The sequence below is a fragment of the Desulfovibrio sp. SGI.230 genome, assembly GCF_050313065.1.
GTDB lineage: Bacteria > Desulfobacterota > Desulfovibrionia > Desulfovibrionales > Desulfovibrionaceae > Desulfovibrio.
This window is the reverse complement of the sequence record NZ_JBNPKS010000002.1, coordinates 226,549-283,484: the sequence shown is the minus strand read 5'-3', so window position 1 is coordinate 283,484 and position 56,936 is coordinate 226,549. Positions and strand designations below refer to the sequence as shown.

Genomic DNA, 56,936 nt, shown 5'->3' with positions numbered 1-56,936 from the left:
TGAAGCCGAAGCCAAGCAGAAGGCCCAGGCCGAGCCCCTGCCTGCCTTCACTCCCGCCCCCGGCGTGGACGTGACGGTGGACGCCCCCCTGTACAAGGCCGTGCTGCATTCCGGCGGCGGTGTGCTGCGCTCCTTCGAGCTCAAAAAGTACACCTCCGGCCTGGACGAGGATTCTCCCCGCATCAATATGGTGGATCCCCAGACCGCCGCTGTGGCGCCTCTGGGTCTGGTCATCAACGGTCAGCCTTCGTGGAGCACCGGCAAGTGGGCCCTGGAGTCCGACAGCGGTGTGACCGTGGCTGAAGGCGGCAAGGGCGTCGTCCGCCTGGTGGGCGAGGTCGACAACCTGCGCGTGACCCGTGAACTGACCTTCAATTCCGAAAATTACCTGATCTCCGAAAAGGTGAGCCTGGCCACCCTGGGCGCCGACACCCGCAGCGTGCGCGTGCGCTACACCGTGGCCGCCGACACCAGCAATGCCGCCAACACCAACTACGACGCCATGCGCGTGGCCTGGGACAACGGCGGTTCGCTGGGCGAAGAGACCTCCACCGACAAGCTGACCAAGGAAGGCGTGGAAGCCAGCGGCAAGCTCTACTGGGCCGGCCCCATGAGCACCTACTTCCTGTCCGCCGTCATGCCCGGTGACGCCGATGAGGCCCGCATGGTGGGCCGCATGCAGGGCAGCGTCTACCGCGTGGCCCTGGAGCCCAAGGAAGTGGTGGTGGCCCCCGGCCAGGAGACCACCCTCGAAGTTTCCTACTGGATGGGTCCCAAGGAGCGCAAGATGCTGGCCGCCGTGTCCGACCAGCTGGCCCTCAGCGTGGACCTGGGCATGTTCAGCATCATCGCCAAGGGCCTGCTGTGGCTGCTGGAATTCTTCCAGCAGTACACCCACAACTGGGGCCTTTCCATCATCATGCTGACTATCGTCATCAAGGCCGTGTTCTGGCCCCTGACGGCCAAGAGCTACTCTTCCATGGAAAAGATGAAGAAGCTCCAGCCCATGATGGCCAACATCCGCGAAAAGTATAAGGACGACAAGGAAGCCATGAACAAGGAAGTCATGGCCCTGTACAAGACCTACGGCGTCAACCCCGCCAGCGGCTGTGTGCCCATCCTGGTGCAGCTGCCCGTGTTCTTCGGTCTGTATCAGGCGCTGCTGACCTCCATCGAGCTGCGTCACGCGCCCTTCATCACCTATCTGCCCGGCACGGACCTGATCTGGCTGGCTGACCTGTCCTCTAAGGACCCCTATTACATCACGCCCATCATCATGGGCATCACCATGTTCCTGCAGCAGAAGATGAGCCCGCCGGCCACCGATCCCACGCAGCAGAAGATCATGATGTTCCTGCCCATCGTCTTCACCGCCCTGTTCCTGAGCTTCCCCTCCGGTCTGGTGGTGTACTGGCTGGTCAACAACATCCTGTCCATTGCCCAGCAGTGGCGGATGGGCCGCAGAAGCAAGCTGCTGGCCCAGTAGGGTCACGGCCCATGACCGCGTGAGCGGTCTTGCGACACGGAAAAGAGTCCATATGTGGTGGCAGCGGGGTCTCCCCGCTGCCGCCCCTTTTGGGAGAGTTTATGGACGGATTCAAAGAGTTTCAGGGTAAGAATCTGGATGCCGCCATTCAGGAGGCCTGCAGCTATTACAATGCCGCCCGCGAAAAGCTGGAGATTGAGATAGTTCAGGACGCCAAGAGCGGCATTTTTGGTATCGTGGGGGCCCGCAAGGCCAAGATCCGTGCGCGCCGTGCCGCTCTGCGCGAAGCCGTGGAAAGCGTCCTCGGCAAGAAGCGCTGCGATGTCCGGCTGGAACGGCCGTCCCTGGGCCGTGAGGAAGCGCCCCGTCGCCCTGCCGAAAAGGTGTCCCCTGCCGCCCGCGAGGAAAGCGTGGCCGCTCCGGCCGCGCCCGCCCCGGAAGAGGCGCGCAAGAAGGCCGCTCCTGCTGAAGAACGGCCCGCCCGCAAGGACGAGAAGGCTGAGAAGAGCGAAAAGGCCGAACGGCAGGAAAAACCCGCCGAGAACGCCCGCCAGCCCCGTGGCCGCGGTCGTGGCCGTGACCAGGCCCGTGCCGCCGCTGCGGCCGAAGCCCCGGCCGAGGAAGCCCCTGCCGAAAATGCGGCTCCTGAAGCCGGCAACCGCCGCGGCGAGGGCCGCCGTGCCCGTCCCCGTCCTTCCGTGCGCGGTGAGGGCGAAGGCCGCCGTCGCCAGCGTCCGCAGGCCCCGGCCGTGCCCGCGCCTGTGGAGAACACCGAAGACGTGCTGGACGAAGTGGAGGAGAGCCTGCCCTTCACCCCTGTGGAGGAACTGGACCCCCAGCGTCTCGAAGCCCTGACCAAGGAAGCCGTGCGCCAGCTCGTCCGCCCCATCGTGGGCGAGGAAGTGACGCTGGAAGTGACCGTGGCCGACGGCCGTGTGCGCGTGGCCGTGGACTGTGAGGAAGATTCCGGCCTGCTCATCGGGCGCGAGGGCCAGACCCTGGCCTCCCTGCAGTATCTGGCTTCGCGCGTGGTCTCGCGCGGCATGAACGCCGCCGTGCGCGTGCAGCTGGATGCCGGGCGCTACCGCCAGCGCCAGGACGAGAAGCTGCGCGAGATGGCCCTGGCCCTGGCCGAAAAGGTGCGCCAGACCGGCCGCTCCTATTCCACCCGTCCGCTCAGCTCCTATCATCGCCGCATCGTGCATCTTTGCCTGCAGGATGCCGAGGAAGTGCAGACCCGCAGTTCCGGTGATGGTCCCATGAAGCGGGTCGTCATCATGCGCCGCCGTCCCGAGCGTTCCTGATGCCTACCATCGCCGCCATAGCCACGGCTCCCGGTGCGGGGGGCATCGGCATCGTCCGCATCTCCGGGCCGCAGTCCCGGGAGATCCTTTCCCGCATGTTCAGCCCCGCGTCGGCAAAGTTCTCGGGCTTCCGGCCCTGGGTGCTGCACCGCGGGCGCGCCCTGGACCATGAAGGCGCGCCGCTGGATGATGTACTGGCCGTGTTCATGCCCGGTCCGCGCACTTTCACCGGGGAAGACGTGGCCGAGATCCATTGCCACGGCGGCCCCTTCATCGTGCAGGCCATCCTGGAGACGGCCCTGCGTCTGGGGGCACGGGCCGCGGAGCGGGGCGAGTTCTCGCGCCGGGCCTTCGTCAACGGCCGCATGGACCTGAGCCAGGCCGAGGCCGTGGCCGAACTCATCGCCGCGCCTTCGCGCGAGGCCCTGCGCTACAGCCTCAACCGTCTGGACGGCCTGCTGGGCCGCAAGGTCATGGCCCTGCGCCGGCGTCTGGAAGAGCTGCGCGTGCAGATGAGCCTGGCCGTGGATTTTCCCGACGAAGAGGTGGAATGCCTCGCCCCCGAAGCCTTCGCCGCCGTTGTGGAGGACGTGGCCGCCGCCGTGCGCGGTCTGCTGACCGGCCAGCGCCGTGCGCAGGTCATGCAGCAGGGCGCCGTGGTGGTTCTGGCCGGTGCCGTCAATGCGGGCAAGTCCAGTCTGCTCAATGCCCTGCTGGGCCGCAACCGCGCCCTGGTCACGGACATCCCCGGCACCACGCGCGATTTCCTTGAGGAAAGCTGCCAGCTGGACGGCCTGCCCGTGCGCCTGACCGATACGGCGGGCCTGCGCGAGACCGACGAGAGCGTGGAAGAGATGGGCGTGGCCCTGAGCCGCCAGAAGGTGCGTCAGGCCGACGCCATCCTGCTGCTGGTGGACGGCGGCCGTCTGGGCCCTGCCGGGGCCGCTGCCGACATCTGTCCCGACGAGGCCGTGCGCGAAGTGCTGGAACAGGCCGGCGACATCCCCGTGCTGCTGGTCTGGAACAAGGTGGACCTGGCGGAGCCCGCCGTCTGGCCGCCTGTCTGGGGCCATGGCCGTCCCTGCGTGCGCATCAGCGCCAGCACCGGCCACAACGTGGATACCCTGGCCCGCCGTCTGCGGGCCCTGCTGCTGGACGACGGCAGCCATACGCCGCCCTCCGACGGGCTGGCCCCCAACGCCCGCCAGTCGCTGGTGCTGGAACGTGCCCTGCACGAGCTGGACGCCCTGCTGGCGGACATCGCCGCAGGCAGTCCTTATGACTGCTGTTCCGTCCGTCTGGACGCCGCGGCGGCCCTGCTGGGCGAGGTCACCGGTCTGGACAGCCCGGAAGAGGTCTTGAATCGCGTCTTTTCAAGCTTTTGCATCGGCAAGTGATTTGTGTTATAAGGGGCAGGTATGCGCGTACCGCAGGTACGCGGTACCTCCCTTAGGACACAAACCCCCGAACGGCATGAATCTGGAAAGTCTGCGTCGCCGCCTGAGCAGCGACGAAATCAACGCCCTGCCCCTGTGCCATTACGAAGGGCCCATCCATCTGGTGCGCAGCCTGGAAGACTGGGAAAAAGCCCTGCCGGATCTGCAGCAGGAACAGGTGCTGGGCTTCGACACCGAGACCCGTCCTTCCTTCCGTAAGGGCCGGGTCAACACCCCTTCCCTGGTGCAGCTGGCCACGGCCCGGGCCGTGTATCTGGTGCAGCTTTCCTGGTGGCCTTTCGGGCCCGAACTGGCGGGCCTGCTGGCCGACCCCGCGGTCATCAAGGCCGGGGTGGCCATCGGCGACGACATGCGCGAGCTGGCCCGTCTGTATCCTTTCAAGCCTGCGGGCATGGTGGATCTGGGCATGGTGGCCCGGGCCCATCAGCTGACCACGCAGGGCCTGCGCACCCTGGCCGCCAACCTGTTCGGGCAGCGCATCTCCAAGGGGCCCCAGTGTTCCAACTGGAGCGTCATGGAGCTGAGCAAGCGCCAGGTCATCTACGCTGCCACCGATGCCTGGATCGGCCGCGCCATCTACCTCAGGATGCGCGAACTGGGCATGACCGGAGAAGCGGCGTGAGCGTCCTCCTGCCCGCCCTTGGTCCCCGGCTGGTCTTCTTCACCGGCGGTACGGCCCTCAGGGGCCTGAGTCGCAGTCTTACCCGTTACACCCACAATTCCGTCCATCTGGTGACGCCCTTCGATTCGGGCGGCAGTTCCGCCGCCCTGCGCGAAGCTTTTGCCCTGCCCGCCGTGGGGGACATCCGCAATCGTCTGGCCGCCCTGGCAGACAGCATGATCCCGCAGAGTGTACTGGACTTCTGGGAGATGCGCCTGCCCGCGGAGGGAGATTCCGAGGCCCTGCGCGCCCGTCTGCGCGCCATGGGCAGCGCCGGGCATCCCTGCTGGCGTCCCCTGCCGTCGGTCATGGCCGATGTGATGCGGGTGCATCTGGGCTATTTCCTGGAGCGCATGCCCGATGATTTCCGCCCCCAGAAAGCCAGCATGGGCAATCTGCTGCTTGCCGGGGGCTATCTGCATTTTCAGCGCAATTTCACGCCGGTGCTGAGCCTGTTCAGCCGTCTTTTGCAGGTGCGCGGCGTGGTCCTGCCCATCGTCAATGCCTGTTTGCATCTGGCTGCCGAGCTGGCCGACGGCTCCGTCCTGGTGGGGCAGCACCATTTCTGTCGCCTGACCCAGCCGGTACGGCGCCTCTACCTCACGGTCCACGAACCGGGGCGCACTTCCACGGCCCTCACGCCCTGCCGTCCGCCCCTGTCGGCCACGGCGGCCACCTATCTGCAAAGCGCCGGGGCCATCTGCTATCCCATGGGCAGTTTCTACACCAGCGTGCTCTCCAATCTGCTGCCCGACGGCGTGGGCCGTGCCGTGGCCGCAGCGCGCTGCCCCAAGATCTACATCCCCAATTCCGGCAAGGATACCGAGGCCCAGGGCCTGACCCTCACCGCCCAGGTGGACATGCTGCTGCGTCACCTGCAGCAGGACGCGCCGCAGGCGGGCCCCGGCGACCTGCTGCATGCCGTGCTGCTGGACAGCCGCCACGGCCGCTATCCCGGCGGCATCGAATGGAAGGAGCTGGAGCGGCGCGGCATCGAGGTGGTGGACAGGGAGATGGTCTGCCCCGACGATCCGCAGCATCACGATTCCGAACGGGCCTCCGTGGCCCTGCTGGAACTGGTGGAAGAGCTGCGCGCCCGTGAGCGTGCCCCGGAAGCGGGGACGGCCGCGATCCCGGAAGAGGATGCCTGATGGACGCCCTGCACCAAGACTGTCATGTGGCCGATGCCGCTCTTGCCGGCCAGCGGCTGGACGCGGCCCTGGCCGTGGTACTGGAAGCCTTGGGCCAGCCTGTGCCCGGCCTGCGCGGCCGTCGGCGCCTGCTGGAAGAAGGGCGGGTGCGGGTCAACGGCCGTCAGGCCTCCGCCGCCTACCGTGTCCGTCAGGGCGACAGTATCAGCCTTTCCCCGGCTCTCCCGGAAGTTTTTCCTGATCCTGCTGCCGGTGGAGAAGCTCCACGTGCGCTTTCCCGTCAGGGGCGCTGGCAGGCTTTGTTCAAACCCGCAGGCTGGCACAGCGTCAGTCTGGCCGGGGGCAGCGGCCGCAGCCTTGAGGCCGCCATCCCTTCGCTGTGGCCCGAGGGCGCCGTCCCTCCGGCCTGGGCCCTGCTGCAACGCCTGGATGCCCGGACGTCGGGCATCGTCTGTGCCGCCGTGGCGGATGATGCGGACGGCCTGGACGCCACGGTGCAGGATTTTCGTCAGGCCGAAGCCGGGGGGCGGTGCTGCAAAGGCTATCTGGCCCTGCTGTCCGGTTGTCTGGAGCAGGAGGCCTGCGTGCGCCGGGCCCTGGATATGGCGCAGCGCCGTGTGGTCCGTGTGCTGGATGCCGAGACCGCTGATGCCACCCGCTGGACCTGGTTCCGGCCCCTGTACCGCTGGCAGGGCGAGTCCTGCCGTGCTTTCGCCCGCGAACTGTGCCGGCGCTTTTCTTTGTCCGTCCCCTCTTTGCCCGACAGTCTGACCCTGGCGGGCTGTACCATCCATCGGGGCGCCCGGCACCAGATCCGGGCCCATGCCGCCGCTCTGGGCCATGCCTTGTGGCTGGATGGCCTGTATGCTTCCTCCCTGCCGCAGTCCTCAGAAGACGGGCAGGGATATTTTTTTCTGCATCACGGCGCCTTGCATCTGCCGGAGGCCCGCTGGCTGCTGCCGCCTGACTGGCTGCCGGAAGGGGAAATCGCAGCCGCAGGCCGGAAATGGCTTGAAAACGATTTCATGGACACCGTATAATCTCTGCAAAGATAATAAACAGATATCATTATCTATTGTAACAAAAGGCGGTACCCGCCCGGAAACACGCATACCGGGCGTACACGATAAGGAATGAAGTCAGGGGATCCCGGTAATACATCCCTTTCGGCCGTTTGCCGCAGGGGCAGGGGACCCCGTCCAGGGATCTTTCACATCAAGAGGAGGGCGCATGTTCGCATCCCTGCTTCCCAAGTCCGCTCCGTTCTTTGAAATGCTGCTGGAGCAAAACAGCCATTTGCGCCACATGTCGCGACTGTTGCTCGCCATGCTGGAGGACCTGTCCAAGATGGACGAGGCCCACAAGGAGATCGCCCTGATCGAGGAAGAGGCGGACAAACTCCATGTGCGCATCATCCGCGACCTGTCGCAGACCTTCATCACGCCCATCGACCGTGAGGACATCCTGCGCATCAACCAGGAACAGGAAGAGGCTCTGGACGGCCTGCACACCCTGAGCACCCGTCTGCACATCTTCGAGTTCCCCACCATGCGCTTCCCCGCCGTGCAGCTGGTGCGCACCATCTGCTCCATGCTGGAGCTGACCGGCGAGATGCTGGACGGCCTGACTCGGCGTGAGGACTGCCACAAGACGCGCGCCTTCCGCTACCTGCGCGGCGAGTGCGACATGCTGCTGGCCGTGGGACTGGCCGAGCTCATGGACGACCAGCAGGAGATCACCCCCGCCCGGCTCATGAACATCATGAAGTGGAGCCAGGCTTACGACCGCATCAGCATGCTTCTGGAAAACGTCAATAATCTGGCTGAAACCATCGAAGAAGCGGTGCTGAAGAATGTTTGAGATCCCTCTCCTGCTCATTCTGATCGTCCTTGTCGCCCTGGTATTCGACTTTACCAACGGCGCGCATGACTGCGCCAATGCCATCGCCACCGTGGTCTCCACCAAGGTGGTGACGCCCCGCTTTGCCGTGGGCATGGCGGCCGCCCTCAACCTGGCCGGGGCCCTGCTGGGCACCGAGGTGGCCAAGACCCTCGGGGCGGGACTTGTCCTGCCCGAAGTGGTCCAGGGCAGCCATATCCTCGTGCTGGCGGCCCTGCTGGGCGCCATCTTCTGGAACTGCCTCACCTGGTATTTCGGCATCCCCTCGTCGTCCTCCCATGCGCTCATCGGCGGCCTGGTGGGTGCTGCCCTGGCCCATGCCGGGCCAGATGCCCTCAATTTCGCCGGTATCGTCAACAAGGTGCTGCTGCCGCTGGTGCTCTCGCCGCTGGCGGGCTTTGGGGTGGGCTTCCTCATCATGTGGCTCATCTACTGGATCTTCGCGCGGGTCATGCGCAGCAAGGTCAACCGCATCTTCCGCAAGATGCAGCTGGTGTCCGCGGCATTCATGGCCACCAGCCACGGCCTCAATGACGCCCAGAAGACCATGGGCATCATCACCCTGGCCCTGTTCATTTTCGGCGAGATCGACGAAGTGGCCGTGCCCCTGTGGGTCAAGCTGGCCTGCGCCATGGCCATGGCCGCCGGTACGGCCATCGGCGGCTGGAAGATCGTCAAGACCATGGGCCACCGCATCTTCAAGCTGGAGCCCGTGCACGGCTTTGCCGCCGAGACCTCGGCCGCTCTGGTCATCTCCGGGGCATCCGTGCTGGGCGCTCCCGTGAGCACCACGCACACCATCTCGGCCTGCATCTTCGGTGTGGGGTCCACCAAGCGCCTTTCCGCCGTGCGCTGGACCGTGGCCGGACAGTTGGTCACGGCCTGGGTGCTGACTCTGCCCGCTGCGGCCACCGTGGGCTTCTGTTCCTACTGGTTGCTGCATCTGATCTGGAACTAAGCGGATACCGCCCTGCGGGCCCGTTGCTGAAAAGCCCCGTGCTGTCGTCATGACGGCGCGGGGCTTTTGGCTGTTCCGGGGCAGGGGGGTATCTCGGGGCGCGGCCCGGCTGCGGTCAGGCTTTTTTGCGGCGCAGGGGCAGGCGGCCTTCGGAGATGACCAGACCGAGGATGATGAGGGCCATGCCGGTAAGGGCCAGGCCGGTCAGGCGCTCGCCCAGCAAAAGGGTGGCGGTGATGACCGAGACCACGGGCACGGCGTAGATATAGACGCTGGTCTTGATGGCGCCCAGGATGCGGATGGTGAAATTCCAGGTGGCGAAGCACAGGGCCGAGGCCCCCAGGCCGAGGAAGAGCAGGTTGGCCAGCATCTCGGGCTGCGCCAGACGCTCCAGCCCCCAGCGGAATCCGGACAGCGGCAGGGTTGGCAGCATGAAGAGCAGGCCCCAGCAGAAGATGCGGCGCGTCACCTGCAAGGTATTGTAACCGTAGTCGCCTATCTTGCGGGTCAGGATGGAATAGAAGGCCCAGGTCAGGGCCGCCAGCAGGGCCAGGACATCGCCCAGCGGGTTGAGCCGGAGCACGGCATTGCTGTTGACGGCGATGCAGACGATGCCGGACATGGCGCAGACGAAGCCCACGAAAAAGCCGGGATGCAGGCTCTCGCCCAGGACGATGCGGGCCAGCAGGGCCGTCAAAAAGGGCGATATGCCCACCAGCACGCCCACGTTGGACGCCGTGCTGTAGCTCAGGGCGATGTTCTCCAGCAAAAAGTAGAGGGTCACGCCGCACAGGCCCGCCAGGGCAAAGGTCACTTCCCGGCGCCGGTCACGCACATGCAGCAGGCGGGGGCAGGCCAGCAACAGGGCACAGGCCCCCAGCAAAAAGCGCAGGAAAAGGATCTCGATGGGCGCAAAGGCCTGCAGCAGCACCTTGGTGGAGGTGAAGGTGGCGCCCCAGATGAGGATGGTCAGGATGGCGGCCGCGTGGGCGGCAAAAGTGGGATTCATGGGGCTGCCTCCTTGGGCAGACATGCGCCGGGGCGCTCAGAACGGGGCCGCTCCCGGCACGGGCCGGAAACGAAAAAGCGCGCTGCCCGGGGACAGCGCGCCTGAAGGCAAACGGAAGGGGCAGGGCTCAGGCTTTGGCGTGCTGTTCCATGCCCAGCTCGATGAGTTTTTCCAGCAGCTGGCCAAAATCCATGCCCAGCTGAGCGGCCTCCTGCGGCACGAGGCTGGTGGGCGTCATGCCGGGCAGGGTGTTGACCTCCAGCAGGTGCAGGCTGTCGTCGGGGCCGAGGATGAAGTCGGCGCGGCTGTAGCCCTTGAGGCCCAGGGCCTTGTGGGCGGCCAGGGCCAGGCGCTGCACCTCGGCGGTGACGGCCGGGGAAACGGGCGCGGGGCAGAGCTCGCGCGCGCCGCCGCTGGCGTACTTGCTCTCGTAGTCGAAGTAGTCGCCCGCCACGGGCTCGATGAGGATGGGCGGCATGGCTTCCTCGCCCAGGATGCCGCAGGTGATCTCCTTGCCGGGCAGCTGGGGTTCGATGAGCACACCTTCACCGGCGGCGAAGATCTCGTCCATGAGGGCATCCAGTTCCTGCCGGTTGGTGGCACGGCCCAGACGCAGGGAAGAACCGCCCGTGGTGGTCTTGACGAAGAGCGGCCAGGGCAGGCGCGGTTCCCAGCCTTCGGCGGGACGCACGGGCAGGAATTCCCAGTCGGCCGTGGGCAGGCCGGCCATGCGGAAGATCTGCTTGGCGGCGGCCTTGTTCAGGGCCAGGAAGGAACCGGAAGGCCCGGAGCCCTGGTAGGGACAGCCGGCCTTTTCCAGCATGGCCTGCACCAGACCGTCCTCGCCCGGCGAACCGTGCAGGTTGATGAGGGCAAAGTCATGCTGCCGGGCGGTCTCCAGCAGCTCGTCGAAATTTTCCAGCAGGTCGAAGAAGGTCACGGCGTGACCGCGTTTGAGCAGGGCTTCCTGCATGCCGCGGGCACCGGTCAGGGAGACCTCACGCTCGCTGGACCAGCCGCCCGCTATCAAAAGAATCTTCATGGATGGCATACCCCAGATGCGCCTCGAAGGCGCGTTCGATACATTCGCCCTGCTGCCACGAAAGGCGGATGCCCTTGCGGGCCTTTTCCGTATGGCCGTAACGCACCAGCAGGTCTTCATAGCGCTGGCGCAGGGGCACGCACTGGTCGTGCTTGACCCGCTTGTCAGCGTAGATCACGAAAAACGGGATGGAGAACAGGCGTTCGGGCTCCTGCTCCGGGACGGCCCAGGGCCAGTGGACGTGCAGCAGCACGCCCTGCGCCAAGGCATGGTTGCGGGTCTCGGCCACCACCCAGCTGGCCCCCAGCTGGGCATGGCTGCCGCCGTGCAGGACGCTGTAGGTCTTGGCGATGTCGTGCAGCATGGCGCTGGCGCGCACAGCGGCCACATTGACCGGGAACCCGGCCGCGCGGGCCCGCTGGGCCAGCTCGGTGGCGATATGGGCCACCATGCGCGAATGGGCGCGGATATTGTCCAGCATGCCATATTTGTCCCAAAGGGCCATGCAGGCGGCATCGTCGGGGATGCTGCCCTGCGTGGGGGACTCCAGGGCCGGTTCGGGCAGGCAGGCCAGCGGGTGCACCAGAGGCCATTCGCCGTTTTCCGGCGTGCCGATGACGGGAGTGGATGTGGTGAAGATGGACATGGCGGCAGTATGCCACCGGCCCGGGGGGAAGGCAACGTAAAAGAGGTTCGCCGCTGCGGCAGGAGAAGGATGGACGCTGCGCCGTGCCGGGATAGAGCCGCGTGACGCGGAGGGCTGCCGCACGATGAGCGGCCGTTGCCCGACATCCGGGCTGGTCTGCCTGCGCGGCGAGCGGCAAGGGGCCGGGGCTTGGGCAGCCCCAGGCCCCCTGCACCCCCTGCCCCGCCTCGGTCCCCGGTACTGCGCGGGCGCGCCGGGGCAAGGGCGGCACGACGCCTTCGGCGTACGCCGCCCGATCGGCGCGCTCAATGGATGGGGAAGAAAAGTTGCAGTGATGGCAGAACGGCCGCTGGTTGGGTGGGGGATGCGTAGAGCGTATGCGGAGAGGATGCCGTTATTCAAGGCAGGACGCAGATGGCTTTTAGACAGAACGGGATAGAAGACATGCCTGTCCGTGATAGGCATACCAGGGGCGGGAGGAGGGACTTGCGAAAGTGGTGGCTGCGTTTTTAGCAGTGAAAAGAGGCTCGCTCGAATGGCGGCCCGCAAGGGGCGTGCCCGTTGCGACGAAGGAATCTACGGGCATCAAGGGCAGAGCTGACGGCAAGGGGCCGGGGAAAAAGCACGTCTTTTATCTATCTGTCAGAACAGGATAAAACGCGCTGGGGAGGGGGAGGGGAGTTTGAGGGGAGGGAGCCCCCCTCTCGCGTCAGCAGAGGGGGTCCCCCTCCCCTCACCTATCTTTACAGCACGTCTTTTTCCGACTTGAGGCGCAGCAGGCCGTCGAGGATGCTCCAGGGGCTGGGCGGGCAGCCGGGCACGAAGAGCTGCACGTCGCACAGGGGCGGCAGACCGCCGCAGCATTCGTCGCTGTCGGCGAAGAGGCCGCCGGAGATGGCGCAGGAGCCCACGGCGATGGCGATGCGCGGCTCGGGCACGGCGGCCCAGGTGGCCAGCACGGCTTCGCGCATGTTGCGGCTCACGGGGCCGGTGACCAGGATGCCGTCGGCATGACGGGGCGAGGCCACGAAGTTGATGCCGAACTTGCCCAGGTCGTAGACCAGGGTGCCCAGCACGTTGGTGTCGGCTTCACAGGCGTTGCAGCCAGCGGCGCTGATCTCGCGCAGCTTGAGCGAGCGGGAGAACAGGCCGTTGCAGGCCCTGGGCTTGTGCAGGGGCCGGGGCTGGGCCGTGACGATGAGGTCCTCACGGGCAAAGGCGGCCACGCGATAGTCCTTGGTGAAGCGGATCAGGCCCTCGCCGCGTGCCGCGGTGCAGGCGCGGGCACAGGCACCGCAGAACAGGCAGCGCCCCATATCCAGGGCGATGCCGCCGGTCTCTCCGGCGGGGCCGGGTTCGGCGGGCGAGAGCTTGCGCAGGGCCCCGGTGGGGCAGACGTCGAGGCAGGCGCGGCAGGAGCCGCAGTCCCCGGCCGCGATCTCGGGGCGACCCATGTAGCGGGGCGAAAGGCCCGGCGCCTTGCGGGGGAAATCCAGCGTCCTGTATTTCTGGTGCAGGCGTTCCTTGAAGATGTCCAGCATGTCAGTCCTCCTGCCTACAGGTCGTGGCCGCAATAGGAAAGGTTGAAGCTCTTGTTGCAGAGCGGGAAGTCGGAGATCTGTTCGCCGCGCAGGGCCATCTCCAGACCGCTCCAGTTGTGCCACGAAGGATCATAGATCTTGTAGACGCCGAAGCGGCCTTCCGCATCCGTGACGGCCACATGGCACAGCTCGCCGCGCCAGCCTTCCACCTGGGCCACGGCCAGCATGCCGCCGGGCAGGGTATCGGGCATGGGCGCACGCCAGAGGGCGGTATCGCTTTCGCCCTCGCGGAGCTTCTCCTCCTCGCCCAGACGGGCCAGATGCTGGAGGTCGGCTTCCACCAGACGCACGGAATCGGCCACTTCCAGACGGCGCACCGTGGCGCGGCCCAGCACGTCGCCGCCCTGGGCGGTACGGATGTCGGTATCTTCCAGCGGCAGGCGGGAAAGGGGCGCATGGCGCCGGGCATCGCGCGGCAGGCCGCAGGCACGCGCGGCCACGCCCACCATGCCGAAGTCCTCGGCGGTGCGCAGGCTGACACAGCCCGTGCCGGTCAGACGGTCCAGCACGCTGGGCGAGGCGAACATCACGTCCACGGCGCCCTTGACGTCACGCCAGCCCGCACGCAGGCGATCCAGCAGGCCGCGGCAGGCAGCGGGGTCCAGATCCCAGTTGACGCCGCCGGGGCAGACCAGGCCGCGCCCGAAGCGGTTGCCGCAGATCTCGGCGGTCATGTTGAGGAAGTCGCCGCGGATGCGGCCGTTCCAGGACGAGGTGGGCAAAAAGCCCGTATCGCCCGCGATGGCGCCCAGGTCGCCGGTGTGGTTGGCCAGGCGTTCGAACTCCAGGCCCATGCGCCGCAGCAGCTGGGCGCGCAGCGGTACGCTGACGCCCGCCAGACGCTCCAGCACCACGCTGTAGGCCGTGCAGTGGCCCACGCTGGTGTCCCCGGCCACGCATTCCATGAGCGCGGCATCACGCAGGTGCGGGCCGCCGGCCAGCATCTTTTCCACGCCGCGGTGCTGGAAGCCCAGGCTGATCTCCAGATTGAGCACGTTCTCGCCGTAGCACTGGAAGCGGAAGTGACCGGGTTCGATGATGCCCGCATGCACGGGGCCCACGGCCACTTCGTGGACCTGGCCGCCTTCCACGCGGTAGTGGTCGCACTGGGCCGGGCCGGGACGTTCCGCGCCCGAGGCGGGCGTGGTGTAGCGCACGGGCTTGAGCCAGGGGTGGCCCTCGGGCACGATGCCCCAGGCCTCGCAGACTTCACGCTCGAAGCGCTGGAGCTGCGGGCATTCCTGGCTCATGGACGCATAGCGTTCCAGCGGCAGGCAGCGGGAGGCCCACAGTTCCTGCCGCTGGTCATGGGCCATGACGCAGCACAGGCCGGCGGCGGCCGTATTGCCCGCCACCAGCGCCAGTTCGCCCTGGGCGTACAGGGCCCGGGGCAGGCCAAAGAAGGCCAGCACGCGCCAGCCGTGCGCCACCTGCGTCAGGATGGCGGCCCGCAGGGAGGCCGCGTCAAGACAGGGGATGTCGGCCAGTCTGGCCGGGGAAGCATAGGAAAAACGCATGGTCTAGCCTCCAATGAGGGCCGCGCTGGCGCGCAGCAGCTTTTCGACGCCGTCGGGCATCCAGAAACCCAGCAGCAGCACGCACAGGCCCAGGGCCATGGGCGGCAGCACGCTCAGGGCGGACTCACGCGGGCACTCGGGCATGTCGGTGGGGCGGGTGCCCTGGAACATGCGCAGCACGGCCACGGACATGCCCACGAAGATGATGGCCAGGGCCAGCATGTACAGGGCGGCCACCAGCCACTGGCCCTGCTGCAGGATGCCCTTGAGGATCAGGAACTCGCTGACGAACAGGCCGAACGGCGGCGAGCCCACGATGGCCAGGAAGCCGCCCATCCACAGGGCGCCGGTGACGGGCATGGTCCAGCGCAGGCCGTGCACGTCGTAGCTGGAATAGGTGTGGTAGCGGGCCAGGATGTTGCCGGCCAGCAGGAAGAGCATGCACTTGGTCAGCGAATGGCACATGGCGTGCAGCATGCCGCCGAAGGCCGCGGCGCCGCCCAGGCCCACGGCCAGGGCCAGGATGCCCATGTGCTCCACGCTGGAGTAGGCCAGCATGCGCTTGTAGTGGCCCTGTCCCACGATGAAGATGGCGGCCACGAACATGGAGACCAGGCCGAAGAAGACCAGCAGCGTGCCGCTGAACCCGCCCAGGCCCGCGCCCAGCATGATCTGATGTCCGCGGAGGATGCCCAGGAAGGCACAGTTGAGCAGGGCGCCGGACAGCAGGGCCGAGACCAGCGAGGGGGCCTGGCTGTGGGCGTCGGGCAGCCAGTTGTGCAGGGGCGCCAGGCCCATTTTGGTGCCGTAGCCCACCAGCAGGAAGATGAAGGCCGCCTTGAGCCAGGGCAGATAGGTCGCCGCGCTCTGGGGCGCATCCAGCACGGCCAGGGCTTCGGCGCGCTGCCGGGCCAGATGGCGGAAGGCCTCCACCTGATCCATGCTCTCCACCGGCGGCACGCCGGGCTCGTAGAAGGCCACGGAAAGCAGGATGTTGCCCAGCAGGGCCAGGGCGATGCCCACGGAACAGATGATGAGGTATTTCCAGGTGGCTTCCAGCGACTGCTTGTGGCGGTGGAAGTAGATCAGGGGCGCGCTGGACAGGGTGGTGATCTCGATGCCCACCCACAGGGCGCCCAGATGGCGCGTGGTGGTGACCAGCGTCATGGCCGAGAGGAAGAAGCACAGGCAGGCCGTGAAGCGGCGTTCCGGAGCATTGGTGAAGGCCCGGCCGTCCAGGATGCTGGTGCGTTCGGTGATCAGGGCCTCGTCGCGCAGATAGCCCACGCCGTAGACCGAGGCCACCAGGAAGAGCACGCTGGCCAGCACGAGGAAGAGCGTGCCCAGCGCGTCAGGCGCCAGCAGACCGGCCAGGGCCTGCGGATGCAGGCCGCCGCTCACGTCGGCAGCCAGTTTGACGGAAAGGGCCGTGTGCAGCACGGCCGTGAGCAAGAGCAGGCCGCGGCAGACGGTGGTATTGCCCAGCAGCAGCATGAGCAGTCCGGCGCACAGGGGCGCAAACAGCAGACATTCCAGCATGGTCGCCCCCTAGTCGCGCAGGTCGTGGAAGCCCACGTCGATGGATTCGAACGTGTGGCTGATGTGGTTGATGGCGATGCCCATGACGAAGACCGCCACGAAGATATCCAGCAGCAGGGTCAGCTCGAACCAGACGGCACCGGCCGTCATGAGCGGGATGCCCAGCAGGAAGATGCCGTTTTCGGCCACCAGATAGCCCATGACCTGCGAGAGCGCCGTGGCACGGCCCACCACCAGCAGAAGGCCGCAGAACAGCGTGGTCAGGCCGGCGGGCAGGAGCAGGGGCGGGAAAAGGCCGGGCGTCATGGGCAGGCGGCCTTCCAGCCAGAGCGAGAAGACCAGGCAGGCCAGACCGGTGAGCACGGCCAGGCCAAAGCCCAGACGGGGCTTGATGTGCGGATTGGCACCGATCTGGCGCCGGGTGCGGTGCAGCAGCCAGGGCAGCAGGCCGCCCTTGATGAGCAGCACGGCCACGGCCAGCAGGGCATGGTCATGGATGAGCAGCAGGCCGCCCAGCAGGATGCCCTGCGCGGTCACCAGATTGATGAGCGTGCGCAGGCGGCCCATGCCCAGCAGGGCCAGGTTGTTGAGCGTCAGCAGGAAGAGGAAGAACTGGAAAAGAGCGCTCATGATTTACCTCACCTGGGTCAGGATCAGGGCCAGGGCCGAAAGCACGGCCGCGCCGCCCAGCAGCACGGGCACCTTCTGCATGCGCAGACGGGCCATGACGGATTCCACGATGCCCACCAGCACGGCCACGGCAAAGATGCAGGCCAGCCAGCACAGGCTCTGCTGCCACAGGGGCAGGTCGGGCACCAGGATGCCCGCGGGCAGGGCCGCGAAGAACCACAGCTTGAGGGCCGCGCCGTACTCGATGAAGGAGAGACTGGGGCCGGAGTGGTCCAGGATCATGACCTCGTGGATCATGGTCAGTTCCAGATGGGTGGTGGGGTCATCCACGGGGATGCGGCTGTTCTCCACCAGCAGCAGCACGAAGAAGACCACCGGCACCAGCAGCAGCTCGGCACGTCCCAGCAGCCATTCGTGGGCCGGACGGCCGCCCAGCATGCCGGACAGGGAAAGCGCATCGTGCATGCCCAGGGTGGAACCTACGCCCACCAGGGTCAGCAGGCAGAGGAAGAGCACCGGCTCGGACAGGGCCGAGAAGGCGGCCTCGCGGCTGGCGCCCATGCCTTCAAAGGACGAACCGGTATCCAGGGCGGCCAGCATGGTCAAAAAGCGGCCCAGGCCCAGCAGGTAGGCGGCCAGCAAAAAGTCGCCGGAAAAACGCAGCGGCGAGGCCATGCCGCCCAGGGGCAGCAGGGCAAGGGCGCAGAGCACCGTGGCCAGGCCCACCACCGGACCTAGGGTGAAGACAGGCGTGGTCACCTGGCTGATGACCTCGCCCTTGCGCAGGCCCTTGAAGATGTCGAAGTACAATTGCAGCACAGGCTTGCCGTGCCTGCCTGCCACCTTGGCCTTGATACGGGCTATGATGCCCGGCAGCAGCGGCGCCAGCAGCAGGGCCAGCGCATACTGGAAACAGTAGAAGGCGAGATCGCTCATGCGTGCAGCCCCCAGGCCAGCAACGCCACCAGCGTGGCGAGGATGTAAAGGATATAGAGATGGATCTTGCCGTGTTGCAGGATCTTGCACATGTTGCAGAGCTTTTCCACGCCTTCGAACAGCGGCGTGAACAGGCCCGTACGCAGACGGTCAGGGGCGGAGATGGCCACGGACGCCTTGCCGGGGAAGTAATGGGCATCCAGCTCCTGATGCACCTTCAGGCCCATGGCGCCGCCGAAGATGCGGCCCAGCGGCTCGGAGAAGGAAGCGTCCGTGTACTGCACGCGCGGGGTCCCGTACTGGTAGCCGCAGCCCCAGGTCTCCTCACGGCGCAGGCGGCCGGCGATGCAGACCTTGCGCAGCAGCCACAGGGCGGCCACCAAGGCCAGCAGCACCATGCCCACCAGCGAGACCGTGCCCAGCATGTCGGCCACACGCAGCATGACCTGCTGCCCGGCTACCGGATCGGGCAGGGGCGCGTTGACCGTGCTGATGAGCCAGCGGAAGCAGTGGCCGGAAGCCAGGCCGCCGGCCACGCAGAGGAAGGCCGGGATGGCCAGGGGCCAGAGATCGCGGGGACGGGGGCGGTGGGCCTCTTCCACACAGCGGCTGCGCGGCGCGCCCAGGAAGGTGATGCCGTAGGCCTTGGCATAGGTGGCGGCGGCCAGCCCGGAGACCAGGCCCAGCACCACCAGCGCCATGAGCAGACCCAGCTGCTGTTCCACGCCGGGCAGGCTGGAGCCGTCCAGCAGGGAAAGGGCCAGTACGAACTCACCGGCAAAGCCGTTGAAGGGCGGGAAGCAGGCGATGGAGACCGCGCCGATGCCGAAGGCCGCGCCCACCAGGGGCATGCGCTGCTGCAGGCCGCCCAGCAGTTCCATGCGCACGGTGCCGGTGGCGTGCAGCACTTCACCGGCGGTGAGGAAGAGCAGGCCCTTGAAAGCCGAGTGGTTGAGCATGTGGAACATGGCACCGGCCAGACCCAGGGTCCCGATCCAGCTGTTGCCGCTGTGGCTGCCGATGAGCCAGGCGCCCACGCCCATGAGCATGAGGCCCATGTTCTCCACGCTGGAGTAGGCCAGCAGGCGCTTGAGGTTGCTCTGGGCCAGAGCCTTGAGGATGCCCATCAGCGCCGTGCCCAGCCCCAGGAACAGGGTCAGCCAGCCCCACCAGGCCGGGGCGGCGCTCAGGGGGGCCACGAATTCGCAGCTGCGGATGATGCCGTACAGACCGGCGTTGATCATGGCGCCGGAGAGCAGGGCCGAGATGTGGCTGGGCGCGGCCGGGTGGGCCTCGGGCAGCCAGACGTGCATGGGCGCGATGCCGGCCTTGGCGCCGAAGCCCAGCAGGGACAGCACGAACAGGACCGAGGCCAGCGGCACCACGGGGCCTTCCTTGAGGGCCAGGGTCGCAAAGGCCGTATCGCCCGCGTTCTGCCAGAGCAGGCCGAAGAAGGCCAGCAGCAGCACGGCACCCAGGTGGGCGGCCACCAGATAGACCCACGAGGCGTCGCGCACGTTGCGGTCGCTGTCGTTGAAGTCGATGAGGAAGAAGGGCGACAGGGACATGACTTCCCAGGCCAGCAGGAAGAGCACGGCGTCACGGGCCATCATGACAACGGCCATGCCCAGCACCAGCAGCAGATAGAAGAGCCAGTGGGCGGCCAGGTTATGTTCGCTGGCGCGGGTATGGCGCAGCGAGATGCCCCCGGCACAGGCACAGACGAAGCCCAGGCCGAAGACCGGCAGCAGGAAGACGCGGGAAAGGGCGTCCAGCCCCAGACTCAGACCGCCCACAGGCAGGCCCCAGGCCTGGGTCCACAGCAGGCTGCCTGTCCAGCTGTCCGTGAACAGGCCCGCCATGCCCAGGGCACAGCCGCAGGCGGCCCCCAGAGGGCCGAACAGATCGGCCAGCCGGGTCGTGGCGGGCGTGGGGCGGGCAAAGGCCAGCAGCCCCAGACCGGCGGCGCTGACCGCCAGTACACACAGAGCCAGTAAAATCAGAAACATGAGCACACTCCGACATTCAGACCGTCAAAGTACACGATGCGGCCCTGCCGTGGGCAGGACCGCATCTGTGAAAACTTTTCTGGCGGCATGGTCCGAGCGCTCCTTCCCCGGAGACTTGCAGCGCCCATGCCGGACGGACAGACGGACTCCCTGTCCGTCAAGGGTTATGGTTGCGCGTCCGTACCGGCCGGTACGGATCCCCCTGCGTCGCCTTCCCCGGGCGGCGCATCCATATATGAATTCGACCGGAGCGGGGGCGGCGGCGCGCTGCATGCACAAAGGCGGCTGCGTGCTCGCCGCTATCCCCTGTTCCGGACACGGACATCTAGGCCAGACCCTTGCGGATCTGCTCGTCGAAATAGGCGATGGTCTTTTTCAGGCCTTCTTCCAGCTGGACCTTGGGCTCCCAGCCCAGGACCTCGCGGGCCAGGCTGATGTCGGGACGGCGCTGTTTGGGGTCGTCGCCGGGCAGGGGCTCGCAGATCAGCCTGGAGCTGCTGTTGGTGAGTTCGATGACCTTTTCGGCAAGCTCGCGGATGGTGAACTCGCCGGGATTGCCCATGTTCACGGGGCCGGTGAAGTCGTCGGGCGTGGCCATGAGGCGGCACATGCATTCCACCAGGTCATCCACATAGCAGAAGGAGCGGGTCTGGCTGCCGTCGCCGTAGATGGTGATGGGTTCGCCCTTCAGGGCCTGCACGATGAAGTTGGAGACCACACGGCCGTCGTTGGGATGCATCTTGGGACCGTAGGTGTTGAAGATACGGCCCACCTTGATGTTCACATTGTTCTGGCGGCGGTAGGAGAAGAACAGGGCCTCGGCGCAGCGCTTGCCTTCGTCATAGCAGGAGCGGATGCCGTTGGGGTTCACATGGCCCCAGTAGCTCTCGGGCTGCGGATGCACGTCGGGGTCGCCGTAGACCTCGCTGGTGGAGGCCTGGAAGATGCGCGCTTTCAGGCGCTTGGCCAGACCCAGCATGTTGATGGCACCGTGGACGCAGGTCTTGATGGTCTGCACGGGGTCGTGCTGGTAGTGGACGGGCGAGGCCGGGCAGGCCAGGTTGTAGATCTCGTCCACTTCCACGAACAGGGGGAAGGTCACGTCATGGCGCAGCAGTTCGAAGCGCTTGTTGTCCATGAGCTCTTCCACATTGGAGCGGGCGCTGGAAAAGAAATTGTCCACGCACAGGACTTCGTGCCCCTCGTCCAGCAGACGCGCGCACAGATGCGAGCCCAGAAAACCCGAACCACCAGTGACAAGAACCCGTTTTCGCAAATGCATGATAGCCTCTCAACGTAAAATGACCAATAGGCACAGAGAGTGTACGCCCTTGTCCCGGGACTGGCAATGCCTGAAACGGGGCTTTTTCGCGGCGGGGCAGGGGCTTGCGTCACGTGTCTGCCCCTGCTAGAAGCCATGCCAGACGGACGCCCTGCCGGGGATGGGGCGGTGCCCGTCCACGGGGCAGCGCTGCCCGCATCCCGCATCCTCTCCATCCCGGATCCGCCATGAGCCACAAGAAAGTTGAACGTATCGATCCCCTGACCCAGGCCCTGCCCTGCGTGGGCTGCGACAGCCACGCCCATCTGGACGGCGAGGAATTCGACGCCGACCGCGAAGAGGTGCTGGCCCGCGCCCGTGCCGCAGGTGTGGCCACCATCGGAAACATCTTCCTCGATCCTGACCGCTGGCGCCGTCGCCGCGGCTATTTCGATGCACATCCCGAGGTCTTTTTCGTGCTGGGCATCCACCCCTGTGACGGACAGCAGTGCACGCCCGAAGTCCTTGCGGACATCCGTGAAGCCTTTGCCGTGGATGACCGCCTGCGCGCCGTGGGCGAGATCGGGCTCGATTTCTACTGGGACGACTGCCCCAAGGAGATCCAGTACCAGGTCCTGCACGATCAGCTGCAACTGGCCCGCGAGCTGGAAAAGCCTGTGGTCATCCATTGCCGCAACGCCGAGGCCGAGACCCTCATGACTCTCGAAGCCCGCGGTTTTGTCGGCTATCCGCTGCTCTGGCACTGCTTTGGCGGCGATGCCGACATGGCCCGGCGCATCATCCGCAACGGCTGGCACATCTCCATCCCCGGACCGGTCAGCTACCCGGCCAACAAGGCTGTGCGCGAGGCCCTGGCCGCCATCCCTGACGACCGCCTGCTGCTGGAGACCGACAGCCCCTACCTTTCGCCCGTGCCCTGGCGCGGCAAGCGCAACGAGCCTGCCTTCACGGTCTTCACCGTACGCCATATGGCGGCCGCCCGCGGCATGGAGCCCGAAGAGCTCTGGCAGCTCTGCGGCGACAATGCCCGAAGGTTCTTCGGGCTATAGCCAGCCTCTGTTGCCGGGGCCGCAGCGCTGGGCGTCGCCAACGGGCACAGCCCTGCGGGCTGCCTTGAGGAAAGGCCTTTCCCGGCCCGGCTCCCTTCCCGGTGCACTTTGGCGGGGAGGCTGGAGCATCGTGCCGTGGACGGTTGGGACATGATGCTGTTCCCCGGCGTTACGTAAAGACGGTATTTGCAAAGAAAGGACGGACGGTCGCTCAACTGGCGGCCGTCCGTCTTTTTTGATGTCCGGGTGATGCGGGCCGGAAAAGGGGAGCTTCGCCGGTGCGGTCGAAGGTCGTGCCTTTTCCGTCATACAGACCGGAAGCGGCTGGCAGTCTTCCTGCCAGCCGCCGTACGTCATGGGAGTGAAAGGATCACGTCAGAGAGGTCACATCAGCAGGGTCTGCCCAAGCTCGAAATGGGCGGCACATACGATGTCGATATAGCGCGTGATCTCCTCCTCGAGGATCTCGGTATCGCTGAAGCACTCGATAGCGACACGGATGAAGTATCTTTCCTCATCCTGGTCGAGGAGCATGCACTTCACGCATTTCAGCTTGCATTCAAGGCGGTTCCCCTCCCTGAGTACAGCGAGCTCGTCAGCCTTGTCGGCCGGGACGGTCAGGTCCGTGAAGATACGGAGATAAGTGGGATCGTCTTCCGAAAGGGTCATATAAAGGGTGCGGCCCTGGGCCTTGAAGGTCAGGTCGCCGTCATCATCCACATGGGCGATGTAACCTTCGGTCTGAAGTATCTTTTGCAGTTCTTCTGTCGTCATGGGTACCTCGGGGGCTGGCAGCTCCCGTGCGGGGCAGGGGAGCAGACGTTGCGGGAGCGTCTCCCGGTGGTGCCTGCCGCCGTAAGACACGGCCTTGTTGCAGGCAGAAAGGGCACATCGCCGGAGCTCCGCCTGTTGCGGGGGAGTTGGCCGCGTACTGTTGCCCTCGTCGTCATATCTGACCAGCGTACTATTATTGCGGAACAAGGCTGTTTTGTGAAGAGGGGAGGGAGCACCCTCCTGGCGCAGGCATGGATCCCCCTCCCCTCAAAAATCCCTGCTAGTCCCAGCTGTAGGGGATGTCCTTCGTATCGGCGGGCAGGCGTTCGCCTTCCTCGGGATCGTGGGGCAGGTCGGCGCAGTTGCAGATCAGGGCCGGTTCGTCCGTGGCGGCGGTAAAGCCGTACCAGACCCCCGTGGGGATGCGCAAAAGGCCGTAATGGTCGGGGCGGCCCAGATACAGTTCCCGCAGCACGCCGCAGGTGGGCGAATCGGGGCGGGCGTCATAGAGCACGAGTTTCAGCAGGCCGTGGGGCACGGTGTAGTACTGGGTCTGGCGGCGGTGGCGTTTCCAGGCCTTGATGGCCCCGGGCAGGACCTCGGAGAAATAGACCTCGCCCAGATGCAGTTCCCCGTCCGCCGTCTCGGCGTGGGGGCGCAGGGGAGAGTCGGGGCGCAGCATGTGCATCACCGGGCCGCCGGGGGTAGTGATGACCTTCAGGGGCTGGAAGCTGACACCGTCGATGCCCATGTCCGGGCACGGATGTTCGGAACGTTCCATGGGGATGTCCTTTCTGGACGGCGGACCCGCCCGGAAGACCGGGCGGGCGGCCTTATTTCGTCCAGAGCTGCTCGCGCTGTTCGGCGGCGTTCACATAGGCCGCGATCTGGCCCAGGCTGAAGTCCAGCATGGAGCCCTGCTTGGCGCCGTCGCCGCGATAGAAACGATGGTACCATTCGGCGGTGAAGCGGATGGTCTCCTCAAAGGTCAGGGTGGCTTTCCAGCCCAGATGGGCCAGGGCCTTGTCGCAGCAGAGCTTGAGCAGGGTGCATTCCTTCATGCCCGCCTGTCCGGCCTTGTCCATCTCGCTGCGGAAGCCGGGCCAGTGCAGGGCCAGGGCCTCCACCACTTCCGCCACGGTATTGTTGACGTTGGCGGCAGGGCCGAAGTTGTAGGCCTCGCCGCGGGTCTCGAAGGGCCCCTTGCGCGCGCCCAGCAGATGGGCGCCCAGCCACAGATAGCCGGACAGGGGCTCCAGCACCAGCTGCCAGGGGCGGGTGGCCCAGGGGCTGCGGATCTGCACGGCCTGACCGGCGGCCCAGGCGCGGGCGCAGTCGGGCACGATGCGGTCGGCGGCCCAGTCACCGCCGCCGATGACGTTGCCGGCACGCACGGTGGCGCAGGCCGGGCCGTCCTTGAAAAAGCTCTTGAAATAGGAATGGGCGATGATCTCGGCGCAGCCCTTGGAAGCGGAGTAGGGGTCGTCGCCGCCCAGATGGTCGGTCTCGCGGTAGCCCCAGACCCACTCGTCGTTGCGGTAGCACTTGTCCGAGGTGATGAAGACCGCGGCTTCCACGCTGGGGCACTGGCGCACGGCCTCCAGCATGTTGAGGGTGCCCAGCATGTTGGCTTCGAAGGTCAGGGGCGCGTCTTCGTACGATTTGCGCACCAGGGCCTGGGCGGCCAGATGGAAGACCACATCGGGGCGGAAATCCTTCATGGCGCGGATCACGGCATCACGGTCGCGGATGTCGCCGCGCATGTCCTGCACGTGCTGTTCCAGATGCATGGCCTCGAAATGGGACGGGCTGGTGGGCACGCAGTCGGCAAAGCCGCAGACGGTGGCGCTCATCTGGCTCAGCCACGCGGCCAGCCAGGAGCCCTTGAAACCGGTATGGCCGGTGATGAACACACGGCGGCCTTTATAGCAGTTGGCAAACATGGTCTTCTCCTGCCGGTCGTGTTCGCGCCGGCGTCATGACGGGAAAAGGGAGGGTCGCCGGACGGCGCCCGGAAGGAAGGCGGGGCCGCAGCCCCGCCGGGAGGATCTATTTCCAGAAGGCCTTGCCGCTGTCCCACAGCTCGTTGAGCTTGATGGAGTCGCGCAGGGTGTCCATGCACTGCCACTGTCCGGGATGCGGGTACATGGAGAGCTGGCCTTCGGCGGCCAGGCGCTGCAGGGGCTCTTTTTCCAGATCGCAGGATTCGTCTTCGTCCAGATAGTCCAGGAACTCGCGCTTGAAGACGAAGAAGCCGCAGTTGATGTACTCATTGAGCACGGGTTTCTCTTCCCAGGACAGGATCTTGCCGTTCTCGTCGGTGCGCACGGTGCCGAAACGCGAGGGCATGCGCACGCCGGTGAAGGTCCCGATGGTGCCGGACTTCATGTGGAAGTCGATGAGCTTGTCGATGTCGATGTCGGCCACGCCGTCACCATAGGTGACCATGAAGCGGTCGGTATCGATGTAGCGGGCCACGCGCTTCAGGCGGCCGCCCTTGAGGGTCTCCTGGCCGGTATCGCACAGGGTCACGCGCCAGTCCTCGATCTCGCGGGGATGGGGGGTGATGGCGCCGCTGCGCAGGTCCACGGTGAAATCCGTGTTGCGGATGTTGTAGTCGTGGAAATACTGCTTGATGTATTCGCCCTTGTAGCCCAGGGGCAGGATGAAGTCCTTGAAGCCGAAACGGGCATAGATGTTCATGATGTGCCAGAGTACGGGCCGCCCGCCGATCTCGACCATGGGCTTGGGTTTGATGACGGTCTCTTCCCGCAGCCGGGTGCCCTTGCCGCCGCACATGATGATAACTTTCATACAGCCTCCGCCTGTCCGCCACGGAGCGGGACAGCAGTTGCCAAAGGTTTCGTATCCCGACCGGCCGGGATGGCACGGTCAGCCGGCGGCGATGCTAGCAAAAGGCGTGACGGAAAAAAAGCCCCTGTTTCCCGGCCATTGCGGCGGGGCGAACGCTTGGCAACCACCGGCGTCTGCGCTATCTTGTATGTCGCCCAAAAGTCATTTCCTGCATGGAGGATCCTATGCGCAAAAATTGCAGATCCCTGTTGCTGGCGTCGCTCGCCCTGACCTGCGGCCTGCTGGCGTCCTGCCTTTCGTCCGGCCCGGAAAAACCGCTCGGCGCCATGGCCGACGCCATGGAAAAGAACGACAGCGCGGCCTTTCTGGCCCAGATGGACATGCCCCTGTTCGCCGCCAACGAGGCGCGGAACATGACCAATGAGAACGAGGCCCTGAACATGCTGGATTCCCTGGGCCAGGATCTGGGGCTGGGCGGTATGGACCAGCTGCTGGGCAGCGCCCTGAACATGGAGGACAAACTCCGCAAGAGCCTGACCCGCGGTGTCTCCACCGGTGAGCTCATGGCCCATTGCCGCAAGGCCGAGCGCCCCGACTGCCCGTGGGTGCCGGAATCGCTCAGGAACGCCAAGGTGGTGGAGCTGGGCCCCGATGCGGCCGTGGCTTCCGTGACCACGCCTGCCGGCATGACCTCCTGGCTGGCTCTGCGGAAGCAGGGCGAGACCTGGCGCGTGGTGGGCCGGGCCGTCATGGAGAACATGGCTCGCGCCTTTGCCCAGGCGGGATCGCAGACCAAGGCCGCGCCCGCCGCTCCGGCCAAGGCGCAGCAGCCCGCAGCCAAGCCTGCTCCCAAGCCCGCTCCCAAGGGCGATGGGGCCGTCACCTTGTAGACAACGATAAGGTTGCCGTCGTGTGACGGCAGAACGTCGTTATGATGCCATGAGGGCCGCTCCAGGAGCGGCCCTTTTTTATGGCGTCGGCACATTGGCGCCACGCGCGAAAAAAACAAAAATGCCGTGCAGCGGCAGCGCGTTGAGCGTTGCCTGTCAGGAAAAATGGCCGATCTCGGAAAGACGGCGGAAAGAACCGTAACGGCAGCCCATGCGACGGCCGATCCAGCGAAGGGGCACAACGTCCGGTCGGTATCCCGGGCGGGCTACTGCAGGACAGGGCCATCCTCTTCAAAGGGGATGAGCAGCTGGCTCTGCTGGGTGCTGAGCAGCATGTTCTCCAGCACTTCCAGTAGGCGATTGAGGCCGTCGCCGGTACGGGCGGAGACTGGGATGGCGTGCGGGAAGGCATCGGCCAGTTCGGCGCGGGCGGGCACGTCCAGCAGGTCCCACTTGTTGAGCAGCAGGATGCGCGGCATATGCTGCAGCTCCAGCTCCTCGAGGATGGTCTCCACAGAGGTGATCTGCTGCAGCAGGTCGGGATGCGAGGCGTCGGCCACATGCACCAGCAGGTCGGCGGACTCCAGCTCTTCCAGCGTGGCGCGGAAGGCATCCATGAGCTCCTTGGGCAGGTTGCGGATGAAGCCCACGGTGTCGGCCAGGATGATCTCGCGTTCGGCCGGGAAGCGCAGTCGGCGGGTGGTGGGGTCGAGGGTGGCGAAGAGCTTGTTCTCGGCCAGCACCTCGGAGCGGGTCAGGTTGTTGAGCAGGGTGGACTTGCCCGCGTTGGTGTAGCCCACCAGCGCGGCCATGGGGATGCCGCGACGGGCGCGGCGGGAGCGGGTGAAGGCCCGCTGGCGGCGCAGCTGGTCCAGTTCCTTGCGCAGGCGGGCCATACGCTCGCGGCTGCGGCGGCGGTCGGTCTCCAGCTTGGTCTCGCCGGGGCCGCGTCCGCCGATGCCGCCCATAAGGCGGTCCATGGCGCGGTTCTTGCCCGTAAGGCGGGGCTGGGTATAGCGCAGCTGGGCCAGTTCCACCTGGAGCTTGCCCGCGCGGGTCACGGCATGCTGGGCAAAGATGTCCAGGATGAGCTGGGTACGGTCCAGCACCTTGCGCTCGGTGATGTCGGCCAGGTTGTGGAGTTGGGCCGGGGAAAGCTCACCGTCGAAGACCAGGGTCCCGGCGCGGCCCTCCAGGGCCAGCACTTCCAGCTCGGCCATCTTGCCCTTGCCCAGGATGAACTTGGGATTGACCTGGGCCACGCGCTGCACCATGCGCCCGGCCACGGCCAGACCGGCGGTGCGGGCCAGCTCGGCCAGCTCGTCGAGGTTGCGCTCCTGGATGATGCGGGGCTGGGCCGCCACGGAGACCAGCAGGGCGCGGGGCGCGTCCGAGGCCTCGCGCGTGTCGTCGCTCCTGCGGGCCAGCTCTTCTTCCAGAGCTTCGGCGGTGGCGGCGAAATGGGCGCTGGTCTGGTCCCAGGGGCGGAGCTGCTCCACTCGGTAGGGCTGCCCGGCCACGGGCGTGGGCAGCAGATGGGCCTCCTGCCATTGCACGGGGTCGCCGTCAGGATTGACGGTCAGCACGATGATGGCGTCCAGACGCAGGAAGAGCAGGTCCATGAGGTCTTCCTGGCTGAGGCCGTCGGGCGTGAGGTGGGTGTGGAGCAGACGAAGGCCGCGCAGACGGTCGGCACCGGAGCGGGCGCGGGGCAGTTCCGGGATCAGGATCCCGCCTGCCTCGCCCACCAGTACCATGTCCACGCGGCCTTTACGGTCGATGAGCATGCCCAGTTGACGCCCCAGGGCGCGCGACAACAGCGACAGTTCCCGGGCCTGGTCGATGGTATAGACATCAGTGGCCGGGAAACGTCGAGTGGTCAGCCGGTTGAGGGCCTTCAACTGGCTGGGCTTGAGCCCCTGCAGGTTGCCTTCGAGCCTGGAAATGGCTAGGCCCCCGGACGCAGGTAGGAGGTGATGAGGGCGTCGTAGCGCGAGGTGGCTTCAAACGCACGCGAGGCCATGGCCTGACGGAAGTCCAGGCTGACCTTCATGTCGTGTTCCTTCATCTCCTGCATGGCGGTGGCGTACCATTTGGTTCCGGGCAGCACCAGGATGCTGTGGAAGTTCTTGGCAGCGGCGCGGATCATGCAGGGACCGCCGATGTCGATTTCCTCCACGGCCTGTTCGAGCGAGAGCTTGCGCTCCACGGCACCGGCAAAGTCGTACAGGTTCACGCAGACCAGGTCGAAAGGCTTGATCTCCTTTTCTTCCAGCGTGGCCATGTGCTCGGGGATGTCCTTGTTGGCAAGGATGCCCCCGTGGATCTTGGGATGCAGCGTCTTCACGCGGCCGCCCAGGATCTCGGGGAAGCCGGTGACGTCACTGACGGCCGTCACGGGCAGACCGGCGGCCTGCAGGGCCTTCATGGTCCCGCCGGTGGAGACCAGCTCCACGCCGTTCTGCGACAGGAAGGTGGCAAATTCCACCAGTCCGGTTTTGTCCGTCACGCTCAGGATGGCGCGGCGGATAGGAAGCATATCCATACGGATTCTCCTTGGCTCATGTTGGCATTATTGCCGCAGGCGATTTTGCCAGAAAAACGGTCCGTTCGCAATGCCGCGCTTGCGGCCGGCACCACCTGCCGCTATGCTGGCGGCGGAGGTCCTATGTCCATCAGACTCGTATCCTGGAACGTCAACGGCCTGCGTGCCGTGTCCGCCAAACCCGAATGGCGCTGGTTCGCCGAGAACACCTGCGATGTCATCGGCCTGCAGGAGACCAAGGCCATGCCCGAGCAGCTCAAGCCCGAAGTGGCCAACCCCGAAGGCTGGGAGGCCCACTGGGCATCCAGCGTGGTGAAAAAAGGCTATTCCGGCGTGGCCGTGTTCAGCCGCATCAAACCGCTGGCCGTGCGCTGCGAACTGCCCCAGCCGGAATGGCAGGGCGAAGGGCGCATCCTGCATCTGGAATTTGAAAAGTTCCACTTCTTCAACGGCTATTTCCCCAACGGCGGCGCCGAGGAATTGGACGAGAACGGCAAGCCCATCCCCGGCCGTTTCAAGCGCGTGCCCTACAAGATGGGCTTTTTCGACGCTTTCACGGCCTATGCGGAAGAATGCCGCAAAAGCAAGCCCATCGTGGTCTGCGGGGACTTCAACATCGCCCACAAGGCCATCGACCTGGCGCGGCCCAAGCAGAACGAGAAGAACACCGGCTTTTTGCCCGAAGAACGCGCCTTTCTGGACCGCTTTACGGCCCTGGGCTATGTGGACACCTTCCGTCATGTGCACGGCGACGTGGAAGGCCGCTATTCCTGGTGGTCGTACAAGATGCGCGCCCGCGAGAAGAACGTGGGCTGGCGTATCGACTATTTCTTCGTTTCGGAAGAGCTGAAACCGTACATCCGTGACGCCTGGATCGAGGACGACGTCTACGGTTCGGACCACTGCCCCGTGGGCCTGGAGCTGGACATCTAGCCCGGCACCCGGAGGCATCCCTGCCGGGAACGCTGATACCACAGAAGGCGCGGCCTTGCCGTACAGGCGGGCCCCGTCGTCATGTCCGGGGCATCGTGCCGGGCAGGGGCGCCCGGCAGACGGCGCATCATTGAAGCATCAGAGGTGAAGCCACATGAAAACCATCGGCCTTCTGGGCGGTATGAGCTGGGAAAGCACGCTGACCTATTATCAGATCATCAACATGGTGACGGCCCAGACCCTGGGCGGTCTGCATTCGGCCCGCTGCCTGCTCTACAGCGTGGACTTTGACGAGATCGAACGCTGCCAGCAGGCCGGGGACTGGGACAGGAGCGCCCGCATCCTGGCCGATGCCGCACAGGCCCTGGAGCGGGGCGGGGCGGATTTTCTGGTCATCTGCACCAACACCATGCACAAGGTGGCCCCGCAGATCGCCGCCGCCGTGGGCATCCCGCTGATGCACATCGCCGACGTGACGGCCCGGCAGTTGCACATGGCGGGCGTGCAGCGCGTGGGCCTGCTGGGCACCCGCTACACCATGGAAGAGGATTTCTACACCGGCCGTCTGGAAGCCAACGGCCTGCAGGTGCTGGTGCCCGAGGCGGACGACCGGGCCGAGATCAACCGCGTGATCTTCGAGGAGCTCTGCCGGGGCGTCATCAAGGACAGCTCGCGCGAGACCTTCTTGCGGGCCATCCGGGATCTGGCCGCCCGGGGCGCGCAGGGCGTGATCCTGGGCTGCACCGAGATCGGCATGCTGGTGCAGCAGGAGAACATCGCCGTGCCCCTGTTCGATACCACGCTCATCCATGCCCGCACGGCCGCGCTGGTGGCCATCAACGAGACGCCGGTGGACACCGAGCCGGTGAAGGTGAAGAAGTAGCGGCCGCTCTGGACGTTGCCCTTTTGCGAGCAAACAAAAAAGCCTCCCGTCATGGGAGGCTTTTTTGTTGCGCATACGCCGCACAGAGGAAGGAAAAAAGAGTCGCGTCCCTTCTATCCACACCTAGAAATGCAGCACGGGCATGCCCAGCTGGCGAACGTGACGGATGAGCTCCTTCATTTCCGGGCCCAGCAAAAAGCCCAGCAGGACGAGCATCACGCCCAGAAAGACATATTCGCCCACGCTGCCCGTGGAGCAGACCTTGAACGAGAGCTTGTTCTTGCGGGAAAAGGGATGCAGGGGGATGCCCGAAGGGGTCAGCATGTCCAGCACCACATGACTGATGCCGCCCAGACCGATGCCCAGCAGGGCGGGCTGCCAGTGCGGGGGCACCAGATGGCTGCAGGCCACCAGCAGGATGGCGACCCACCAGCCGAACCAGTGGGTGGTGCCGCGGTGGATCTGGTTGAAGGTGCGCTGCGGGTTGCGGGAGCGCTTGGCGATGGCCTGGTCGAGCTTGTCGGGCAGGATGGCGCCGAGACAGGCGGCGACCACGCCTTCCAGCGGCAGGTGCAGGGCCAGGGCGGCGCCGACGCCCGCCGTCTGGTGGGTGATCCATTTCATGGGAGCTCCGTAAGACTGGGGATACCGTCCCGGAAGGCCGGGCGCGGGCTGCGGTCAAAGGGGCGGGCGGAGGCTGTCTCCGCTTGTCCTGTTCCGGTAGCGGGCGCACCTGCCGGGCACATGCGGGCAGAGGATGCAGGCTGTGCGGCGCGGCATCCGCCCTTGCCGTGCAAACGGCAGGCAGCGAAAAGAAGGGGCCACCGGCAGGCCTTTCCGTCGCGCAGGGCGACAGAGGCGTCCGGCAGCCCCCTCCGTACGGATCGTTCTAGCCGCAGCGGGAGAAGCCGCAGGCGGGGCAGATCAGGCAGCCTTCCTGGAAGACCAGGGGCTCGTCGCATTCGGGGCAGCGGTGTTCCTCGATGTCGGCCACACCGGAGCCCAGATGCTCGTCCTTGAGGTAGCGGCGTTCCAGCACCCAGGCGATGGCGTCCGGGATGGAGAGCAGCAGGCCCTTGCCGCGGAACACGGGATGTTCGCCGCCGATGCCCTTGATCTGGGCCACGATGTCGCGCACCTCCACGCCGGAACGCAGGGCCAGGGACACCAGACGCCCGATGGCTTCGGCCTTGGCCGTGATGGAACGGCCGGACTTGCCGATGGTGGCGAAGACCTCGAAGGGCTTGCCGTCGATCTCGTTGACGGTCAGGTACATGGCGCCCAGGCCGGTCTGGATCTTCTGGGTGAAGCCCTGCACCACTTCGGGACGCTTGCGCACCACGCCCAGACGGGGCTTTTCCGCAGGTGCGGGGGCTTCGCCGTCCATCTTCTTCTGGCCTTCGCCGGTGGCCAGCACCTGCAGGCTCTTGCAGCCGTCACGGTACACGGTGACGCCCTTGCAGCCTTCCTTGTAGGCCAGCCAGTAGATGTCGTGGATGTCCTGTTCGGTGGCGCTGTGGGGCAGGTTCACGGTCTTGGACACGGCATTGTCCGTATGGCGCTGGAAGGCGGCCTGCATGCGCAGGTGCCAGACGGGATCGATGTCCATGGCCGTGACGAAGACCTTGCGCATGGCGGCGGGCAGGGCATCCAGGGACTGGATGGAGCCTTTTTCCACCACCTGCTCCATGAGTTCGGGCGTGCCCAGACCGGCTTCCTTGAGGGCGGCCTCGAAATAGGGGTTCACTTCCACCAGGCGTTCGCCGTCCAGGATGTTGCGGGTGAAGCAAAGGGCGAACAGGGGTTCCACGCCCGAGGAGCAGCCGCCGATGATGGACAGGGTGCCCGTGGGCGCGATGGTGGTGACGGTGGCATTGCGGTAGGGGCCTTCGCCGCGCTGGGGGAAGACGGATTCCGCATAGGCCGGGAAGGGCCCGCGCTCTTCGGCCAGACGGGCCGAGGCGGCGTGGCCTTCGGCATTGATGAAACCCATGATGCGCTCGGCCAGGGCGATGCCCGCCTCGGAATCATAGGGGATGCCCAGCTGGAAGAGCAGGTCGGCAAAGCCCATGACGCCCAGGCCGATCTTGCGGTTGCGGCGCACGGTCTCGTCGATGCGTTCCAGCGGGAAGCGCGAGGCGTCGATGACGTTGTCCAGGAAGCGCACGGCCAGATGCACCACCTGCTTCAGGCCGTCCCAGTCGATACCGGCCGCGGCGGGATCTTCGTCATGCTCGTGGCCGGGCACGAAGAAGCAGGCCAGATTGATGGAGCCCAGGTTGCAGGCCTCGTAGGGCAGCAGGGGCTGTTCGCCGCAGGGGTTGGTGGATTCGATCTCGCCCTGGGCGGGCGTGGGGTTGTCGCGGTTGATGCGGTCCAGGAAGACGATGCCGGGGTCGCCCGTCTGCCAGGCGCGGCAGACCAGCAGGTCGAAGATCTCGCGGGCGCGCAGGCTGCCGGTGACCTTGCCGGTGTGGGGATCGGTCAGCTCGTAGTTCTCGTCGCGCTCCACGGCCTGCATGAAGGCTTCGGTCAGGCCCACGGAAAGGTTGAAGTTGTTGAATTCCCCTTCCTTTTCCTTGGCCCGGATGAATTCCACGATGTCGGGATGGTCCACGCGCAGGATGCCCATGTTGGCACCGCGCCGGGTACCGCCCTGCTTGATCTGTTCCGTGGCGGTATTGAAGATGCGCAGGAAGGAGACCGGGCCGGAAGCCACGCCGCCGGTGGAGCCCACACGGCTGGCCTTGGGGCGCAGGCGGGAGAAGGAGAAGCCCGTGCCGCCGCCGGACTTGTGGATCATGGCGGCGAACTTGACGGCATCGAAGATCTCTTCGATGGAGTCGCCCACCGGCAGGACGAAGCAGGCGGAGAGCTGGCCCAGCTCGCTGGCGGCGTTCATCAGGGTGGGGGAGTTGGGCAGGAAGCGCCAGCTGGTCATCAGGTCGTAGAACTGGCGGGCCAGGTCGTCGGCGGTGAAGGGGGAACGCTCGTATTTGGCTTCTTCAGCGGCGATGGCACTGGCCACACGCCAGAAGAGGTCACGGGGCGTCTCGGTGCTGCCATCTGCTTTTTTGTGCAGATAGCGTTTCTGCAGCACCACTTCCGTGTTGGGCTTGAGCTGCGGCTCGGGCAGATCGTGAGGCATGGGAGGGATCATGGCAGACCTTTGGGTAAAAAGAAAAGCGGCTGGCCTCCCGCTGGGGGAAAGTCGGCACGCTGGATCGATCGGCTTCACAGGCCGGGCGGTCTGGAACCGCGCGGCGAAAGCCCTTTATACGCGTTCCCCTGGGGAAAATAAAGGGCCTCTTCCAGTGGAGAAGAAAAGCCCGCTTTGATCTTGTTCAATAAAATCAGGATGTTTTTTGAAGAAAACGGCTCTAGTCACCGGCGGAGGGCCCACGGGGGAAAAATCCCCGCAGGGCCTTGACCTGCAAAGAAAAAGGCGGGGAAAGAAAAATTTTTCCGGGCCCGGAAAAAGATTTTTGTCACAGAGCGCCGGAAAAGCCCTCCGGCAGAGCCTGCCGGGCTTGCCCGCAGGTGCCGTGCTGCTACCGGTGGCGGGACCGGGCACCGGGCAAAACGAAGGGGAAGGGGCGCGGGACCCCTTCCCCATATCTTTTATTTCATGGGCATCCGCCAGATCACAGGCAGCAGCGGCGCGGCCGCTGCCGGTCAGACGTAACGCCCGTGCGGCAGGCCTGCGGACATGTGTATGAAAACACGTTTGCCCGTTGCGGGCCCTTCGCAGGAAGGGCGGCTAGTCCTCCCCGCGGCCACGGCCTCGTCTGGGGGCATCGCCCTGACGTTTGTCTCCGGAGCGCCGGTCAGAGCGCTGATCAGGGCGGCGACCATCGGATCTGCGGTCGTTCCGGGGGAAGGCACGGGGATCGTCGTTCCTGTCAGGACGGCGGTCGCCTTCATACCGTCCGGGACGCCGGTCCTGAGGATGGGCCGGTCGTTCCGGGGCCCCGCGCCGGTCGTCACGGCGGGGCTGGCGGTCGTTGCCGTTGCGGCGGTCGCGGAAGGCGCCGTCGGCAGTGTCGCGTTCGTCGGAGCGCCTGCCGAAGCGCTTGTCCCCGTATCTGTCCTCCTGCCGGTCACGGAAGTTCCGGCGCGGTTCTTCGGAGCCCGCGAAACGTCCCGGGCCGCGGCTGCCGCCGGGGACGGCGGGCAGGGCCAGCAGCAGGGCTCCGCTCTTGCGGTCACGGCGGGGCGTGCCGGGCCGTTCGTCCGCCTGGGCCCGGGCCGTGAGCTGCGCGCCCGAGGGCAGGGCGGCGGCATCGGGCACCACGGCCAGACCGGCGGCACAGCAGGCATAACGGGCCTGGCCGCGCAGGCCGGGCACTACGAAGGGCGAGGAGAGCACACGCACGGGCCGGGGCTGGCGCAGCATGGCCGCAGCTTCGCGGCTGTTGTCCGGGGCCTCGTCATCAAGGTCGTCCAGATCGTCGAACAGGCTCTCCCCGGCGGCCGGGTCGGCCCGCAGCAACAGCGGGGCCAGGCTCAGGGCGCTCTTGGCCAGACCGGCGGCGGAGGACAGCTCCTGCAGCCATTGCGGCGCACCTTCGCAGTCGAAAGTGAAGTGGCACCAGCCGCGTCCGGCATGGGCGTGGGCCAGCGGGCAGGGGGCCCGGTGCGTGCAGGGGGCCAGGGGCATCAGGTCACGCTCCAGCGCGGCATCCCGCAGGCGGCTGATGGTCTTGCCGCCCAGACGGGTGCCGGGCTCCACGAAGAGGGCCGCGGGCAGCAGGGCCTCGTCGGCGCTGCCGGTCTCGTCCTCGTTCAGGGGCGCGGGCCAGCACAGGGGCTCCAGCTCGTCCAGAAGGTTCTCCAGACGGCGCACGCCGCCGGAGCCTTCTTCGTCCTCGTCGTCTTCGCGGTTCATCTGGCGGCTCTCGGCGCTCAGTTCGTTGAGCACGTTGGCCGCCGTGAGCAGCCAGGGGCGCAGGTGGCGTTCCTGACGCTCCAGGGTATCGGCCAGTTTGCGTTCCAGGCGCGGCATGTGCTCCAGCGAGCCCCGCTCCACACGCACCTGCCAGACGGGCTGGCCCAGGATGTCGCCCCAGGCGGCCATGACGTCGCGGCCCAGTTCCATGGGCTGCACGGCATTGTCCACGGCCAGCACCTGGATGGGCAGGGCGCGCCATTCGGGACGGGCCAGCCACAGGGCCAGCGGCACGCTCAGGGGGCCGGAACCGCCGTCCAGCAGCAGGGGCGTCTGGCCCTTCTCCAGCCAGAGGCGGGGATCGGGCAGGGGCAGGGAACGGAACAGGCGCGCCAGACGCAGCACGTTCCAGGGCAGGAAATAATACAGATAGGCGCTGGTGCTGGCCGGGGAACTCCAGTAGGGCCGGTAGAGGCCGGCGCGTTCGCAGGTCAGCAGACGGGAAAGGGCCTCGATGTCCGCAGGCAGGTTGCGGTAATGGGCGCTGCGCAGCGGGCGCACCGTACGCAGGGCCTGGCCCAGGGCATCCAGTTCCCGCCGGACCACGTCGGGCAGGGCGGGCAGGAGCTCGGACTCCATCTGCCACGGGGACGGACGGGCGTCACGGGGCGCACGGGCCTCCCGCTGGCCGGGGCGGCTCCAGCCGGAGAACTCTTCCTGACGCCGTGAGGAGCGCTCGGCCTGCTCACCGGTAAAGGAGGAGTACTGGCGGCGCGGTGTTTCGGAACGGCGGCCACGCTCGCGGTCGTTACGGGATTCTTCATGGAAAGAACGGCGCTCCGTCGTGCGGCCTGCGGGGCGCTGACCGCGGGGGGCCGGAGCTTCGCCGTATTTTTTCTGTCGGGTATCGGACATTTATACTCCAAAGCGCATATGGCGCAGGTAATCGGCATGGAAGCCGGGATCTTCAGCAACAGGGACGAGCGTGGCCGCGGCGCACCAGCGTGCCAGTGCGGGCAGGCGCCAGGGCTCGGCAGCCAGCAGGGCGGCGCCATCCAGCGAGCTGTTGCCCACGGCACGCACGCGCCGCCCCATGCCGGAGGGCAAAAAGCCCAGCTCTTCCAGACAGGCGGGCGGACAATGTTCGCCCAGAGCACCGGCCAGGGCCAGACAGGCCACATCGGCGGCGGCCAGCCCTGCGGCCCGCAGCAGGGCCTCCAGAGCCTGGGAGAAGGCGGCCTTGACCTTGAGCAGTTCCTCCACGTCGGCGGCGGCCAGCCATTGCCCGTACGGCAGGGGCAGGCGCAGCCCCGTCCGGGCCTGCTGGGGCGGCGGGGCCACACGCCGGGCCAGCGGCGAGGCGGGCGTGCGGAAATGCCCGTCCGCATCCAGACAGCCCAGACGCAGCAGCAGGGCCAGCAGGGAAAGATAGCCCGTGGCGCTGATGCCCTGCACATCGGCCCCGGCCGCCAGGGGGCCGTCCACACTGTGGCAGGCCAGTCCCAGGGGCGAGACCTCGAAACGGGTGATGCTCCCCGGCCCGGCCATGCGGCCGCACTGGGGCCCGATGCCTTCCAGGGCGGGGCCCAGCGGGACGCTGGCAAGCCACAGACGGCCCCGGGCGTCCACGAGGGCCAGCTCGCCGTTGGTGCCCAGGTCGGCCAGCAGCAGCGGACGCGGCAGGCCGTCGGCCAGCAAACGGAGCAGTCCGGCGCTGATGTCGCCGCCCACGAAGGGCGCGGGCAGGGGCGGGATCAACAGCGGCGGCAGCCCTTCCACGGTCAGGCCGCAGCCGCCCGCATGGCTGCGCCGGTAGGGCGCGGCGCACAGGCCGCTGATGTCCCTGTCCAGAAAAATGTCGGTCATGGCCGTATTGGCCGCCAGTACCAGCCGCTCCACAGGGATGCCGGGCAGGGAGGCCGTCTGCTGCCGCAGCAGGGCCGCCAGATGGTCACGTACCAGCCGGGCGAGCCGGGCCCGGCCTTCGGGCGCACTGGCCACGGCCAGGCGGGACATGACGTCCGCGCCTGCCCCGGCCTGCGGGTTGAGGTCGTGCCCTTCGGCCACCACGGACACCGGCAGGGGCGGACGGCAGAGCAGGGAAAAATCGTCAGGGGCCGGTTCTTCCCGGACATCGGGGACGGCGATCAGGCGCCAGTACAGCGACGTGGTGCCCAGGTCCACGGCCAGGGCCAGATGGTCCTGTTCCGGGAGGGAGGGCGCGGCCGTGGTCATGACCGTCATTTTTTCCGGTGCGGGCACATCGAGATGCAGCTCCGGGCCCATGGCGTCAGTTATCTGACGACGGCAGGCCAGACGCCAGCCCCGGGCCAGCAGGTCGGGGCCCAGGATCTCCTCTTCTTCCGGCAGGGGATCGGGCGCCACGGACAAGTCATGGAAGCGGACCCGGCAGCGGCCGCAACGGCCCAGACCGGAACAAAGGGGCACGGGCGCCGCCAGCCCGCCCAGCCAGACGGCCCGGGCCAGATCGTCGCCGGGGGCCGCATGGCCGCAACGCGGGGGCGCGGCAGGGACATCATCCTGCCCGGCGCTCGTGCGGGGCAGTTCATGGACACAAAGTTTCATGCCGCCACACTGCCTCAAGGCGACGGGCAAGGCAAGCCTCGGAGGCCCGGGCGTTTGGCCTCGTTCTTGCATTCTTTGTCGCAAACTACGGGAAATCGACAGTCATGAGCAGCATACTTTCACAGGAAGAGATCGCCGCCCTGTTGCACGGCCTGCCTGCCGCCGGAGGGAATGACGCTCCGCCGGCCGGAGCGGCCGCCCCTGCGGACGACGAAGCCCGGCTGGATGCCCTGGCCGCGCGCTGCGCCCGCCTGTGCGCCGCCAGCATGGAGGAGCAGCGGGGGCGCCTGCTGGAGCTGACGCCGCAGCCCGTGCGCCGTCGTCCTTTCGGCAGCGTGGCGGACAGCATACGCGAGGCTTCCTGTTGCTGTGCCGTGGAGCTGGAGGGCCTGGAAGAGCCCGCGCTGCTCGTGCTGGACAGAGCCTTCGTCTTCAGCCTGCTGGAAGAATTTTTCGGCGCGGGGGGCTTCGAGCGCCCCGACCGGCGTCCCCTGACCGCGCTGGAGACCATGCTGGCCCGCAAGTTCGCGGACCGCTTCCTGGCCGCCTTCGATCTGGCCAGCAAACCGTCGTCCTGGCATCCCCGCTGCGGCCACGGCTCCTCCCTGCCGCGTCTGGCCGTCTTGACCCCCGATGAGCAGCCGGTCTGGCATCTGGCCTTCCGCAGCCTGCTGGGCGGCCGTGCCGGGGCCCTGTGCCTGTGCCTGCCCGAGGATTTCAGCACCCATCTTGCCGTACGCTCGGCCTTGCCCGGTCCCGGCCGGGAAAAAAATATCCCGGACGCGGCAGGCGCATCCGGGATCATCTAGCAGGGATATCTTCGGGCCGGGCTAACAGCCGCGTATCCAGTAGGTCTCGAAACCGTCTTCCAGCCAGCCGTCTTCCAGATGGCGGAAATCCGCCTTGCGCAGCAGCTCGCGGTATTCGTCGCGGGTACGGCGCCAGCCCCAGAACTGCTGGCGGCGGATGCCCAGGAAGTGCAGGAAGCCGCGGATGACGATCTTGAGGGCGTTGACGAAACTGCCGATGAAGCTGTCTTCCTGCAGCAGCGAGGCCGAAAGGCAGATGAGCTGGCCGCCGGGCACGAGCTGTGCCCGCAGTTCGCCCAGCAGGTGCTGGAGCTCGCGGGTGGGGATGCTGTAGTCCACGGCCGAAAGATAGATGACGTCATAAAAGACGTCCGGCGGCAGGCAGGCCGGGGGCATGCCGATATACATGCGCTCGTTGGGCACATGACGGCGCAGCCAGCGCATGCTGACGGTGCTGGGCTCGTTGACGTGCAGCTCCAGCTCGTCGGCCGACATCTCCTCCACCAGACAATGTTCCATATAGCCTACGCCGCTGCCGATGGAGAGCACACGCAGCGGGCCGGAACCTTCAGGACGCAGGGCGGCCTGTTCGCGCAGGCGGGCGGCCAGCCACTGGGCGTCCTTGCGCTTGTTCTGCCGCCAGAGGGCGGGCAGATCGTCCCAGTCCTTGAAGCGCCGGAACAGCTCTTCATAGAAGGTGGCGTAAAACTTAGGTTCCGCCAGATGGAAAAAAGAAATGTGCGAGAATGACGTAAACGGGATTCCCTGCCAGCTTTCCTGATAAAAACGCCGCACATTTTCCTCCATAAAAGACAAAAGAGGGGGCGGGCCCGGGGCCCGCGGACGGTGGTACGGCAAAGGGGCTCCCCCTGCCGGACGCAGCGCGATGATACCCCAGCCGGGCCGTCCGCGCAACGTGCCGGAGGCATTGACGGGGCCGGAAGACGAAAAAAACTCGTTCGGGGCAGAAAAAGGAAAGGCCGGGAGAGCTTTCCCTCATCATTCCAGGGCAGGGAAACTTGCCGGGGGAGGGGCGGCAGGGCAACGGCCTTGTGGCGCTCTGCGGGCCAGGCGCGCCGGACTCGCGGGCTGGTCAGCGTCCGAGTCCCGGGCCGGAGACAAAAAAATCCCGGAGGGGACGGGCCCCTCCGGGAAGAGCGTCAGTTATTCGCCGCGATCCTGCAGGGCGGCCACGGAGGGCAGCAGTTTGCCTTCCAGCAGCTCCAGGGAGGCGCCGCCGCCGGTGGAGATGTAGCCCATCTTGTCGGCCAGGCCGTAGCTTTCCACAGCGGCCACGGAGTCGCCGCCGCCCACCACCACGAAGGCGGGGGAAGCCGCCAGGGCTTCGGCCAGGGCCTTGGTGCCCGCGCCGAAGGGATCGGTCTCAAAGGCGCCCACGGGGCCGTTCCAGACCACGGTGGCAGCCTTCTGCAACAGACCGGCGTACAGTTCCACGGTCTTGGGACCCACGTCCAGGATCATCTCGTCAGCGGGCACCTTGTCCACGTCGCAGACCGTGGCGGTCTGGCCGGGGGCCAGTTCCCTGGCCGTGACCACGTCCACGGGCAGGGGCAGGGTCTTGCCCAGTTCCTTGGCCTTGGCCATGACCTTTTTGGCATCGTCCACCAGCTCGGGCTCATACAGGGAGGTGCCCACGCTGTAACCGGCAGCGGCCAGGAAGGTGTTGGCGATGCCGCCGCCCACGATGAGGGTATCCACCTTGCCCAGCAGGTTGTCCAGCAGGCCCAGCTTGGTGGAGACCTTGGAACCGCCGATAATGGCCATCAGCGGACGGGCGGGAGCGTCCAGCACCTTGGCGAAGGCGTCCAGCTCGGCGGCCATGAGCGGCCCGGCGCAGGCCACCTTGGCGGCGCGCACGGCCCCTTCGGTGGAGGAGTGGGCGCGGTGGGCGGCCCCGAAGGCGTCCATGACATAGATGTCGCCCAGAGCGGCCAGTTTGGCGGCCAGTTCGGGATCGTTCTTCTTTTCGCCCTTGAAGAAGCGGATGTTCTCCAGCAGCACCACTTCACCGGGAGCGGCCTTGGCGGCGTCGAAGTCGGCGGCCAGCTTCACGGGACGGCCCAGCAGGCCGGAAAGGTGGGCAGCCACCGGCGCCAGGGAGAACTTTTCTTCCACCACGCCTTCGGTGGGACGGCCCAGATGCGAGAGCAGGACCACGCCCGCGCCCTTGTCCAGCGCCATGCGGATGCCGGGCAGGGCCGCACGGATACGTTTGTCGTTGGTGATGCGGCCATCCTTCATGGGCACGTTGAGATCCTGGCGGATGACAACGGTCTTGCCGCTGCACTCCATGTCCTGCAACAGTCTGATGGGCATGTCTGCCTCCTTTTTGTCAGGGAAGGGATCACCGGGAAGGGCCGGGACACGGCGTCCGGTTTGTCAAAAAGATATGTTCCCCGAAGAGGAAAGTCCAGCCCGGCCCCAAAGGTCAAAGAGGATGCCGTTAGCGGAATATCCGGCAACCGCTGTCCCGCCTCCGGACGGGAGGACGGCATGGTGCGATGTCCTCAGGAGGATGTCTGTTCTGTATATCGGGCCCGTCAGGAGGATACGGCCCGGCATCTCTTGGGGGTAGGGGCAAGCAATGTCATGTTCGTCCCGCTCTTGGCGGCAGGACATGGCTGCGGCCTGTCCCGTCCACGCCCGCCAGCATGGAATTTGTCCTCTTTGGGCAGGACGCAAAAAGGCCCGGGACCTGGGGATATGTCATCCCGTGATCCCGGGCCTTGGTTTCACACGTTTGGGGGAGGGGCCCTAAAGCACAGGCCTCTCTCCGCAACAGCTCATGTCAGCCCTTAGCCCAGCAGCTGGCGGGCCATGTCGGCCAGGTGGGCGGAGGTGAAGCCGAAGTGTTCGGCCAGGGCCTTGCCCGGGCCGGAGGCACCGAAGGTGGTCATGCCGAGCACGGCGCCGTCCAGGCCCACATACTTGCGCCAGTAGTCGGCGGCAGCGGCTTCCACGGCCACGCGGGCACGCACGGCGGCGGGCAGCACGCTTTCGCGATAGGCGGCATCCTGGGCGTCGAAGCGCTCGCAGCAGGGCATGGAGACCACGCGCACCTTGCGGCCTTCGGCGGTCAGGGCCTCGGCGGCCTCAAGGGTGATGCCCACTTCGGAGCCGGTGGCCATGAGGATGAGCTCGGGGGTGCCGTCGCAGTCACGCAGCACGTAGCCGCCGCGGGCGATGGCCTGCACCTGGGCCTCGTCGCGGCTGACGAAGGGCAGGTTCTGGCGCGAGAGCGAGAGGCAGGTGGGACGGTGGGCGTTCTCCAGGGCGCACTGCCAGGCAACGGCGGTCTCCACGGTGTCGCAGGGACGCCAGACATCCAGGCCGGGCATGAGGCGCAGACCGGGCACCTGTTCGATGGGCTGGTGGGTGGGGCCGTCCTCGCCCACACCGATGGAGTCGTGGGTGAAGACCCAGACCGCACGGGTGCCCATGAGGGCCGCCAGACGCAGGGCGTTCTTGGCGTAATCGGAGAAGACCATGAAGGTGCCGGCGTAGGGGATGAAGCCGCCGTGCAGGGCCAGACCGTTCATGATGGCGCTCATGCCGAACTCGCGCACACCGTAGGCCAGATAGTTGCCGGTGCAGGTGGCGGGATCGAAGTTCACGGAATGGCTGGTCTTGGTGCCCACGGAACCGGTCAGGTCGGCGGAACCGCCCAGCATCTCGGGCAGGTTGCCCACCAGTTCTTCCAGGGCCTTCTTGGAGGCCACGCGGGTGGCGATGCTCTCACCGGCTTCCACGGCCTTCTTGACCATGGCGGCGGCGATGTCGGCCCAGTCAGCGGGCAGGTCGCCCTTCATGCGGCGTTCCAGTTCGGCGGCCAGCTCGGGACAGGCGGCGCGGTAGGCGTCGAAACGGGCCTGCCATTCGGCTTCGGCCTTCTTGCCGGCTTCACGGGCGTCCCAGGCGGCGGCGATGTCGTCCGGCACGGAGAAAGCGGGCTGATGCCATTCCAGAGCGGCACAGGTGGCGGCGGCCACGTCCACGCCCAGGGGCGAGCCGTGGCAGGAGGCGGAGTCGGCCTTGGAGGAACCGAAACCGATGTGGGTCTTGCAGATGATGAGGCTGGGATGCTCGGCGTCGGCGCGGGCTTCGGCCAGGGCGGCGTCCAGGGCCTCGGCATCATGGCCGTCCACGGGACCGATGACCTGCCAGCCGTAGGCTTTGTAGCGGGCGGCCACGTCTTCGGTGAACCAGCCGTCGATCTTGCCGTCGATGGAGATGCCGTTGGAGTCGTACAGGGCGATGAGCTTGCCCAGGCCCCACACGCCGGCCAGGGAGCAGGCTTCGTGGGACACGCCTTCCATGAGACAGCCGTCACCGAGGAACACGTAGGTGTGGTGGTCGATGACCGTGTGCTCGGGGGTGTTGAAGCGGGTGGCCAGCATCTTTTCGGCCAGGGCCATGCCCACGGCGGACGAGATGCCCTGACCCAGGGGACCGGTGGTCATTTCCACGCCGGGGGTCACGTCGCATTCGGGATGGCCGGGGGTGCGGGAGCCCAGCTGGCGGAAGTTGCGGATGTCGTCCATGCTCAGGTCGTAGCCGGTGAGGTGCAGCACGGCATAGAGCAGCATGGAGGCGTGACCGTTGGACAGCACGAAGCGGTCACGATCCATCCAGCCGGGATTGGCGGGATTGTGTTTGAAGCCGTGGCGCCAGAGGGCTTCGGCCATGTCGGCCATGCCCAGGGGGGCGCCGGGATGACCGGAACGGGACTTCTCGATGGCGTCGATGGCAAGGGCGCGGATGGCGTTGGCACACTGTCTGCGGGTAGGCATGATGCGGTCCTTTGTTGAGTTATTTTTTCAGGGCGCGGCCGGGCTGCCACAGGGCGGCCGCAGCGCAACGGGCATTGTGGGCATTATCGGCCGCAGCCTGGGCGGCGGCCTGGAATTTCTGATGGCACTGGTCATAGGGCGGATGGCCGAAGAAGGCCGAGCCCGAGACCAGCACGTCGGCACCGGCGGCCACCAGCTGTGCGGTGTTCTCGGGGCAGGCGCCGCCGTCCACCTGGATGAGCACGTCCCCGGCACCGGCGGCGTTGAGCATGGCGCGGGTGGCGCGGATCTTGTCGAAGCTCTGGGGGATGAACTTCTGGCCGGAGAAGCCGGGGTTCACGCTCATGACCAGCACCATGTCCAGATCGGGGGCCAGCCAGCGCAGGGAGGCGATGTCCGTACCGGGGTTGAAGGCCAGACCGGCTTTCATGCCCAGGCGGCGGATCTCGCTGAGGGTGCGCTGGGGGTGGCGGTCGGCCTCGGCGTGGATGACCAGCATGTCGGCCCCGGCATCACGGAAGGATTCCAGATAGCGGGCGGGCTCCTCGATCATGAGGTGCACGTCGAAGAAAAGTTTGCTGCTGCGTTTGCGCAGGCTTTTGATGACGGGCTGGCCAAAGGTGATATTGGGCACGAAGGCCCCGTCCATGATGTCCAGGTGCAGCCAGGAGATGCCCGCGGCCTCAAGGGCGGCGAGCTCGTCGGCCAGACGGGAGAAATCGGCGGAGAGCAGGGAAGGAGAAAGGATCATGCGGCATCCTGTGGTGCGCTGCCTGTCGTGCAGGACCGCCGCGGCGTACTGCCGGAGCGGCAGGACAGGGGATCACCGGCCGGCCAGAACGCGGCGCAGCTCGGTCAGCTCGTTTTTCAGCTTCAGCATCAGGGCCGGATCGCGCTTGCTGGCGGCGCGTTCCGGCAGGACCTCGTCCAGGGTGGCGCTGCCGTCCAGGATGCGGCGCGCGCCTTCTATGGTCATGCCCTTCTGGTGCAGCAGCTGCTGGATGCGGCGCAGCAGGGCCATGTCCTCTTCGGTGTAGAAACGCTGGCCCGAGTCCGTACGCCGGGGAGTCAGCTGGGGGAACACCGTTTCCCAGAAACGCAGCACGGAAGTATTGAGGTTGAGCAGGGCGGCGGCTTGGCCGATCTTGTAGAGTTTTTCCGACATGCTCCCTCTCTTGCGGGTTTCACCGCGCGGGCCGGGGCCGCACGCAGCGCCACGGACCGCGGCCCCGCAAGGGGGCCGCAGCCCGTGGAATACCGTATCAGCAGCACTTCCGTCACGGGGCGGGCACGGCTCGCCCGGCACGGAAGGGGCAGGGGGCTAGATGCGTACGCCCAGCTCCTGCACCAGGGATTGTGCCACCTTTTCCCGCACTTTGTCCACTTCCGCATCCTTGAGGGTGCGCTCGGCGTGACGGAAGGTCAGGCGGAAGGTGAGGTTGCGTTCGTCGCTGCCTTCGGGGCTGAAGCTGTCCACCAGCACGGCGCCTTCCAGCAGGGGCTGCTTCTGGCCCATGATCTGGTCCAGGATGGCGCCCACGGTCACGCCCACAGGGGCGGCCACGGTGATGTCGCGGCGCACCGGCGGGAAGACGGCCAGGCTCTGGAAACGCACCTGGGCGGCATCATGCAGGCGGCGCAGCACGTCGAGGTTGAGCTCGGCCAGCCAGACGTCCTTGCGGGCGTGGAAGCTGTCGGCCATCTCGGGACGCACGCGGCCCATGACGCCCACCTCGGTGCCGTCCACGCTCAGGCGCACGCAGGGCAGCAGGTAGGGGTGGCTCTCGGCCAGTTCGCACACGGGGGCGGACAGGTTGAGGAAGTGCAGCAGGTGCTCCACGATGCCCTTGAGGTCGCTGTAATCCATGTCGGCTTCCACATGCGGCCAGGCGCTGTCGTGGCGCTGGCCGTAGAGGAGCACGCCCAGCATGCCGGTCTCGCTGGCGCCGGTGGCGTGGGGATCGTCGCTGGGAGCGGCCGTGAAGGTGTTGGCCAGCTCGAACAGGCGTACGCCCGCGGCGCCCTGGGCCAGGTTGTTGCGCAGGTCATGCAGCAGGCCGGGGGCCAGCACGGTGCGCAGGGCATCCTGTTCGGCGGAGAGCGGGTTCATGATGGAGATGCGGCCTTCGGCGGGCAGGCCCAGCAGGTCCAGATCCTTGTGGCCCACGAAGCTGTAGTTGACGGCTTCGTTGAGGCCCAGACCGGCGCCCCAGTGGCGCAGGCGGGACCAGAACTGGAAGGTGGACATGGGTTCGCCGGCGCGGCCCAGATCCTGCAGGAAGGCGGGCAGTTCGGGGGCGATGGTGTCCAGACCGTGTACACGGCCCACTTCTTCGATGAGGTCGGCTTCGCGGGTCAGGTCGGGGCGCCAGCTGGGCTGGGTGACCTGCCAGCTGTCGTCGCTGGTCTTCTCGATGGCGCAGCCCATGCCGGAGAGCACCTTCTCGTCGAAGTCGCGGCTCAGTTCCACGCCCAGCAGGGCGTTGGCGCGGGCGGGGCGGAACTCGATCTGCACGGGCACGAAGGGCTTAGGCTCGGCCAGGGTGTAGCCGGGGCAGACCTTGCCGCCGGCAGCGGCCACCATCATGGCGCAGGCACGGTCCAGGGCCCAGATGGAGCGCTTGTGGTCGATGCCGCGTTCGAAGCGGTAGGAGGATTCGGACGACAGGCCCAGACGGCGCGAGGTCTTGCGGATGGTGCCGGGACGGAACACGGCGCTTTCCAGGAAGACGTTGGTGCTGGCATCGTCGATCTCGGTGGCCTGGCCACCCATGACACCGGCCAGGGCCACGGCGCGTTCGGCGTCGCGGATGCAGAGGTCACGGGGATCGAGGGTGCGTTCCTGGCCGTCCAGGGTGACGATCTTCTCGCCCTGGGCGGCGGGGCTGACGATGATGCGGTTGCCGCGCAGCTTGTCCAGGTCGAAGGAATGCAGGGGCTGGCCGCATTCGAAGAGGATGTAGTTGGTCACGTCCACGATGTTGGAGATGGGACGCACGCCCACGGCATGCAGACGGTGACGGATGCGCATGGGCGAGGGAGCGATCTTGACGCCGGCGATGACGCGGCCGGCGTAAAGGTTGCACAGCTCGGGATCGCTGACTTCCACGCTGGGCAGGTCGCGGGCCGGGCCGTCCTCGCACAGGGGCAGTTCGGGGATGGTCAGGGGCAGGTTGAAGGCCAGGGCGGTCTCGCGGGCCAGGCCCAGCACGGAGAGACAGTCGGCGCGGTTGGGGGTGATGGAGATGTCCAGCACCTCGCGGTCCAGCTCCAGGGTGTCCACCAGACGGGTGCCGGGCACGGCGCTGTCGGGCAGGACCATGATGCCGCTGTGGTCTTCGGTGAGGCCCAGCTCGCGTTCGGAGCAGATCATGCCGAAGGAGGGAGCGCCGCGCAGCTTGGCCTTCTTGATGACCAGGCCGCCGGGCATGGTGGTGCCCACCAGGGCCACGGGGACTTTCTGGCCGGCGGCCACGTTGGGGGCGCCGCAGACGATGTCCAGCAGTTCGCCCTGGCCGGCGTCCACCTTGCAGATGTGCAGGTGGTCGGATTCGGGATGGTCGACGCATTCCACCACATGGCCCACCACGATGGGGGCGATGGCGTCATAGGGGCGCACGATTTCTTCCAGTTCCAGGCCCAGCATGGTCAGCCGGTCGCCCAGCTCCTGTGCCGTGCCTTCATACGGGACGAATTCGCGCAGCCACGAAAGAGAAAGCAGCATATGTCATCTCACTGGCCCCGCAGGGCCGGTTAGCAGTTGATTCAGTTGAAGTCCCAAGCCGGTTTGCCCGGCGTGTCGGCGTCGGGATCCGGCAGGGGGCGGCTCTGTTTGCGTCCGTAAGTGCCGTAGGCGCCGCCGCGGGGGCGCTTGCGGGGTTTCACTTCCTCGGGGCCGTAGTCCTTGAGCGGGCGGCCGTAGGCATCGGTATAGCCCATGCCGCGCTCGGTGGTGTTGCCGGCATTGCCCATGGCGGGCAGGCCTTCCATGGGCTTGGGCCCGCCGGGCGGTTCGAGACCGCTGTGGCGGGGGCTCAGGGCCGAGGCGGCCCAGGCATCACCGGCATCCAGCGCGGCGCTGCCGGCGGCGCAGAGCAGGGCCAGCAGCACGGGGACACAGGCACGGCGGAGACGGACGGACAGAGGCACGGGATCCACCCTAGGCGTGCAGGCCGAACTGGCCGAGGAAGCGCACGTCGTTCTCGAAGAACATGCGCAGGTCGCCGATGCCGTACTTGAGCATGGCCACACGTTCCACGCCCAGGCCGAAGGCGAAGCCGCTCACATCGGCGGGATAACCCACGGAGGCAAACACGGCGGGGTCCACCATGCCGCAGCCCAGGATCTCCACCCAGCCGGTGGTCTTGCACACGCGGCAGGGTTCGCCGTTGATGTGGCCCTTGCCGCCGCACATGCAACAGCTGATGTCCACTTCGGCGGAGGGTTCCGTGAAGGGGAAGAAGCTGGGGCGGAAGCGCACTTCGGTATGGCCGCCGAACACGGAGCGCACGAAGGCGGTGAGGGTGCCGCGCAGATGGGCCATGCTGATGTTCTGGCCCACCACCAGGCCTTCCACCTGATGGAACATGGGGGTGTGGGTCAGGTCGGAGTCGCGGCGGTAGACCTTGCCGGGAGCCACGATGGCCAGGGGAGGCTTGCGGCCCAGCATGGTACGCACCTGCACGGGAGAGGTGTGGGTGCGCATGAGCACGCGCTCGGTGATGTAGAGGGTGTCCTGCATGTCGCGGGCGGGATGTTCCGGCGGCATGTTGAGGGACTCGAAATTGTAGAAGTCGTTTTCCACTTCCGGGCCGGAAGCGATGTCGAAGCCCAGCTTGCTGAAGATGCCGCAGATCTCTTCCATCACCAGGGTGGTGGGGTGCAGCGAACCGCGCCAGGGGGCGCGACCGGGCAGGGAGGGGTCGAAGCGCTTGAGGGCCTCGGCTTCGCGGGCCGCTTCCAGGGCGGTCTTGCGGGCGTCGAACAGGGCGGTGAGGCGCTCCTTGACGCTGTTGGCCTTCTGACCCACGGCGGGGCGTTCCGCGGGGGGCAGCTTGGCCATGGAGCTCATGGCCTGGGCCAGTTTGCCCTTGCGGCCCAGAAAGTCCACCCGCAGTTCTTCCAGTTCATCCAACGAAGAAGCCCGGTCAAGACCTGCTTCGAGGTCTGTAACCAGGCTTTCCAGTACAGTCATCAAATCCATGCGAATTCCCGGAGCCGCCGCAGGCGGCGTTACGGTCAAAGGGACGGCCCTGACGGCCGCACACAACAGCGGCGGAGGGACACCATGTCCCGCCGCCACACGACAACAGGGCGCATGCCGCCGGGGCCGCATGCCGCGGCATCCGGGGCGCGCCCGATCTTACCGGAATCTCCGGCGGAAAAAAAGAGCGCGGCATATCCCGCACGAGGAAAAACCTCACGCCAAGACATGCCGCGCACTCAAAAAAGCTGTGGCGTGCCGACTACAGGGCAGCCTTGGCCATTTCCACCACCTTGGCGAAGTCGTCCTTGTGGTAGACGGCGAGGTCGGCCAGAACCTTGCGGTTCAGGGCGATGCCGGCCTTGTTCAGGCCGTGCATGAGGCGGCTGTAGGACAGGCCGTTCAGGCGCGCGCCGGCGTTGATACGCAGGATCCACAGGGTGCGGAAGTCGCGTTTGCGGTGCTTGCGGCCGATGAAGGAATACTGGAGCGAACGCTCCACAGCCTCACGGGCGGTACGATACAGACGGCTGCGGCCACCACGGAAACCCTTGGCCGCGCTCAGGTACTTTTTGTGCCGACGATGAGCGGCGAGACCTCTCTTCACACGCATGGGGGGTACCCTCCTTTCGCCCGGCCAAGGCGGAGGTATTGTGCCTGCCGGGGAAAAAAATTGATCCCAGATGGGGCGCAAATTGCTTGAAAAGAACGGCTTTGCGCTGGCCGTCGCCCCTGTGGGGCGCTGCGCCGCGCGGCGGTGCTGCGGCGGTCATGCCGCCTCCCGCATGCGGGCGCGCAATCCGGACGGATCAGAATTCACGCCGTCACGCTCTCGCGTTCCGGCACGGACGCTCCGCGCACGGAGCTTCCGCAAGGCTCGGGATGACTAGCCGTTGGGCAGCATCCGGCGCACGGCCTTCTCGTTGGTGCGGTCAACGATGGCGGCCTGGCCCAGGCGCATCTTGCGGCCGGGAGCCTTCTTGGTGAGGATGTGGCGCAGATTCTGACGACGACGCTTGAACTTGCCGCTGCCGGTGAGCTCGAAACGCTTGGCCGCGGAACGCCGGGTTTTGATCTTGGGCATGATATACTCCTTAGCGAATAACCTGCCCGTACACTACGGGCAGGAACGGCATATTGCCTGAAAAAGCCGTGCGGCGCAAGTGCAAAAATGCAGGGGCGCGCAGGCAGTCCTGACGGCACAGGCCACCTGTGACGTCAGGAAAAAAGGCTCTGGCGAAGGACTACTTCTTGGGCACCAGCAGCATCTGCAGGGTGCGGCCTTCGGCACGGGGCTCCTGGTCCACCTTGGCCACATCGGCCAGGTCCTGCACGACGCGTTCGAGGATGCTGATACCACGGTCCTTGTGGACGATCTCGCGGCCACGGAAGAACACCGTCACCTTGCAGCGGTCGCCGTCTTCCAAGAAGCGGCGGATGTGGCGCAGCTTGGTCTCGTAGTCATGGTCGTCGGTCTTGGGACGGACCTTGATTTCCTTGATCTGCACCACGCTCTGGCGCTTTTTGGCTTCCTGCTTCTTTTTCTGCTGCTCGTACTTGAACTTGCCGTAGTCCATGATGCGGCAGACAGGCGGTTCGGAGGTGGAAGCGACTTCCACCAGGTCCATACCGGCTTCCTTGGCAAGGGCAATAGCCTCGTTGCGCTGCAAAATACCCAGTTGTTCCCCATCGGCGCCGATGACGCGCACTTCGCGGGCGCGGATCATCTCGTTGCGACGCACGCCGTCCTGCGGCACGTCGCGCCGGGGTCTCATGTTAGGAGAAGCTATAGCGCATCCCTCCATTCTTGAAAGGCTCTTCGCTGTCCGTACGGATCAGGGCAGCCACTTCCGCCACGGACTTGAGCCCCAGGTTGTCCCCATTGCGCAGACGCACATTGACGCCGCCCGCCTGCGCTTCCTTTTCTCCAACCACCAGAATATACGGCACCTTGGCCAGCTGCGCCTCGCGCACCTTGAAGCCCAGCTTCTCGTTGCGCGTATCGGCCGTCACGCGGATCCCCAGAGCTTTCAGCTCCTCGCAGGCCTTGAGCGCGGCTTCGTTGTGGGCATCGGTGACCGTCAGGATCCGGGCCTGTTCGGGCGCCAGCCAGGTGGGCATGGCACCGGCGTACTGCTCGATGAGCACACCGATGAAGCGCTCCAGCGAGCCCATGATGGCCCGGTGCACCATGACAGGACGATGACGTTCGCCGTCCTGGCCCACATAGGTCAGGTCGAAACGTTCGGGCAGGGTGAAGTCCACCTGGATGGTGGAGCACTGCCATTCGCGACCGATGCAGTCCAGCAGGCGCACGTCGATCTTGGGACCGTAGAAAGCGCCGTCGCCCTCGTTGATCTCGTAGGGCATGTCGGCCTTCTTCACGGCCTCGATCAGGGCATTGGTCGCCAGTTCCCAGGCTTCGTCGGTACCGATGCTGTCCTTGGGACGGGTGGAGATGCCCACCTTGTAGTCGAAGCCGAACAGATGCATCAGGTCGCGGATCAGGTGGATGACACCGAGGATCTCGCCTTCCAGCTGTTCGGGCGTGCACAGGATGTGGGCATCGTCCTGGGTGAACTGACGCACACGCAGCAGACCGTGCAGGGTGCCGCTCTTTTCGTGGCGGTGCACCACGCCCAGCTCGAAGTAGCGCTGGGGCAGGTCACGGTAGCTGCGCAGATCGTTACGGTAGATCAGCATGTGCGAGATGCAGTTCATGGGCTTGATGCCGTACTGATCGTCCTCGATCTGGGTGAAATACATGTTCTGGCGATAGTGGTCGTAGTGACCGGAACGCTGCCAGGTCTCCACGCGCAGCAGCTGCGGGCCCTGCACCAGGTCGTAGTTGCGCTTGATGTGCTCGCGACGCCAGAAGTCTTCCAGGATGGTGCGCATCAGCATGCCCTTGGGCAGCCAGAAGACCATGCCGGGGGCCACGTCTTCATGGAAGGTGAAGAAGCCCAGTTCACGGCCCAGCTTGCGGTGGTCGCGGCGCTTGGCTTCTTCCAGCTGCTTCAGGTAGGCGTTGAGGGCCTTCTCGTCGGCAAAGGCGGTGCCGTACAGGCGGGAGAGCATGGGATTCTTTTCGTCGCCGCGCCAGTAGGCGCCGGCAGCGGAAAGGATCTTGCTGGCCTTGGAGAAGCCGGTGTGCGGCACGTGGGGGCCGCGGCACAGGTCGGTGAAATCACCGCAGGTGTACAGGGAGACCGTGTCGCCCTCGATGCCTTCGATGATCTCCACCTTGAAGTTCTCGCCCATCTTGCTGAACTTCTCGATGGCGTCGGCCTTGCTCATGGTGGTGCGCACGAAGGGCAGGCGTTCGTTGACGATGCGCTGCATCTCGGCTTCGATGGCCGGGAAGTCTTCGCTGGAGAAGGGCTTTTCCACGTCGAAGTCGTAGTAGAAGCCGTTTTCCACAGCGGGACCGATGGTCACCTTGGCCGAGGGGTAAAGCTTTTTCACCGCGGCGGCCATGACATGGGCCGTGGAATGGCGGATCATGCTCAGGCCTTCGGGAGAATCGGCGTACACGGGAGTGATGTCGGTACACTGGGCGGGAACGGTGGCGGAAAGATCGCACAAAGTCTCCGTGCCCTCTGCGGTCACACGCGCAGCCACCACGGATTTGAATTTTTTGCCGCTCAGCGCTTTCTGCAGAACAGCGGCCACATCACCCTGTTCGGGGGCGTCCACCACCTGTCCTTCCACGCGGACATCCATGCTTATACTCCTTCAGGCGCCCTTGTCGGGCGTATGGTACAAAAAAAGGAATGGGGAGGCTGAAAAACCTCCCCATCTTCAAAAAACGTGCTGCTTTCGTGCAGCTATCTGGCGGGCACCGCCCCTGTCGCCACGGGCTCATGCCCTTATTATTTTATTTGGTAGGAACGAGCAGACTTGAACTGCTGACCCCTTCCGTGTCAAGGAAGTGCTCTAGCCACCTGAGCTACGCTCCTACTCCAAGAGGCGAAGTCTTATCTAGCGAAAACCACCCCCCGAGTCAACAACTTTTTTTAATTTTTTTTTATTTTTTATTTTCAACAGGTTGCAGTCTCATTTTTGCCTCTCTTTTTGCCCGTTTTTTCCGGTGGCCGTCAAAAATGGGCAAAACGCTCTGGAAGAAGGGAACAAAAAAAGCGCATTTTTTTCGAAAAAAATGCGCTTTTTTTGCAACAGAGCCGAAAGTCGAGGCTGCTACAGCCCCTGTTCCGCACGCCAGGCGGCGAAACGTTCGCGCGCCCGGGCCGAGTAGAGGGCCTTGCGGTCCTTCTTCTTGGCTTTTTCGTCCAGCTCCGGCATGAGGCCGAAATGGGCGTTGGACGGCTGGAAGTGCTTCACCGGGGTGCGCAGATGGTTGAGCAGGGCACCCAGCGCGCATTCCAGCGGCGGCAGGGCCAGCTCCCTGCCCTGGGCGCGGGCGGCCAGCAGCATGCCCAGCCACATGCCGCAGGCGGCGGATTCCAGATAGCCTTCCACACCGGTGATCTGTCCGGCCAGGAAAACGCGGGGCCGCGCCTTGAGCGACAGGTCCTCGTTCAGGGCCACGGGCGCGTTCACATAGGTGTTGCGGTGCATGCTGCCGAAGCGGGCGAATTCCGCCTTTTCCAGACCGGGCACCATGCGGAACACGCGCGCCTGCTCGCCGTAGGTCAGCTTGGTCTGGCAGCCCACCAGATTGCAGGTCTCGCCGTTGAGGGTCTCGGCCCGCAGCTGCAGGATGGCCCAGGGACGGCGGCCGGTACGCGGGTCCACGAAGCCCACGGGCTTCAGCGGGCCGAAGGTCAGGGTGCGCGGGCCGCGCTCGGCCAGGGCCTCCACCGGCATGCAACCTTCGAAATGCTTTTCCTTCTCGAATTCCCGTGCGCCCACCTTTTGCGCTTCCAGCAGGGCATTATAGAAGGCTTCGTATTCTTCCTTGTTCATGGGGCAGTTGAGATAGTCGCCGCCCGTTTCGCCCTTTTCCTGTCCGTAGCGCGAGGCACGGAACACGATGTCCATATTCAGGGAATGCGTCCAGACGATGGGCGCGATGGCATCATAAAAATAGCAGTGGTCGCCGCCCACCACCTCGGCCAGCGAGGCGGAGAGGTTCTCCGAAGCCATGGGCCCGGCCGCCAGCACCACGGTCTCGAAGCCGTCCAGCGCGGGATCGTCCAGGGACGTGATCTGCCGGTGCACCAGCGTGATGCCGGGCGTGGACCGGACGCGCTGCGTCATGGCCGCCGAGAAGGCCTCGCGGTCCACGGCCAGGGCCTTGCCCGCAGGCACGCGGTGGGCGTCGGCCAGCTCCATGAAGTCGCTGCCCAGTTCGCGCATCTCGGCCTTGAGCAGGCCGATGCCGGAGGTCAGCTCGTCCGAGCGCAGGGAATTGGAACAGACCAGCTCCGCCAGCCCGTCATTGACATGGGCCGGGGAACGGAACTCCGGCTTCTGTTCGAACAGGGTCACTTGCAGACCGGCCCGCGCCAGACGCAGGGCACATTCGCAACCGGCCAGGCCGCCACCAATAACCGCATAGCTGTGTTCAGTCACGCCATCTCCTTTTGTTGGCCGCATCTTTGCCCAATCTGGGCCCGGAAGGCAAGGGGGAGCAGGAGCGGAGGCGGCGGAAGGGAAGAGGGGCCCGTTCTGTTATTGGAGGACAGAGGGCCGTCCGGGGGAAGGGATGCCTTTTGGAAAAGGCTCCCCTTCCCCCGGGCCCCCATCCCCGCGAAAACTTTTGTTCTGGTCAGTGCAAGGGGATTTGCGGGCGGTGAGCCTCCCGAGCACGACGGTCCCCGGAGGAGCTGCTGCGCCCGTTCGTCGACCATACCCGGGCATCCCGGAGCCATGGGGTCCCTCGCGTGGCTCCATTGCCGGTCTTGCTGCGATGAGATCTTGATGCTGGCGGGGATCGTGCTGCGGGCTTGGGTATTGCCGGAGGGGGAGGCGTTTTGTGGAATCTGTCGTTGGGGCAGGGGCCTCAGCTCATGAGGGGCTTGTCTGCAGGAGGCGGGCGGGGCAGCGCCACGCTGTTTCACTAGAGGAGATGAGAGGGGGAGACGGGGCTCGATGCGCGGAGGGGGTACTGCCGTATCCGGACCGGAAGGGAAAGCACGTTTGCTGGTGGCCTGTACTCTTCTCTTGCAGGGTTGGAGGGGCGTATGCCGGGCAAGGGAATGTCCGGAAGGATTGAAAAAAATTTTTTGCAGATGTCCCGGCTGGGAACTTGCTGGCAATGTTTCCTGAAAATCCCCGCAACTGGCCTGTACGCTCGCTGGTGGAGGAAGGGGAAGACCACTGCGTGGAGCTGGCTGCCGGGCCGGCGGGGACCTGTCCATGAGCACGGGCACAAAGCGGCGGTCCTGTGGTCGTATCCTGCGGGCCCGCAAGGCTTTGGGCCTCTTGCCCGCTGTCCGCATGTGCGTTACATCTCACGCCATGAGCAATTTTTCCGTACCCACCTGCCCCGTGCGCCTCGCTTTCGTGCGCGAAGGGGCCCGTTCCCTGTACGCCGGTCAGCTTGAACCGGCCACGGCCTTCTCGGCCGGTATCGACCTGCGCGCCTGTCTGGACGAGGACTGTGTGCGCATCCCTGCCGGAGGCCGCTTTTGCGTGCCTGCGGGCATCAGCGTGCAGCCTTGCGAGGCCGGTTTCGCGGGTTTCCTCTATTCCCGCAGCGGCCTTGGTGCGCGTGAGGGCCTGACCGTGGCCCAGGGAGTGGGGGTCATCGACCCCGACTATACGGGCGAGATCCTCGTCATGCTGCTCAACACCTCGGGCGAGGAGCGCATCCTCAAGCGTGGGGAGCGCATGGCCCAGCTTGTTTTCCAGCCCTTTGTCCGCCCTGTCTGGCAGGAGGTGGAGAGCCTTTCTGCCACGGAGCGCGGTGCGGGCGGCTTCGGACATACGGGGCGCTAGTCTCCGCCAGGGGATGCCGCCGGCCGGGGCCGTGCGTTGCCGCGTGTGCCGCGGGCATATCCGCCGTCGGGCCGGGACGTCTGTTTTCCCGGCAGGTCTCCCGTTTTTTCCAAAGCCTTTTCTGTTTCACGATTGCCGGGGCGCGTGCCCCGTGGGATGGCGCAAGGCCTCCCAGCAAAGGAGTTGACCATGTCCGACACATTTTCCGCCGTCAAAGCCCAGGAAGAAGCACTGCTTTGCCGTTCCTACAGCCGATATCCCGTGGCTGTGGTCCGAGGCAAGGGCTCGCGGTTGTGGGACGTGGACGGTAAGGAATATGTGGACCTGCTGGCCGGCATCGCGGTGACCGCCCTGGGCCACTGCAACGACGAGGTCTGTGCCGCCCTGGAAGCCCAGGCCCACAAGCTCTGGCACGTCAGCAACCTTTTCTATCAGGAAGAACAGCTGGAACTGGCCCGCCTGCTGCTGAGCACCAGCCATCACGGCAAGGCCTTCTTCTGCAATTCCGGCGCCGAGGCCAACGAGGCCTGCATCAAGCTGGCCCGCCGTTACATGCGCAAGGTCAAGCAGCGCGACGCCTACGAGATCATCACCCTGGGCGGCTGCTTCCACGGCCGCACGTTCGGCGCGCTGGCCGCCACGGGCCGCGAGAGCCTGAGCGACGGTTTCACGCCGCTGCCCGAAGGCTTCAAGCAGGTGCCCGCCAATGACCTGGCCGCGC

Annotated in this window: 48 protein-coding genes and 1 tRNA gene (2 of these 49 only partly in view); 15 read left to right on the top strand and 34 right to left on the bottom strand. The window is 66.2% G+C overall.

Annotated features, from left to right (window positions below):
- The 8 genes from yidC to ACQRAG_RS03245 all read left to right on the top strand — a co-directional run.
- On the top strand, positions 1 to 1,486 hold the 3' portion of the coding sequence (yidC, locus tag ACQRAG_RS03280) for a membrane protein insertase YidC (protein WP_297137693.1). Its footprint begins 164 nt before the window's first position; the window shows 1,486 of its 1,650 coding nt (coding positions 165–1,650); its start codon lies beyond the left edge, outside the window; it ends in the stop codon at positions 1,484 to 1,486.
- 101 nt (positions 1,487 to 1,587) lie between these two features.
- On the top strand, positions 1,588 to 2,790 hold the full coding sequence (locus ACQRAG_RS03275) for a protein jag (protein ID WP_427803822.1): 1,203 nt from the start codon (positions 1,588 to 1,590) through the stop codon (positions 2,788 to 2,790).
- The gene (mnmE, locus tag ACQRAG_RS03270) at positions 2,790 to 4,187 is read left to right on the top strand and encodes a tRNA uridine-5-carboxymethylaminomethyl(34) synthesis GTPase MnmE (protein ID WP_168935645.1); all 1,398 of its coding nucleotides are present in this window, start codon (positions 2,790 to 2,792) and stop codon (positions 4,185 to 4,187) included. Before ACQRAG_RS03275 ends, mnmE begins: the two co-directional genes overlap by 1 nt.
- 76 nt (positions 4,188 to 4,263) lie before the next feature.
- A complete protein-coding gene (locus ACQRAG_RS03265; protein ID WP_006008009.1) occupies positions 4,264 to 4,869 on the top strand; it encodes a 3'-5' exonuclease in 606 nt (201 codons plus the stop codon).
- Positions 4,866 to 6,059 (top strand): GAK system CofD-like protein, encoded by a 1,194-nt coding sequence (locus tag ACQRAG_RS03260; RefSeq protein ID WP_304037760.1) that lies wholly within the window; start codon positions 4,866 to 4,868, stop codon positions 6,057 to 6,059. The genes ACQRAG_RS03265 and ACQRAG_RS03260 overlap by 4 nt, the downstream gene beginning before the upstream one ends.
- A complete protein-coding gene (locus tag ACQRAG_RS03255) occupies positions 6,059 to 7,099 on the top strand; it encodes an RNA pseudouridine synthase (protein ID WP_427803823.1) in 1,041 nt (346 codons plus the stop codon). The genes ACQRAG_RS03260 and ACQRAG_RS03255 overlap by 1 nt, the downstream gene beginning before the upstream one ends.
- 190 nt (positions 7,100 to 7,289) lie before the next feature.
- Positions 7,290 to 7,919 carry a DUF47 domain-containing protein gene (locus ACQRAG_RS03250; RefSeq protein ID WP_204625862.1) on the top strand — a complete coding sequence of 210 codons (630 nt, stop codon included), beginning with the start codon at positions 7,290 to 7,292 and terminating at the stop codon, positions 7,917 to 7,919.
- Positions 7,912 to 8,916, top strand: coding sequence for an inorganic phosphate transporter (locus tag ACQRAG_RS03245; protein ID WP_168935650.1), 1,005 nt, complete (start codon positions 7,912 to 7,914; stop codon positions 8,914 to 8,916). Before ACQRAG_RS03250 ends, ACQRAG_RS03245 begins: the two co-directional genes overlap by 8 nt.
- A gap of 115 nt (positions 8,917 to 9,031) precedes the next feature.
- On the opposite strand, the gene ACQRAG_RS03240 is transcribed toward ACQRAG_RS03245, so the two are convergent.
- From ACQRAG_RS03240 to ACQRAG_RS03195, 10 genes are all read right to left on the bottom strand, one after another.
- Entirely contained in the window at positions 9,032 to 9,925 is an 894-nt protein-coding gene (locus ACQRAG_RS03240) for a DMT family transporter (RefSeq protein WP_289616739.1), read from the bottom strand.
- 127 nt (positions 9,926 to 10,052) lie between these two features.
- Positions 10,053 to 10,967 carry a D-alanine--D-alanine ligase family protein gene (locus ACQRAG_RS03235; protein WP_168935652.1) on the bottom strand — a complete coding sequence of 305 codons (915 nt, stop codon included), beginning with the start codon at positions 10,965 to 10,967 and terminating at the stop codon, positions 10,053 to 10,055.
- Entirely contained in the window at positions 10,924 to 11,613 is a 690-nt protein-coding gene (locus ACQRAG_RS03230; RefSeq protein ID WP_204625860.1) for an HD domain-containing protein, read from the bottom strand. The genes ACQRAG_RS03235 and ACQRAG_RS03230 overlap by 44 nt, the downstream gene beginning before the upstream one ends.
- A 743-nt stretch (positions 11,614 to 12,356) precedes the next feature.
- Positions 12,357 to 13,154, bottom strand: coding sequence for a 4Fe-4S dicluster domain-containing protein (locus tag ACQRAG_RS03225; protein ID WP_204675274.1), 798 nt, complete (start codon positions 13,152 to 13,154; stop codon positions 12,357 to 12,359).
- Positions 13,155 to 13,168: 14 nt separating this feature from the next.
- Positions 13,169 to 14,731 carry a hydrogenase gene (locus tag ACQRAG_RS03220; RefSeq protein WP_204625601.1) on the bottom strand — a complete coding sequence of 521 codons (1,563 nt, stop codon included), beginning with the start codon at positions 14,729 to 14,731 and terminating at the stop codon, positions 13,169 to 13,171.
- Between the two features lie 3 nt (positions 14,732 to 14,734).
- Positions 14,735 to 16,270, bottom strand: a complete 1,536-nt coding sequence (locus ACQRAG_RS03215) for a proton-conducting transporter membrane subunit (protein ID WP_168935550.1) — start codon at positions 16,268 to 16,270, stop codon at positions 14,735 to 14,737.
- A gap of 9 nt (positions 16,271 to 16,279) precedes the next feature.
- Positions 16,280 to 16,900, bottom strand: a complete 621-nt coding sequence (locus ACQRAG_RS03210) for a hydrogenase-4 component E (protein WP_168935549.1) — start codon at positions 16,898 to 16,900, stop codon at positions 16,280 to 16,282.
- Between the two features lie 3 nt (positions 16,901 to 16,903).
- Positions 16,904 to 17,836, bottom strand: coding sequence for a respiratory chain complex I subunit 1 family protein (locus ACQRAG_RS03205; RefSeq protein WP_006008038.1), 933 nt, complete (start codon positions 17,834 to 17,836; stop codon positions 16,904 to 16,906).
- Positions 17,833 to 19,845 (bottom strand): proton-conducting transporter membrane subunit, encoded by a 2,013-nt coding sequence (locus ACQRAG_RS03200; RefSeq protein ID WP_302261119.1) that lies wholly within the window; start codon positions 19,843 to 19,845, stop codon positions 17,833 to 17,835. Before ACQRAG_RS03200 ends, ACQRAG_RS03205 begins: the two co-directional genes overlap by 4 nt.
- A gap of 325 nt (positions 19,846 to 20,170) precedes the next feature.
- Positions 20,171 to 21,127, bottom strand: coding sequence for a UDP-glucuronic acid decarboxylase family protein (locus tag ACQRAG_RS03195; protein ID WP_168935547.1), 957 nt, complete (start codon positions 21,125 to 21,127; stop codon positions 20,171 to 20,173).
- Between the two features lie 227 nt (positions 21,128 to 21,354).
- Here ACQRAG_RS03195 and ACQRAG_RS03190 point away from each other — a divergent pair, with 227 nt between their 5' ends.
- Positions 21,355 to 22,176: a TatD family hydrolase gene (locus ACQRAG_RS03190; RefSeq protein ID WP_427803824.1), complete on the top strand. Its 822-nt coding sequence runs from the start codon at positions 21,355 to 21,357 to the stop codon at positions 22,174 to 22,176.
- 384 nt (positions 22,177 to 22,560) lie between these two features.
- On the opposite strand, the gene ACQRAG_RS03185 is transcribed toward ACQRAG_RS03190, so the two are convergent.
- The 4 genes from ACQRAG_RS03185 to rfbF form a co-directional block, all read right to left on the bottom strand.
- Positions 22,561 to 22,950 carry a YbjN domain-containing protein gene (locus tag ACQRAG_RS03185; protein ID WP_168935545.1) on the bottom strand — a complete coding sequence of 130 codons (390 nt, stop codon included), beginning with the start codon at positions 22,948 to 22,950 and terminating at the stop codon, positions 22,561 to 22,563.
- 280 nt (positions 22,951 to 23,230) lie between these two features.
- On the bottom strand, positions 23,231 to 23,701 hold the full coding sequence (locus tag ACQRAG_RS03180) for a dTDP-4-dehydrorhamnose 3,5-epimerase family protein (RefSeq protein ID WP_168935556.1): 471 nt from the start codon (positions 23,699 to 23,701) through the stop codon (positions 23,231 to 23,233).
- An 82-nt stretch (positions 23,702 to 23,783) separates the two neighbouring features.
- Entirely contained in the window at positions 23,784 to 24,893 is a 1,110-nt protein-coding gene (rfbG, locus tag ACQRAG_RS03175; protein WP_427803825.1) for a CDP-glucose 4,6-dehydratase, read from the bottom strand.
- Between the two features lie 106 nt (positions 24,894 to 24,999).
- On the bottom strand, positions 25,000 to 25,764 hold the full coding sequence (gene rfbF / locus ACQRAG_RS03170; protein ID WP_168935543.1) for a glucose-1-phosphate cytidylyltransferase: 765 nt from the start codon (positions 25,762 to 25,764) through the stop codon (positions 25,000 to 25,002).
- 224 nt (positions 25,765 to 25,988) lie between these two features.
- Between rfbF and ACQRAG_RS03165 the strand changes: the two genes are divergently transcribed.
- Entirely contained in the window at positions 25,989 to 26,654 is a 666-nt protein-coding gene (locus ACQRAG_RS03165; protein WP_239463887.1) for a hypothetical protein, read from the top strand.
- A 266-nt stretch (positions 26,655 to 26,920) separates the two neighbouring features.
- Here ACQRAG_RS03165 and hflX read toward each other — a convergent pair whose 3' ends face one another.
- Both hflX and ACQRAG_RS03155 read right to left on the bottom strand, forming a co-directional pair.
- Positions 26,921 to 28,555, bottom strand: coding sequence for a GTPase HflX (hflX, locus tag ACQRAG_RS03160; protein WP_303994846.1), 1,635 nt, complete (start codon positions 28,553 to 28,555; stop codon positions 26,921 to 26,923).
- 47 nt (positions 28,556 to 28,602) lie between these two features.
- Complete coding sequence (locus ACQRAG_RS03155) at positions 28,603 to 29,199, bottom strand: IMP cyclohydrolase (protein WP_006008060.1); 597 nt, start codon at positions 29,197 to 29,199, stop codon at positions 28,603 to 28,605.
- A gap of 123 nt (positions 29,200 to 29,322) precedes the next feature.
- Here ACQRAG_RS03155 and ACQRAG_RS03150 point away from each other — a divergent pair, with 123 nt between their 5' ends.
- Together ACQRAG_RS03150 and ACQRAG_RS03145 are read left to right on the top strand one after the other, a co-directional pair.
- Entirely contained in the window at positions 29,323 to 30,132 is an 810-nt protein-coding gene (locus tag ACQRAG_RS03150; RefSeq protein ID WP_168935541.1) for an exodeoxyribonuclease III, read from the top strand.
- 154 nt (positions 30,133 to 30,286) lie between these two features.
- Positions 30,287 to 31,015: an aspartate/glutamate racemase family protein gene (locus tag ACQRAG_RS03145; protein WP_168935539.1), complete on the top strand. Its 729-nt coding sequence runs from the start codon at positions 30,287 to 30,289 to the stop codon at positions 31,013 to 31,015.
- A 123-nt stretch (positions 31,016 to 31,138) separates the two neighbouring features.
- On the opposite strand, the gene ACQRAG_RS03140 is transcribed toward ACQRAG_RS03145, so the two are convergent.
- The 4 genes from ACQRAG_RS03140 to ACQRAG_RS03125 form a co-directional block, all read right to left on the bottom strand.
- Complete coding sequence (locus ACQRAG_RS03140) at positions 31,139 to 31,639, bottom strand: metal-dependent hydrolase (RefSeq protein ID WP_006008068.1); 501 nt, start codon at positions 31,637 to 31,639, stop codon at positions 31,139 to 31,141.
- Between the two features lie 265 nt (positions 31,640 to 31,904).
- Complete coding sequence (locus tag ACQRAG_RS03135; RefSeq protein WP_239463885.1) at positions 31,905 to 34,163, bottom strand: vitamin B12-dependent ribonucleotide reductase; 2,259 nt, start codon at positions 34,161 to 34,163, stop codon at positions 31,905 to 31,907.
- A 612-nt stretch (positions 34,164 to 34,775) separates the two neighbouring features.
- Complete coding sequence (locus ACQRAG_RS03130) at positions 34,776 to 36,818, bottom strand: small ribosomal subunit Rsm22 family protein (RefSeq protein WP_427803826.1); 2,043 nt, start codon at positions 36,816 to 36,818, stop codon at positions 34,776 to 34,778.
- Positions 36,819 to 38,489, bottom strand: coding sequence for an ASKHA domain-containing protein (locus tag ACQRAG_RS03125; protein ID WP_427803827.1), 1,671 nt, complete (start codon positions 38,487 to 38,489; stop codon positions 36,819 to 36,821). It abuts the gene before it with no gap.
- A gap of 104 nt (positions 38,490 to 38,593) precedes the next feature.
- Here ACQRAG_RS03125 and ACQRAG_RS03120 point away from each other — a divergent pair, with 104 nt between their 5' ends.
- Entirely contained in the window at positions 38,594 to 39,298 is a 705-nt protein-coding gene (locus tag ACQRAG_RS03120; protein WP_427803828.1) for a hypothetical protein, read from the top strand.
- 21 nt (positions 39,299 to 39,319) lie between these two features.
- On the opposite strand, the gene ACQRAG_RS03115 is transcribed toward ACQRAG_RS03120, so the two are convergent.
- The 14 genes from ACQRAG_RS03115 to trmFO form a co-directional block, all read right to left on the bottom strand.
- On the bottom strand, positions 39,320 to 40,093 hold the full coding sequence (locus tag ACQRAG_RS03115) for a methyltransferase domain-containing protein (protein WP_204625612.1): 774 nt from the start codon (positions 40,091 to 40,093) through the stop codon (positions 39,320 to 39,322).
- Positions 40,094 to 40,462: 369 nt separating this feature from the next.
- Positions 40,463 to 41,635 (bottom strand): phosphoglycerate kinase, encoded by a 1,173-nt coding sequence (locus ACQRAG_RS03110; RefSeq protein ID WP_302260214.1) that lies wholly within the window; start codon positions 41,633 to 41,635, stop codon positions 40,463 to 40,465.
- A gap of 479 nt (positions 41,636 to 42,114) precedes the next feature.
- Positions 42,115 to 44,109, bottom strand: coding sequence for a transketolase (gene tkt / locus ACQRAG_RS03105; protein WP_204625613.1), 1,995 nt, complete (start codon positions 44,107 to 44,109; stop codon positions 42,115 to 42,117).
- Positions 44,110 to 44,128: 19 nt separating this feature from the next.
- Complete coding sequence (rpe, locus tag ACQRAG_RS03100; protein WP_168935532.1) at positions 44,129 to 44,860, bottom strand: ribulose-phosphate 3-epimerase; 732 nt, start codon at positions 44,858 to 44,860, stop codon at positions 44,129 to 44,131.
- A 72-nt stretch (positions 44,861 to 44,932) separates the two neighbouring features.
- Positions 44,933 to 45,274, bottom strand: coding sequence for a MerR family transcriptional regulator (locus ACQRAG_RS03095; protein WP_168935531.1), 342 nt, complete (start codon positions 45,272 to 45,274; stop codon positions 44,933 to 44,935).
- Positions 45,275 to 45,430: 156 nt separating this feature from the next.
- Positions 45,431 to 47,833 carry a phenylalanine--tRNA ligase subunit beta gene (gene pheT, locus ACQRAG_RS03090; RefSeq protein ID WP_204674541.1) on the bottom strand — a complete coding sequence of 801 codons (2,403 nt, stop codon included), beginning with the start codon at positions 47,831 to 47,833 and terminating at the stop codon, positions 45,431 to 45,433.
- 41 nt (positions 47,834 to 47,874) lie between these two features.
- A complete protein-coding gene (locus ACQRAG_RS03085) occupies positions 47,875 to 48,258 on the bottom strand; it encodes a translation initiation factor IF-2 (RefSeq protein ID WP_204674539.1) in 384 nt (127 codons plus the stop codon).
- Between the two features lie 10 nt (positions 48,259 to 48,268).
- On the bottom strand, positions 48,269 to 49,312 hold the full coding sequence (gene pheS / locus ACQRAG_RS03080) for a phenylalanine--tRNA ligase subunit alpha (protein WP_204625616.1): 1,044 nt from the start codon (positions 49,310 to 49,312) through the stop codon (positions 48,269 to 48,271).
- Between the two features lie 262 nt (positions 49,313 to 49,574).
- Positions 49,575 to 49,925, bottom strand: coding sequence for a 50S ribosomal protein L20 (gene rplT / locus ACQRAG_RS03075; protein ID WP_006008100.1), 351 nt, complete (start codon positions 49,923 to 49,925; stop codon positions 49,575 to 49,577).
- A gap of 273 nt (positions 49,926 to 50,198) precedes the next feature.
- Positions 50,199 to 50,396 (bottom strand): 50S ribosomal protein L35, encoded by a 198-nt coding sequence (gene rpmI / locus ACQRAG_RS03070; protein WP_006008104.1) that lies wholly within the window; start codon positions 50,394 to 50,396, stop codon positions 50,199 to 50,201.
- 160 nt (positions 50,397 to 50,556) lie between these two features.
- Positions 50,557 to 51,087: a translation initiation factor IF-3 gene (infC, locus tag ACQRAG_RS03065; RefSeq protein ID WP_006008106.1), complete on the bottom strand. Its 531-nt coding sequence runs from the start codon at positions 51,085 to 51,087 to the stop codon at positions 50,557 to 50,559.
- A 1-nt stretch (position 51,088) separates the two neighbouring features.
- A complete protein-coding gene (thrS, locus tag ACQRAG_RS03060) occupies positions 51,089 to 53,035 on the bottom strand; it encodes a threonine--tRNA ligase (RefSeq protein WP_168935528.1) in 1,947 nt (648 codons plus the stop codon).
- Positions 53,036 to 53,194: 159 nt separating this feature from the next.
- Positions 53,195 to 53,271 (bottom strand) — tRNA-Val (locus ACQRAG_RS03055).
- A gap of 238 nt (positions 53,272 to 53,509) precedes the next feature.
- Positions 53,510 to 54,871, bottom strand: a complete 1,362-nt coding sequence (gene trmFO / locus ACQRAG_RS03050) for a methylenetetrahydrofolate--tRNA-(uracil(54)-C(5))-methyltransferase (FADH(2)-oxidizing) TrmFO (RefSeq protein ID WP_204625617.1) — start codon at positions 54,869 to 54,871, stop codon at positions 53,510 to 53,512.
- Positions 54,872 to 55,714: 843 nt separating this feature from the next.
- Here trmFO and dut point away from each other — a divergent pair.
- Positions 55,715 to 56,215, top strand: coding sequence for a dUTP diphosphatase (gene dut, locus ACQRAG_RS03045; protein WP_427803829.1), 501 nt, complete (start codon positions 55,715 to 55,717; stop codon positions 56,213 to 56,215).
- A 189-nt stretch (positions 56,216 to 56,404) separates the two neighbouring features.
- Positions 56,405 to 56,936 carry the start of an aspartate aminotransferase family protein gene (locus tag ACQRAG_RS03040; protein ID WP_040369801.1) on the top strand. The gene runs 671 nt beyond the window's last position, so only the first 532 of its 1,203 coding nucleotides appear in the window; the start codon lies at positions 56,405 to 56,407; its stop codon lies beyond the right edge, outside the window.

Coding starts and splice junctions, on each gene's coding strand:
- ACQRAG_RS03275 (WP_427803822.1), top strand. CDS start 1,588: ATGGACGGATTCAAAGAGTTTCAGGGTAAGAATCTGGATGCCGCCATT.
- mnmE (WP_168935645.1), top strand. CDS start 2,790: ATGCCTACCATCGCCGCCATAGCCACGGCTCCCGGTGCGGGGGGCATC.
- ACQRAG_RS03265 (WP_006008009.1), top strand. CDS start 4,264: ATGAATCTGGAAAGTCTGCGTCGCCGCCTGAGCAGCGACGAAATCAAC.
- ACQRAG_RS03255 (WP_427803823.1), top strand. CDS start 6,059: ATGGACGCCCTGCACCAAGACTGTCATGTGGCCGATGCCGCTCTTGCC.
- ACQRAG_RS03250 (WP_204625862.1), top strand. CDS start 7,290: ATGTTCGCATCCCTGCTTCCCAAGTCCGCTCCGTTCTTTGAAATGCTG.
- ACQRAG_RS03245 (WP_168935650.1), top strand. CDS start 7,912: ATGTTTGAGATCCCTCTCCTGCTCATTCTGATCGTCCTTGTCGCCCTG.
- ACQRAG_RS03240 (WP_289616739.1), bottom strand. CDS start 9,925: ATGAATCCCACTTTTGCCGCCCACGCGGCCGCCATCCTGACCATCCTC.
- ACQRAG_RS03235 (WP_168935652.1), bottom strand. CDS start 10,967: ATGAAGATTCTTTTGATAGCGGGCGGCTGGTCCAGCGAGCGTGAGGTC.
- ACQRAG_RS03230 (WP_204625860.1), bottom strand. CDS start 11,613: ATGTCCATCTTCACCACATCCACTCCCGTCATCGGCACGCCGGAAAAC.
- ACQRAG_RS03225 (WP_204675274.1), bottom strand. CDS start 13,154: ATGCTGGACATCTTCAAGGAACGCCTGCACCAGAAATACAGGACGCTG.
- ACQRAG_RS03220 (WP_204625601.1), bottom strand. CDS start 14,731: ATGCGTTTTTCCTATGCTTCCCCGGCCAGACTGGCCGACATCCCCTGT.
- ACQRAG_RS03215 (WP_168935550.1), bottom strand. CDS start 16,270: ATGCTGGAATGTCTGCTGTTTGCGCCCCTGTGCGCCGGACTGCTCATG.
- ACQRAG_RS03210 (WP_168935549.1), bottom strand. CDS start 16,900: ATGAGCGCTCTTTTCCAGTTCTTCCTCTTCCTGCTGACGCTCAACAAC.
- ACQRAG_RS03205 (WP_006008038.1), bottom strand. CDS start 17,836: ATGAGCGATCTCGCCTTCTACTGTTTCCAGTATGCGCTGGCCCTGCTG.
- ACQRAG_RS03200 (WP_302261119.1), bottom strand. CDS start 19,845: ATGTTTCTGATTTTACTGGCTCTGTGTGTACTGGCGGTCAGCGCCGCC.
- ACQRAG_RS03195 (WP_168935547.1), bottom strand. CDS start 21,127: ATGCATTTGCGAAAACGGGTTCTTGTCACTGGTGGTTCGGGTTTTCTG.
- ACQRAG_RS03190 (WP_427803824.1), top strand. CDS start 21,355: ATGAGCCACAAGAAAGTTGAACGTATCGATCCCCTGACCCAGGCCCTG.
- ACQRAG_RS03185 (WP_168935545.1), bottom strand. CDS start 22,950: ATGACGACAGAAGAACTGCAAAAGATACTTCAGACCGAAGGTTACATC.
- ACQRAG_RS03180 (WP_168935556.1), bottom strand. CDS start 23,701: ATGGGCATCGACGGTGTCAGCTTCCAGCCCCTGAAGGTCATCACTACC.
- rfbG (WP_427803825.1), bottom strand. CDS start 24,893: ATGTTTGCCAACTGCTATAAAGGCCGCCGTGTGTTCATCACCGGCCAT.
- rfbF (WP_168935543.1), bottom strand. CDS start 25,764: ATGAAAGTTATCATCATGTGCGGCGGCAAGGGCACCCGGCTGCGGGAA.
- ACQRAG_RS03165 (WP_239463887.1), top strand. CDS start 25,989: ATGCGCAAAAATTGCAGATCCCTGTTGCTGGCGTCGCTCGCCCTGACC.
- ACQRAG_RS03155 (WP_006008060.1), bottom strand. CDS start 29,199: ATGGATATGCTTCCTATCCGCCGCGCCATCCTGAGCGTGACGGACAAA.
- ACQRAG_RS03150 (WP_168935541.1), top strand. CDS start 29,323: ATGTCCATCAGACTCGTATCCTGGAACGTCAACGGCCTGCGTGCCGTG.
- ACQRAG_RS03145 (WP_168935539.1), top strand. CDS start 30,287: ATGAAAACCATCGGCCTTCTGGGCGGTATGAGCTGGGAAAGCACGCTG.
- ACQRAG_RS03140 (WP_006008068.1), bottom strand. CDS start 31,639: ATGAAATGGATCACCCACCAGACGGCGGGCGTCGGCGCCGCCCTGGCC.
- ACQRAG_RS03135 (WP_239463885.1), bottom strand. CDS start 34,163: ATGCCTCACGATCTGCCCGAGCCGCAGCTCAAGCCCAACACGGAAGTG.
- ACQRAG_RS03130 (WP_427803826.1), bottom strand. CDS start 36,818: ATGTCCGATACCCGACAGAAAAAATACGGCGAAGCTCCGGCCCCCCGC.
- ACQRAG_RS03125 (WP_427803827.1), bottom strand. CDS start 38,489: ATGAAACTTTGTGTCCATGAACTGCCCCGCACGAGCGCCGGGCAGGAT.
- ACQRAG_RS03120 (WP_427803828.1), top strand. CDS start 38,594: ATGAGCAGCATACTTTCACAGGAAGAGATCGCCGCCCTGTTGCACGGC.
- ACQRAG_RS03110 (WP_302260214.1), bottom strand. CDS start 41,635: ATGCCCATCAGACTGTTGCAGGACATGGAGTGCAGCGGCAAGACCGTT.
- tkt (WP_204625613.1), bottom strand. CDS start 44,109: ATGCCTACCCGCAGACAGTGTGCCAACGCCATCCGCGCCCTTGCCATC.
- rpe (WP_168935532.1), bottom strand. CDS start 44,860: ATGATCCTTTCTCCTTCCCTGCTCTCCGCCGATTTCTCCCGTCTGGCC.
- ACQRAG_RS03095 (WP_168935531.1), bottom strand. CDS start 45,274: ATGTCGGAAAAACTCTACAAGATCGGCCAAGCCGCCGCCCTGCTCAAC.
- pheT (WP_204674541.1), bottom strand. CDS start 47,833: ATGCTGCTTTCTCTTTCGTGGCTGCGCGAATTCGTCCCGTATGAAGGC.
- pheS (WP_204625616.1), bottom strand. CDS start 49,312: ATGGATTTGATGACTGTACTGGAAAGCCTGGTTACAGACCTCGAAGCA.
- rplT (WP_006008100.1), bottom strand. CDS start 49,925: ATGCGTGTGAAGAGAGGTCTCGCCGCTCATCGTCGGCACAAAAAGTAC.
- rpmI (WP_006008104.1), bottom strand. CDS start 50,396: ATGCCCAAGATCAAAACCCGGCGTTCCGCGGCCAAGCGTTTCGAGCTC.
- infC (WP_006008106.1), bottom strand. CDS start 51,087: ATGAGACCCCGGCGCGACGTGCCGCAGGACGGCGTGCGTCGCAACGAG.
- thrS (WP_168935528.1), bottom strand. CDS start 53,035: ATGGATGTCCGCGTGGAAGGACAGGTGGTGGACGCCCCCGAACAGGGT.
- trmFO (WP_204625617.1), bottom strand. CDS start 54,871: ATGCGGCCAACAAAAGGAGATGGCGTGACTGAACACAGCTATGCGGTT.
- dut (WP_427803829.1), top strand. CDS start 55,715: ATGTGCGTTACATCTCACGCCATGAGCAATTTTTCCGTACCCACCTGC.